At 66.4% G+C, this 56,027-nt stretch carries 49 protein-coding genes (1 of these 49 running past the window's edge); 26 read left to right on the top strand and 23 right to left on the bottom strand.

Annotated features, from left to right (window positions below):
• Positions 1–1,329: the 5' portion of a sigma-54-dependent transcriptional regulator gene (locus tag PSEWESI4_RS18245; protein ID WP_187672648.1), read on the bottom strand. The gene continues 225 nt to the left of window position 1, outside the view; the window shows 1,329 of its 1,554 coding nt (coding positions 1–1,329); its start codon is at positions 1,327–1,329; the stop codon falls past the left edge of the window.
• A gap of 240 nt (positions 1,330–1,569) precedes the next feature.
• Between PSEWESI4_RS18245 and phhA the strand changes: the two genes are divergently transcribed.
• The 3 genes from phhA to PSEWESI4_RS18230 all read left to right on the top strand — a co-directional run bounded on the left by phhA (position 1,570) and on the right by PSEWESI4_RS18230 (position 4,033).
• Complete coding sequence (phhA, locus tag PSEWESI4_RS18240) at positions 1,570–2,355, top strand: phenylalanine 4-monooxygenase (RefSeq protein ID WP_187672647.1); 786 nt, start codon at positions 1,570–1,572, stop codon at positions 2,353–2,355.
• 131 nt (positions 2,356–2,486) lie between these two features.
• Positions 2,487–2,840 carry a 4a-hydroxytetrahydrobiopterin dehydratase gene (locus tag PSEWESI4_RS18235; protein ID WP_187672646.1) on the top strand — a complete coding sequence of 118 codons (354 nt, stop codon included), beginning with the start codon at positions 2,487–2,489 and terminating at the stop codon, positions 2,838–2,840.
• Positions 2,837–4,033 (top strand): amino acid aminotransferase, encoded by a 1,197-nt coding sequence (locus tag PSEWESI4_RS18230; protein WP_187672645.1) that lies wholly within the window; start codon positions 2,837–2,839, stop codon positions 4,031–4,033. The genes PSEWESI4_RS18235 and PSEWESI4_RS18230 overlap by 4 nt, the downstream gene beginning before the upstream one ends.
• A gap of 34 nt (positions 4,034–4,067) precedes the next feature.
• On the opposite strand, the gene arfB is transcribed toward PSEWESI4_RS18230, so the two are convergent.
• On the bottom strand, positions 4,068–4,481 hold the full coding sequence (gene arfB, locus PSEWESI4_RS18225) for an alternative ribosome rescue aminoacyl-tRNA hydrolase ArfB (RefSeq protein WP_187672644.1): 414 nt from the start codon (positions 4,479–4,481) through the stop codon (positions 4,068–4,070).
• 127 nt (positions 4,482–4,608) lie between these two features.
• Between arfB and PSEWESI4_RS18220 the strand changes: the two genes are divergently transcribed.
• Positions 4,609–5,649, top strand: a complete 1,041-nt coding sequence (locus PSEWESI4_RS18220; protein ID WP_187672643.1) for a metal-dependent hydrolase — start codon at positions 4,609–4,611, stop codon at positions 5,647–5,649.
• Between the two features lie 303 nt (positions 5,650–5,952).
• Here the strand turns inward: PSEWESI4_RS18220 and PSEWESI4_RS18215 are convergent, their stop codons facing one another.
• The 4 genes from PSEWESI4_RS18215 to hppD form a co-directional block, all read right to left on the bottom strand.
• Positions 5,953–7,365: an amino acid permease gene (locus PSEWESI4_RS18215; protein ID WP_456243222.1), complete on the bottom strand. Its 1,413-nt coding sequence runs from the start codon at positions 7,363–7,365 to the stop codon at positions 5,953–5,955.
• A 290-nt stretch (positions 7,366–7,655) separates the two neighbouring features.
• Complete coding sequence (locus PSEWESI4_RS18210; RefSeq protein ID WP_235978962.1) at positions 7,656–9,077, bottom strand: amino acid permease; 1,422 nt, start codon at positions 9,075–9,077, stop codon at positions 7,656–7,658.
• 145 nt (positions 9,078–9,222) lie between these two features.
• Entirely contained in the window at positions 9,223–9,873 is a 651-nt protein-coding gene (gene maiA / locus PSEWESI4_RS18205) for a maleylacetoacetate isomerase (protein ID WP_187672642.1), read from the bottom strand.
• Positions 9,874–9,955: 82 nt separating this feature from the next.
• Positions 9,956–11,029 (bottom strand): 4-hydroxyphenylpyruvate dioxygenase, encoded by a 1,074-nt coding sequence (gene hppD, locus PSEWESI4_RS18200; RefSeq protein WP_187672641.1) that lies wholly within the window; start codon positions 11,027–11,029, stop codon positions 9,956–9,958.
• Between the two features lie 377 nt (positions 11,030–11,406).
• Here hppD and PSEWESI4_RS18195 point away from each other — a divergent pair, with 377 nt between their 5' ends.
• The 5 genes from PSEWESI4_RS18195 to PSEWESI4_RS18175 all read left to right on the top strand — a co-directional run bounded on the left by PSEWESI4_RS18195 (position 11,407) and on the right by PSEWESI4_RS18175 (position 18,501).
• Entirely contained in the window at positions 11,407–12,504 is a 1,098-nt protein-coding gene (locus tag PSEWESI4_RS18195) for a helix-turn-helix transcriptional regulator (protein WP_187672640.1), read from the top strand.
• 870 nt (positions 12,505–13,374) lie between these two features.
• Entirely contained in the window at positions 13,375–13,908 is a 534-nt protein-coding gene (locus PSEWESI4_RS18190; protein WP_187672639.1) for a fimbrial protein, read from the top strand.
• 283 nt (positions 13,909–14,191) lie between these two features.
• Positions 14,192–14,944, top strand: coding sequence for a fimbrial biogenesis chaperone (locus PSEWESI4_RS18185; RefSeq protein ID WP_187672638.1), 753 nt, complete (start codon positions 14,192–14,194; stop codon positions 14,942–14,944).
• 12 nt (positions 14,945–14,956) lie between these two features.
• Positions 14,957–17,485 carry a fimbria/pilus outer membrane usher protein gene (locus PSEWESI4_RS18180; RefSeq protein ID WP_187672637.1) on the top strand — a complete coding sequence of 843 codons (2,529 nt, stop codon included), beginning with the start codon at positions 14,957–14,959 and terminating at the stop codon, positions 17,483–17,485.
• Between the two features lie 17 nt (positions 17,486–17,502).
• A complete protein-coding gene (locus PSEWESI4_RS18175; protein WP_187672636.1) occupies positions 17,503–18,501 on the top strand; it encodes a hypothetical protein in 999 nt (332 codons plus the stop codon).
• 91 nt (positions 18,502–18,592) lie between these two features.
• Here PSEWESI4_RS18175 and PSEWESI4_RS18170 read toward each other — a convergent pair whose 3' ends face one another.
• The 5 genes from PSEWESI4_RS18170 to PSEWESI4_RS18150 all read right to left on the bottom strand — a co-directional run bounded on the left by PSEWESI4_RS18170 (position 18,593) and on the right by PSEWESI4_RS18150 (position 23,046).
• On the bottom strand, positions 18,593–20,371 hold the full coding sequence (locus PSEWESI4_RS18170) for an ABC transporter ATP-binding protein (protein ID WP_187672635.1): 1,779 nt from the start codon (positions 20,369–20,371) through the stop codon (positions 18,593–18,595).
• Complete coding sequence (locus PSEWESI4_RS18165) at positions 20,364–20,975, bottom strand: DsbA family protein (protein WP_187672669.1); 612 nt, start codon at positions 20,973–20,975, stop codon at positions 20,364–20,366. The genes PSEWESI4_RS18170 and PSEWESI4_RS18165 overlap by 8 nt, the downstream gene beginning before the upstream one ends.
• A 77-nt stretch (positions 20,976–21,052) precedes the next feature.
• Complete coding sequence (gene trhO / locus PSEWESI4_RS18160; protein ID WP_187672634.1) at positions 21,053–21,988, bottom strand: oxygen-dependent tRNA uridine(34) hydroxylase TrhO; 936 nt, start codon at positions 21,986–21,988, stop codon at positions 21,053–21,055.
• A 227-nt stretch (positions 21,989–22,215) separates the two neighbouring features.
• The gene (locus tag PSEWESI4_RS18155; protein WP_187672633.1) at positions 22,216–22,518 is read right to left on the bottom strand and encodes a BolA family protein; all 303 of its coding nucleotides are present in this window, start codon (positions 22,516–22,518) and stop codon (positions 22,216–22,218) included.
• A gap of 15 nt (positions 22,519–22,533) precedes the next feature.
• Positions 22,534–23,046 carry a DUF2059 domain-containing protein gene (locus PSEWESI4_RS18150; protein ID WP_187672632.1) on the bottom strand — a complete coding sequence of 171 codons (513 nt, stop codon included), beginning with the start codon at positions 23,044–23,046 and terminating at the stop codon, positions 22,534–22,536.
• 272 nt (positions 23,047–23,318) lie between these two features.
• Here PSEWESI4_RS18150 and PSEWESI4_RS18145 point away from each other — a divergent pair, with 272 nt between their 5' ends.
• The 3 genes from PSEWESI4_RS18145 (at position 23,319) to PSEWESI4_RS18135 (ending at position 26,421) form a co-directional block, all read left to right on the top strand.
• A complete protein-coding gene (locus tag PSEWESI4_RS18145) occupies positions 23,319–24,326 on the top strand; it encodes a DUF2804 domain-containing protein (RefSeq protein WP_187672631.1) in 1,008 nt (335 codons plus the stop codon).
• A gap of 81 nt (positions 24,327–24,407) precedes the next feature.
• Positions 24,408–25,802 carry a class II fumarate hydratase gene (locus PSEWESI4_RS18140; RefSeq protein WP_187672630.1) on the top strand — a complete coding sequence of 465 codons (1,395 nt, stop codon included), beginning with the start codon at positions 24,408–24,410 and terminating at the stop codon, positions 25,800–25,802.
• On the top strand, positions 25,795–26,421 hold the full coding sequence (locus PSEWESI4_RS18135; protein ID WP_187672629.1) for an NAD(P)H-dependent oxidoreductase: 627 nt from the start codon (positions 25,795–25,797) through the stop codon (positions 26,419–26,421). The genes PSEWESI4_RS18140 and PSEWESI4_RS18135 overlap by 8 nt, the downstream gene beginning before the upstream one ends.
• A gap of 44 nt (positions 26,422–26,465) precedes the next feature.
• Here the strand turns inward: PSEWESI4_RS18135 and PSEWESI4_RS18130 are convergent, their stop codons facing one another.
• Positions 26,466–27,431: a DMT family transporter gene (locus PSEWESI4_RS18130; RefSeq protein WP_187672628.1), complete on the bottom strand. Its 966-nt coding sequence runs from the start codon at positions 27,429–27,431 to the stop codon at positions 26,466–26,468.
• A gap of 278 nt (positions 27,432–27,709) precedes the next feature.
• Here PSEWESI4_RS18130 and PSEWESI4_RS18125 point away from each other — a divergent pair, with 278 nt between their 5' ends.
• Entirely contained in the window at positions 27,710–27,919 is a 210-nt protein-coding gene (locus PSEWESI4_RS18125) for a DUF6316 family protein (protein WP_187672627.1), read from the top strand.
• Positions 27,920–28,182: 263 nt separating this feature from the next.
• Here the strand turns inward: PSEWESI4_RS18125 and PSEWESI4_RS18120 are convergent, their stop codons facing one another.
• Together PSEWESI4_RS18120 and pap are read right to left on the bottom strand one after the other, a co-directional pair.
• Positions 28,183–29,367, bottom strand: a complete 1,185-nt coding sequence (locus PSEWESI4_RS18120) for a thiolase family protein (RefSeq protein WP_187672626.1) — start codon at positions 29,365–29,367, stop codon at positions 28,183–28,185.
• A 121-nt stretch (positions 29,368–29,488) separates the two neighbouring features.
• Entirely contained in the window at positions 29,489–30,976 is a 1,488-nt protein-coding gene (gene pap / locus PSEWESI4_RS18115; RefSeq protein WP_187672625.1) for a polyphosphate:AMP phosphotransferase, read from the bottom strand.
• Positions 30,977–31,391: 415 nt separating this feature from the next.
• On the opposite strand from pap, the gene mnmC reads away from it, so the two are divergent.
• The 10 genes from mnmC (at position 31,392) to PSEWESI4_RS18065 (ending at position 44,110) form a co-directional block, all read left to right on the top strand.
• The gene (mnmC, locus tag PSEWESI4_RS18110) at positions 31,392–33,368 is read left to right on the top strand and encodes a bifunctional tRNA (5-methylaminomethyl-2-thiouridine)(34)-methyltransferase MnmD/FAD-dependent 5-carboxymethylaminomethyl-2-thiouridine(34) oxidoreductase MnmC (protein WP_187672624.1); all 1,977 of its coding nucleotides are present in this window, start codon (positions 31,392–31,394) and stop codon (positions 33,366–33,368) included.
• A gap of 177 nt (positions 33,369–33,545) precedes the next feature.
• Positions 33,546–33,812: a metal-sensing transcriptional repressor gene (locus PSEWESI4_RS18105; protein WP_187672623.1), complete on the top strand. Its 267-nt coding sequence runs from the start codon at positions 33,546–33,548 to the stop codon at positions 33,810–33,812.
• Positions 33,813–33,834: 22 nt separating this feature from the next.
• Positions 33,835–34,377: a rhodanese-like domain-containing protein gene (locus PSEWESI4_RS18100; protein ID WP_187672622.1), complete on the top strand. Its 543-nt coding sequence runs from the start codon at positions 33,835–33,837 to the stop codon at positions 34,375–34,377.
• The gene (locus PSEWESI4_RS18095; RefSeq protein WP_187672621.1) at positions 34,377–35,123 is read left to right on the top strand and encodes a sulfite exporter TauE/SafE family protein; all 747 of its coding nucleotides are present in this window, start codon (positions 34,377–34,379) and stop codon (positions 35,121–35,123) included. The genes PSEWESI4_RS18100 and PSEWESI4_RS18095 overlap by 1 nt, the downstream gene beginning before the upstream one ends.
• A 28-nt stretch (positions 35,124–35,151) precedes the next feature.
• On the top strand, positions 35,152–35,844 hold the full coding sequence (locus PSEWESI4_RS18090) for an MBL fold metallo-hydrolase (RefSeq protein ID WP_187672620.1): 693 nt from the start codon (positions 35,152–35,154) through the stop codon (positions 35,842–35,844).
• 103 nt (positions 35,845–35,947) lie between these two features.
• Positions 35,948–37,720 carry an N-acetylglutaminylglutamine amidotransferase gene (locus tag PSEWESI4_RS18085; protein WP_187672619.1) on the top strand — a complete coding sequence of 591 codons (1,773 nt, stop codon included), beginning with the start codon at positions 35,948–35,950 and terminating at the stop codon, positions 37,718–37,720.
• Positions 37,720–39,462, top strand: coding sequence for an N-acetylglutaminylglutamine synthetase (gene ngg / locus PSEWESI4_RS18080; RefSeq protein ID WP_187672618.1), 1,743 nt, complete (start codon positions 37,720–37,722; stop codon positions 39,460–39,462). Before PSEWESI4_RS18085 ends, ngg begins: the two co-directional genes overlap by 1 nt.
• A 96-nt stretch (positions 39,463–39,558) precedes the next feature.
• A complete protein-coding gene (locus PSEWESI4_RS18075) occupies positions 39,559–40,749 on the top strand; it encodes an osmoprotectant NAGGN system M42 family peptidase (protein ID WP_187672617.1) in 1,191 nt (396 codons plus the stop codon).
• A 54-nt stretch (positions 40,750–40,803) separates the two neighbouring features.
• Entirely contained in the window at positions 40,804–43,548 is a 2,745-nt protein-coding gene (locus tag PSEWESI4_RS18070) for a hybrid sensor histidine kinase/response regulator (protein ID WP_187672616.1), read from the top strand.
• Positions 43,549–43,879: 331 nt separating this feature from the next.
• Entirely contained in the window at positions 43,880–44,110 is a 231-nt protein-coding gene (locus PSEWESI4_RS18065; protein ID WP_187672615.1) for a YheU family protein, read from the top strand.
• Between the two features lie 385 nt (positions 44,111–44,495).
• Here the strand turns inward: PSEWESI4_RS18065 and PSEWESI4_RS18060 are convergent, their stop codons facing one another.
• The 7 genes from PSEWESI4_RS18060 to PSEWESI4_RS18030 all read right to left on the bottom strand — a co-directional run bounded on the left by PSEWESI4_RS18060 (position 44,496) and on the right by PSEWESI4_RS18030 (position 51,092).
• Positions 44,496–44,921 (bottom strand): hypothetical protein, encoded by a 426-nt coding sequence (locus PSEWESI4_RS18060; RefSeq protein WP_187672614.1) that lies wholly within the window; start codon positions 44,919–44,921, stop codon positions 44,496–44,498.
• Positions 44,922–45,029: 108 nt separating this feature from the next.
• Positions 45,030–46,502 (bottom strand): inorganic phosphate transporter, encoded by a 1,473-nt coding sequence (locus PSEWESI4_RS18055; RefSeq protein ID WP_187672613.1) that lies wholly within the window; start codon positions 46,500–46,502, stop codon positions 45,030–45,032.
• A gap of 152 nt (positions 46,503–46,654) precedes the next feature.
• Positions 46,655–47,812 carry an MFS transporter gene (locus tag PSEWESI4_RS18050; RefSeq protein ID WP_187672612.1) on the bottom strand — a complete coding sequence of 386 codons (1,158 nt, stop codon included), beginning with the start codon at positions 47,810–47,812 and terminating at the stop codon, positions 46,655–46,657.
• A 168-nt stretch (positions 47,813–47,980) separates the two neighbouring features.
• A complete protein-coding gene (locus PSEWESI4_RS18045) occupies positions 47,981–48,784 on the bottom strand; it encodes an SDR family oxidoreductase (protein ID WP_187672611.1) in 804 nt (267 codons plus the stop codon).
• Between the two features lie 145 nt (positions 48,785–48,929).
• Positions 48,930–49,742, bottom strand: coding sequence for an N-acetylmuramidase domain-containing protein (locus PSEWESI4_RS18040; protein ID WP_187672610.1), 813 nt, complete (start codon positions 49,740–49,742; stop codon positions 48,930–48,932).
• 64 nt (positions 49,743–49,806) lie between these two features.
• The gene (locus PSEWESI4_RS18035; RefSeq protein WP_187672609.1) at positions 49,807–50,592 is read right to left on the bottom strand and encodes a hypothetical protein; all 786 of its coding nucleotides are present in this window, start codon (positions 50,590–50,592) and stop codon (positions 49,807–49,809) included.
• A gap of 134 nt (positions 50,593–50,726) precedes the next feature.
• Positions 50,727–51,092: a DUF2784 domain-containing protein gene (locus tag PSEWESI4_RS18030; RefSeq protein ID WP_187672608.1), complete on the bottom strand. Its 366-nt coding sequence runs from the start codon at positions 51,090–51,092 to the stop codon at positions 50,727–50,729.
• Between the two features lie 153 nt (positions 51,093–51,245).
• Here PSEWESI4_RS18030 and PSEWESI4_RS18025 point away from each other — a divergent pair, with 153 nt between their 5' ends.
• A complete protein-coding gene (locus PSEWESI4_RS18025) occupies positions 51,246–51,404 on the top strand; it encodes a DUF3309 family protein (RefSeq protein ID WP_187672607.1) in 159 nt (52 codons plus the stop codon).
• A gap of 299 nt (positions 51,405–51,703) precedes the next feature.
• Here PSEWESI4_RS18025 and PSEWESI4_RS18020 read toward each other — a convergent pair whose 3' ends face one another.
• Together PSEWESI4_RS18020 and PSEWESI4_RS18015 are read right to left on the bottom strand one after the other, a co-directional pair.
• On the bottom strand, positions 51,704–53,362 hold the full coding sequence (locus tag PSEWESI4_RS18020; RefSeq protein ID WP_187672606.1) for a cation acetate symporter: 1,659 nt from the start codon (positions 53,360–53,362) through the stop codon (positions 51,704–51,706).
• Positions 53,359–53,670, bottom strand: coding sequence for a DUF485 domain-containing protein (locus PSEWESI4_RS18015; RefSeq protein WP_187672605.1), 312 nt, complete (start codon positions 53,668–53,670; stop codon positions 53,359–53,361). Before PSEWESI4_RS18015 ends, PSEWESI4_RS18020 begins: the two co-directional genes overlap by 4 nt.
• Positions 53,671–54,007: 337 nt before the next feature.
• Here PSEWESI4_RS18015 and PSEWESI4_RS18010 point away from each other — a divergent pair, with 337 nt between their 5' ends.
• Together PSEWESI4_RS18010 and PSEWESI4_RS18005 are read left to right on the top strand one after the other, a co-directional pair.
• A complete protein-coding gene (locus PSEWESI4_RS18010; RefSeq protein ID WP_187672604.1) occupies positions 54,008–54,232 on the top strand; it encodes a DUF2061 domain-containing protein in 225 nt (74 codons plus the stop codon).
• A gap of 59 nt (positions 54,233–54,291) precedes the next feature.
• The gene (locus tag PSEWESI4_RS18005) at positions 54,292–55,887 is read left to right on the top strand and encodes a glycoside hydrolase family 17 protein (protein ID WP_187672603.1); all 1,596 of its coding nucleotides are present in this window, start codon (positions 54,292–54,294) and stop codon (positions 55,885–55,887) included.
• Positions 55,888–56,027 lie beyond the last annotated feature (140 nt).

The following is a 56,027-nucleotide window of genomic DNA, read 5'->3' as shown; positions in this document are numbered from 1 at the left end:
CGTGCCGCCCTCGCACAGCGACACCGCCTGGAACAGCACGTTCTCCAGTTGCCGCACGTTGCCCGGCCAGTGGTAGTGGCGCAGTTTGTCCATCGCCTGGGGCGACAGCTTCGGCAAGGGGCAGCCGATCAACCGGCTGGCGTGGTCGAGGAAGTGCTCGGCCAGCGGCTCCAGGCCGTCCAGGCATTCGCGCAGCGGCGGGATGTGCAGGCTGAGCACGTTGAGCCGGTGATAAAGGTCCTGGCGGAACTCGCCCTTGGCGCACAGCTCGGACAGGTCCACCTGGGTGGCGCAGATCACTCGCACGTCCAGGTACACCTCCTCGTCGCTACCCACCCGGCGGAAGCAGCCGTCCTGCAGGAAGCGCAGCAGCTTGGCCTGCAGGCGCGGGCTCATCTCGCCGACACCGTCTAGGAACAGGGTGCCGCCGGCGGTCAGCTCCAGCAGGCCGAGCTTGCCTTCCGGGCGGGCGCCCTCGAAGGCGCCGGGGCCGTAGCCGAACAGCTCGGTCTCGGCCATGGATTCCGGCAGCCCGGCGCAGTTCAGCGCCATGAATGGCGCCTGGCCGCGCGGGCTGGCCAGGTGGCAGGCGCGGGCCAGCAGCTCCTTGCCGGTGCCGGTCTCGCCCTCGATCAGCAACGGCGCGTCCAGCGGCGCCATGCGCCGAGCCTCGCGGACCACCGCGGCCATCACCCTGGAGCTCTGGAAGATGCTGTCGAAGCCGCGCAGTTCCTGCTTGCGCACGTGATAGATGCGCTCGCCGACACGGTCCGCGCGGTGCAAGGTGAGCACCGCACCGGCCAGCGCGTCGCTCTCGTCGTGCTCGGTCTGTAACGGGGCGATGTCGGCGAGGAAGATGTCGCCCTTCACCTTCACCCGCAGGCCGTTGATCCGCGACTTGTTGGCGCGCACCAGCTCGGGCAGGTCGAAATCCTCGGCGTAGCGCGACAGCGGAATCCCCGGCACCTCGTCGACACGCACGCCGAGCAACTGCGCCGCCGAGCGGTTGGCGGCGACGATGCTGCCGGCCATGTCGATGGACAACACCGGGAAGTCCAGGGCGCCGAGCAGCGCGTTGAGTTCCAGGTGGCGGCGCTCGCTGGGCATCAGCCCGACACGCTTGACGCCGAACACCCCGGGAATCGCCTCCAGCTTCGGGCGCAGGGCCTGGAATTGCAGGTTGATCAGGTTCGGACAGTGCAGGTAGATGGCGTTGCCCTGCTCGCCGCCAACCTCGCCACGGGCGACGTTGATGCCGTAGTCGACCAGCAGGTTGAGGATGTCGCGCAGGATGCCGACGCGGTTCTGGCAGTGGACTTTGATACGCATGGCAAGGACTCGGCTGGTGGCCGGATTTTTGTGCCCGGCTCGATTCTTTCGTAAAGAATATGTGACGAATCGACAGCCCAGCAAGGCGATCATTGGCGACTGCCACCAGGTTGTAACTCTTTCTTTACGGAAAACACCCGGAAATCCGGCTTCCGGCGCTTGTCGGCATCTGCCCCGGCTCACTACGTCGCGTTACAACAGCACCAAATACAACAACAAGGCTCCGCTTGAGGAGGCGCGATGAAAAATACGCAGTACGTAGCTCGCCAACCCGACGAGAACGGCTTCATTCACTATCCGGATGCCGAGCACGCGGTCTGGAATACGCTGATCACTCGCCAGTTGAAGGTGATCGAGGGGCGCGCCTGCCAGGAATACCTGGACGGCATCGAGCAACTCGCCCTGCCCCACGAGCGCATCCCGCAACTCGGCGAGATCAACCGCGTACTCGAAAGCACCACCGGTTGGCGCGTCGCGCGCGTACCGGCGCTGATCCCCTTCCAGACCTTCTTCGAACTGCTGGCCAGCAAGCAGTTTCCGGTGGCCACCTTCATCCGAACCCCGGAAGAACTGGACTACTTGCAGGAACCGGACATCTTCCACGAGATCTTCGGCCACTGCCCGCTGCTGACCAACCCCTGGTTCGCCGAATTCACCCATACCTACGGCAAGCTCGGCCTCGCGGCCAGCAAGGAAGAGCGCGTCTACCTGGCGCGGCTGTACTGGATGACCATCGAGTTCGGCCTGGTCGATACCCCGCAAGGCCGGCGCATCTACGGCGGCGGCATCCTCTCCTCGCCGAAGGAAACCGTCTACTGCCTGTCCGGGCAGCCCGAGCACCAGCCGTTCGACCCGCTCGAAGCGATGCGCACCCCCTACCGCATCGACATCCTGCAGCCGCTGTACTTCGTGCTGCCCGAACTCAAGCGCCTGTTCGACCTGGCCCATGAGGACATCATGGGTCTGGTCCACCAGGCCATGCGCCTCGGCCTGCACGCGCCGAAGTTCCCGCCGAAAGCGGCGTAATGCGCTTTTGTAGGATGGGTATCGCTACGCTCGACCCATCCTACGGCTCTGACCGTAGGAGCGGCCCATGGCCGCGATCGCGGCCATGGGCCGCTCCTACACGAACCAAGAACATCATCGAGGAAACCTTCATGTCCCTTGCCCAAGCCCAATGCGAAGCCTGCCGCGCCGACGCGCCCCATGTGAGCGACGAGGAGCTGGCCGAGCTGATCCGCGAGATTCCCGACTGGAACATCGAAGTGCGCGACGACCACATGGAGCTGGAGCGGGTGTTCCTGTTCAAGAACTTCCGCCACGCCCTGGCCTTCACCAACGCGGTCGGCGCGATCGCCGAGGAAGTCGGCCATCACCCGGCCCTGCTCACCGAATGGGGCAAGGTCACCGTCACCTGGTGGAGCCATGAGATGAAGGGCCTGCACCGCAACGACTTCATCATGGCCGCGCGCACCGACGCGGTCGCCGCCAGCGCCGAGGGCCGCAAGTGAAACATTTCGCTGACGTCGCCCGAGTGCCGGGCGACCCGATCCTCGGCCTGATGGACGCCTTCCGTGCCGATCCCAACCCGGCCAGGCTCGACCTCGGCGTCGGCGTGTACAAGGACGCCAGCGGCCTGACGCCCATCCCGCGCGCCGTGAAACTGGCAGAGCAGCGCCTGATCGAGACCGAGCAGACCAAGAGCTACATCGGCGGCCATGGCGACCCGGCCTTCGCCCGGCACCTGCTGGAACTGGTGCTCGGCGCAGGCTCGGCCCTGCTCCATGACGATCTCGCCGGCGCCACCCAGACACCCGGCGGCACCGGCGCGCTGCGCCTGGCCGGCGACTTCATCGCCCGCAACCTGCCGGGGCGCGGCATCTGGTTGAGCGACCCGACCTGGCCGATCCACGAAACGCTGTTCGCCACCTGCGGCCTGAAGGTCGGCCACTACCCCTACGTCGGCGCCGACAATCGCCTGGACGTGGACGCCATGCTCGCCGCCCTGGAGCAGGTGCCGGTCGGCGACGCGGTGCTGCTGCACGCCTGCTGCCACAACCCCACCGGCTTCAATCTCAGCCCGCGCAACTGGAAACGGGTGCTGGAAGTGGTCAAGGCCCGCGAACTGCTGCCGCTGCTCGACTTCGCCTACCAGGGCTTCGGCGACGGTCTCGACGAGGATGCCTGGGCGGTGCGCCTGTTCGCCGCCGAGCTGCCCGAACTGCTGGTCACCAGCTCCTGCTCGAAGAACTTCGGCCTCTACCGCGAACGCACCGGCGCGCTGATCGTGCGTGCCGAGACGGCCGACAAGCTCGCCGACGTGCGCAGCCAACTGGCCCTGCTGGCCCGCAACCTGTGGTCCACCCCGCCGTCCCACGGCGCCGCGGTGGTCGCCGGCATCCTCGGCGACGCCGAACTGAAGGCGCTCTGGGCGGACGAGGTGGAAGCCATGCGCCAGCGCGTCACCAGCCTGCGCAGCGGCCTGGTCGAAGCGCTACGCCCGCACGGCCTGGCCGAACGCTTCGCGCACATCGCCACGCAGCGCGGCATGTTCTCCTACACCGGCCTGAACCCCACCCAGGTGCAACGCCTGCGCGAGGAGTTCAGCATCTACATGGTGAGCAGCGGCCGGGCCAACGTGGCCGGCATGGCCGAAGAACGCCTGGCCTACCTGGCCGAGGCCATCGCCCGAGTGTGCGACTGACCGCAGCGGCCCACGATCCGGGCCGCTACGCCAACTAGAAATCCACCCTGCCCCGCCCGGCCTTGATCGCCCCACGCCTGGCCTTGCCCTCCAGGCGGCGCTTCTTCGAGCCGAGGGTCGGCTTGGTCGGGCGGCGTGCCTTGTCGGTCTTCACCGCATTGCGGATCAGCTCGGCCAGGCGCTCCAGGGCGTCGGCGCGGTTCTGCTCCTGGGTGCGGTACTGCTGGGCCTTGATGACGATCACCCCGTCGGCGGTGATGCGGTTGTCGCGCAGGGCCAGCAGGCGCTCCTTGTAGAACGGTGGCAGCGACGAGGCCTGGCTGTCGAAGCGCAGGTGCACGGCGCTGGATACCTTGTTGACGTTCTGTCCGCCGGCGCCCTGGGCGCGGATGAAGGTCAGCTCGATCTCGTCGTCGGGCAGGTGGACGCTGTTGGAAATCGCCAGCATGGTCGGACCTATGGATATCGAGCGCACAGGATAGCGCGGCCGGTTTGAAATCCTCGGTGAAAATTTGCCTGCCGCCCCCGCCACGCCTCTCGGTTAACTTAGCCGCCTCGACTCGCGAGGGAACGAAATGGACTCGATCACCCAGATGGCGCTCGGCGCCACCATCCAGGGCGCCCTGCTCGGCCGCTGGCAGGGTCGCAAGGCGCTGCTCTACGGCGCGCTGCTCGGCACCCTGCCGGACCTGGACGTGGTGATCGACTATGGCGACGCGGTGGCCTGGATGACCCACCATCGCGGCTTCAGCCACTCGCTGGCGGTGCTCACCGGCGTGGCGCTGCTGCTCGCCTGGCTGGTGCGCCGCCTGCATCCCGGCGCCGGCTACTCCGCCTCCCGCCTGACGCTGACCCTCTGGCTGGTGCTGATCACCCATCCGCTGCTGGACGCCTTCACCAGCTACGGCACCCAGTTGTTCTGGCCGCTGACGCCACCGCCGATCGCCTGGTCGACCCTGTTCATCATCGATCCGTTGTACACACTGCCGCTGCTGGTGGCGGTGGGCTCCGGACTGATCGGCGGCCTGAAGGACCGGACCACCCACCTGCCCGCCGTGGCCCTGGCGCTGGCCTGCCTGTACATGGCCTTCAGCGTGGCTGGCAAGTGGATGGCCGAACAACGGGTGGAGCAGGCGCTGGCCGTCGAGCGCATCCAGCCGCAGGCGGTGTTCGTCGCGCCGACGCCGTTCAACGTGCTGCTCTGGCGGGTGATCATCGTGGAAGGGAACGACTATCACGAAGCGCTGGTGGGTTGGTTCGACCGTGATCCGCCGCGTCTGGAACGCATTCCCCGTGGCGGCGAACTGGCCAGCGTGCTGCGGGACTCGCCCCAGCACCAGCGGCTGATGTGGTTCACCCACGGCATCCTGCGCTACGACCAGATCGGCGACCGGTTGATCGTCACCGACCTGCGCCTGGGCATGACCGGCTTCCATCCGTTCCGCTTCACGATGGCGGAACGGGAAGGCGATCAGTGGAAGTTGGTCGAATGGGTCGAGCGCCTGCCGGCACGCCGTGGCGACCTGGCGCATCTCCGGCAGTTGCTGGCACGTATCTGGGACGAACGGAAACCGCTACCCCTGGCGCAGTGGGCGCAGGAACTGGCCAAACCGTAGGGTGGAAAACCGCGAAGCGTTTTCCACCACCAGGGCGGCCATCCACCCAATGCCGGTGGATGTGAAAAGCGACATCCACCCTACGGAAGCGCACCTGCCGGCTGGGCGCAGGAGCTGGCTCAATCGTAGGGTGGAAAACCGCGAAGCGTTTTCCACCACGGGGCGGCCATCCACCCAACGCCGGTGGATGTGAAAAGCGACATCCACCCTACGGAAGCGCACCTGCCGGCTGGGCGCAGGAGCTGGCTCAACCGTAGGGTGGAAAACCGCGAAGCGTTTTCCACCACGGGGCGGCCATCCACCCTACTCGGCGAGCGAACGATCGCCGGCCAGTGCGCCGCCGCGCGCCAGGCGCAGGCGGTAGCAGGCCCAGATCACCAGCAACCACACCGGGATCGCGTACACCGACACCTGGATACCCGGGATCAGCAGCATCACGCCGAGGATGAACGCCACCCAGGCCAGGCACAGGTAGTTGGAGAACGGATGCCAGAAGGCCTTGAACGACGGCACCACGCCCTTGGCCTGCATGGCCTTGCGGAACTTCAGGTGCGAATAGCTGATCATCGCCCAGTTGATCACCAGGGCCGCCACCACCAGCGCCATCAGCAACTCCAGCGCCTCGGCCGGCGCCACGTAGTTGACCACCACGCACAACAGGGTGATCAGCGCCGACAGCCCGATGGCCAGCACCGGAACGCCGCGCTTGTTCAGCTTCATCAGCGCCTTCGGCGCATCGCCCTGCTCGGCCAGGCCGTAGAGCATGCGGCTGTTGCAGTAGACACCGCTGTTGTAGACCGACAGCGCGGCGGTGAGCACCACGAAGTTGAGGATGTGCGCGGCGGTGTCGCTACCGATCAGCGCGAAGATCTGTACGAACGGGCTGCCGCTGTACGGGTCGCCGGCGGCGCCCAGGGTCTCCAGCAACTGGTCCCAGGGATACAGCGAAAGCAGCACGGCCAGCGCACCGACATAGAAGATCAGGATGCGGTAGACCACCTGGTTGATCGCCTTGGGGATCACCGTCTTCGGCTCGCTGGCCTCGGCGGCGGTGATGCCGACCAGCTCCAGGCCGCCGAAGGAAAACATGATGAAGGCCATCGCCATCACCAGCCCGGTCAGACCGTTGGGGAAGAAACCGCCGTGCTCCCACAGGTTGCTCACCGACGCCTGCGGTCCGCCGCTGCCACTGGCCAGCAACCAGCAGCCGAGCACGATCATGCCGATGATCGCCAGCACCTTGATGATCGCGAACCAGAACTCGGCCTCGCCGAATACCTTCACGTTGGCCAGGTTGATGGCGTTGACCAGCACGAAGAAGGCGGCCGCGCTGGCCCAGGTGGGCACCTCCGGCCACCAGAACTGGATGTACTTGCCGACCGCGGTCAGCTCGGCCATGCCCACCAGCACATAGAGCACCCAGTAGTTCCAGCCGGACAGGAAGCCCGCGTAGCCACCCCAGTACTTGTGCGCGAAGTGGCTGAAGGAACCGGCCACCGGCTCCTCGACGATCATCTCGCCGAGCTGGCGCATGATCAGGAAGGCGATGAAGCCGGCGACGGCATAGCCGAGGATCATCGATGGCCCGGCCGACTTGAGCACCCCGGCCGAGCCGAGGAACAGCCCGGTGCCGATGGCGCCGCCGAGGGCGATCAACTGGATATGACGGTTTTTCAAGCCGCGGGTGAGCGGTCCGGTGTGCAGATGCGAGGACATCAGCGAACGCTCCGGGGCTGGCGACGGGACGGGCAATGGCAGGACATGGGTTCACCTGTGGTCCGTTCCGTGACGGGAACATACCCGCGGACTCGTGATCTGCGGAATTACTGGCGTTTGGCCGGAATGGAGACGTCGGGGAGACGTCGGGTCACGGAAACGCCGGGAGTATATAAGCCCGGCCAGGGCCCGGCCAGCCGGCGGATGCCGCTACCGGGCCAATGGGTGGTTTCTGGTGGTGTTTGTCTATTGGGTCCCCGCGTTCGCGGGGACCCAATAAACAGCGCGCCCTACCCCGCCTCGTAGCCCGTGGCGACACCCGCCCCGTCCTGGTGGCCGGCCAGCTTCAGGCGATAGCAGCCCCACATCACCAGCAGCCACACCGGGATCGCGTACACCGACACCTGGATGCCCGGGATCAGCAGCATCACCCCGAGGATGAACGCCACCCAGGCCAGGCACAGGTAGTTGCCCATCGGGAACCACAGCGCGCGGAAGCTGGCGCGTACGCCGTCGCGATCCATGCTGCGGCGGAACTTCAGGTGCGAGTAGCTGATCATCGCCCAGTTGATCACCAGGGCGGCGACCACCAGCGACATCAGCAACTCCAGGGCCTGGTGCGGGATCAGGTAGTTGATCACCACGGCGATGAAGGTCACCAGCGCCGACACCAGCAGCGAGCGCACCGGCACGCCGCGCTTGTCCACCTTGGCCAGGGCGCGGGGCGCGTCGCCCTGCTCGGCCAGGCCGAGCAGCATGCGGCCGTTGCAGTAGGTGCCGCTGTTGTAGACCGACAGCGCGGCGGTGAGCACCACGAAGTTGAGGATGTGCGCGGCGGTGTCGCTGCCGAGCAGCGCGAAGACCTTCACGAACGGGCTGCCGCTGTACGGGTCGCCGGCGCTGTTGATGCTCTGCAGCAGGGCGTCCCAGGGGCTCAGCGAAAGCAGTACGGCCAGCGCACCGATGTAGAAGATCAGGATGCGCCAAATCACCTGGTTGATCGCCTTGGGGATCACCGTCTTCGGCTTGTCCGCCTCGGCGGCGGTGAAGCCGAGCATCTCCAGGCCGCCGAAGGAGAACATGATGAAGGCCATCGCCATCACCAGCCCTGTAATGCCGTTGGGGAAGAAGCCGCCGTGCTCCCACAGGTTGCTGACCGCGGCCTGTTCGCCGCCGTTACCGCTGAACAGCAGCCAGCAGCCGAGCAGGATCATGCCGATGATGGCCACCACCTTGATCATCGCGAACCAGAACTCCGTCTCGCCGAACAGCTTGACGTTGGCCAGGTTGATGGCGTTGACCGCCACGAAGAACAGCGCGGCGCTGGCCCAGGTGGGCACTTCCGGCCACCAGTAGTTGATGTACTTGCCGACCGCGGTCAGTTCGGCCATGCCCACCAGGATGTACAGCACCCAGCAGTTCCAGCCGGACAGGAAGCCGGCGAAACCGCCCCAGTACTTGTGTGCGAAGTGGCTGAAGGAGCCGGCCACCGGCTCCTCGACGATCATCTCGCCGAGCTGGCGCATGATCAGGAAGGCGATGAAGCCGGCAATGGCGTAGCCGAGGATCATCGACGGCCCGGCCGACTTGAGCACCCCGGCCGAGCCGAGGAACAGCCCGGTGCCGATGGCGCCGCCGAGGGCGATCAGTTGGATGTGGCGGTTCTTCAGGCCGCGCTTGAGCGTGCCCGAGGACTGGTGGTCACTCATCATTGTTACGTCACCTGTTGTTGTTGTCTGTGACGGATCGGACCCGCCGCGCTTGTGGCGCAACGGAATGGCAAGGCGGTTGGTTCTTCTTCCGGGGCTGGTGATTGTTTCTGGGCCCCCGCGTTCGCGGGGACCCAATAAGCCCCCCTCACTGCGCGTCTGGCTGCACCTCCGGAGCGGCTTGCTGGAAGGCTTCGAGGTCCTGGCAGCGCGCCTCCATGTCGAGCAGGCGCGGATAGGCGGAGAGATCGCAGGCGAAGCGTCGGGCGTTGTACAACTGCGGAATCAGGCAGGCCTCCAGGTAGCCCGGCCGCTGGCCCAGGGACAGACGCCCGCCGAATACGGCCAGGCCCTGCTCCACGGCGGCCAGGCCATTCCGTACCCAGTGGAGATACCAGGCATTCTTCGCCTCGTCATCGACGCCCAGTTCGCCGGACAGGTATTGCAGCACGCGCAGGTTGTTCAGCGGGTGGACGTCGCAGGCAATGTGCAGGGCCAGGGCACGCACCAGGGCGCGCTGCGGCGGCTCGACGGGCAGCAGCGCCGGCACCGGGAACACCTCGTCGAGGTATTCGAGGATGGCCAGCGACTGGGAGATGTGCACCCCGCCGCCCTCCTCGTCCACCAACAGCGGAACGAGGCCCTGCGGATTGAGTGCCAGGTAGTCGGAGGCGTGCTGCTGGCCGCCATCCTTGACCAGGTGGACCGGCACCTGCCGGTAGGCCAGGCCCTTCAGGTTCAGCGCGATACGCACCCGATAGGCGGCGCTGGAGCGCCAGTAGGAATACAAGGTCAGCATGGGGGGCTCCCTGGGCGTGGGCGGCCGGCTACCTGTGGCGGCAGCCGGCCGGTGGCTCCGGCTTGCGGTTATTCCCGTCAGCCTAGATCACGCCACGGCGGAGCTGGTCTTCCTCGATGGACTCGAACAGAGCCTTGAAGTTGCCCTCGCCGAAACCCTGGTTGCCCTTGCGCTGGATGATCTCGAAGAAGATCGGGCCGATCACCGTGTTGGTGAAGATCTGCAGCAGGATGCCGTCGTCGCCCGGCGCGCCATCGATCAGGATGTTCAGTTCGCGCAGCACGTCGGTGGGCTCGCCGTGACCGGCGACGCGGGTATCGACCTTCTCGTAGTAGGTGTCCGGAGTGGTCATGAAGTCCACGCCGTTGGCGCGCAACTGGCGCACGGTGGCGTAGATGTCGTCGGTGGACAGGGCGATGTGCTGGATGCCTTCGCCGTGGTACTCACGGATGAATTCCTCGATCTGCGACTTGTCGTCGGCCGACTCGTTGATCGGGATACGAATCTTGCCGCAAGGCGCGGTCATGGCGCGGGACAGCAGGCCGGTGAGCTTGCCTTCGATGTCGAAATAACGGATCTCGCGGAAGTTGGCGATGCGCTCGTAGAAGCCGGACCAGACGTCCATCTGACCGCGACGCACGTTGTGGGTCAGGTGGTCGATGCACTGCAGGCCCACGGCGTTGTCGTTCGCCGAGCGGCCTTCGATGTATTCGAAGTCGACGTCGTAGATGGTCTTGTCGCCATAGCGGTCGACCAGATACAGCAGCGAACCGCCGATACCCTCGACGCAGGGGATGTTCAGCTCGCCGAAGTTGGCGTGGCTGCCCACCAGCTTGGCGCCCTGGGACTCGACATAGGCCGCGGCCTGGGCGGCGTTCTTCACCCGGAAGGCCATGGCGCAGGCACTCGGTCCGTGCTTGAGACCGAACTCGCGGACATGCCCGGTGGGGCTGCCGTTGAGCACGAAGTTGATGCCGTTCTGCTGGAACAGCCAGACTTCCTTGGAGCGGTGCTTGGCGGTCTCGGTGAACCCCATGGCGGTGAACAGTTGGCGCAACTGCTCGATGCCTTCCGGCGTAGGCGCGGTGTATTCGACGAACTCGAAACCGTCGGTACCGATGGGATTGTGCTGCTCGATCTTGGCCACGGCGTTCATTCAGCCTCCTCATTGTCTTTATTGGCTCGCCACCCGAGTCGGTGGCGCGTGGATGGCTTCATGACAACCGAGCCGCCGGACGCCCTCAAGACGCTCTCCCGCCCTCTTGCCGGAGACAATCGCCCGCCACTGGCAGCTTTTCCTTACAGCCGGACCAAGTGCATCTCCAGGCCATTTCCCGCCTGCAAATCCGTAACGTTTTCCTTACAGCATGGTGCGCCCCGTTGCCGGCGGGTATCCGGATGGCCGGCCTAAAGTCCGGTCCGATGCCGCCGAAAGCCGTTCCATGGTCGCCCGTCGCTTGCAGCTCCCGGCGGGCTCGACAATGCTAGCCATCAGATAGCCATGACAGCCCATGGATGAGCAGGACATTGCGCATGAGTCACCAGGAAAAGCTGTACGACGAACTGGTCGGATTGAGCTATGAATGTGTGCTGGCCCCGGATAGCTGGCAGTCGCTGCTCGAGCGCATCGGCCCCGCCACCGGCGGCACCACCAGCACACTGCTGTTCTGGGACCAACAGCACGGCGACCCGCGAGTCGCATCCCTGACTCTCTGCGAGCCGGCGATGGTCGAGGCCTACAACTCGCACTATTGCGAGTTCGACCCCACCCGCTCATTCATGACCGACCGCGCGCCCGGCGTCTGGTACCACGACTTCGCCGAGTACGGCCCGCAGAACATCCGCCGCGATCCTTATTACCAGGAGTTCCACCGTTCGTTCGGCATGGGAAGCATCTCCTGCCTCAAGCTGTACGAAAACCAGCGCGCCGGCGCCTACCTGTCGCTGCTCGCCGAATATGGCGCCGAGCCCCATGACGCCGAACGGCAGCAACTGCTGCAGCGCCTGTCCGGCCACCTGATCCTCGCGGGGCGGCTGTCGGAGAAGATTCGCAGCCTGGAACTCGAACTCGACAAGCGCGACCTGCTGCTGGAACAGAACCGCACGCCGCTCTGGCTGGTCGACGAGAATGGCCGGATGCTCCACCACAGCCCCGCCGCCGAGCGCTACCTGCTCGATGCCGACAGTCCCATGCAGGCCCGCCACGGCGTGCTGCGGATCAAGGGCCGGGAGAACGTCCTGGCACCCCTTCTGCGGCGCGCCTGCGAACGCAAGGGGGCTGCCCACGCCAGTTGGCTGCCGCTGTCCGGCCAGCCGCCGGCCGAACTGCTGATCACCCCGGTCCCCGAGCATGTCGCCTTCCGCCACGTGCGGCAGCGGCCCCTGGCGCTGCTCGCCCTGCTGCGCAACGAGCCGCGTGGCGAACTGCTGGCGGAAATCTTCCAACTCACCCCGGCCGAACGCCGGCTGGCCGAACTCCTGACCCAGGGCCTGAGCCCGGAGCAATGCGCAGCGGGACTGGGCGTGACCATCAACACCGTGCGCAGCCAGTTGCGCGCACTGTTCCGCAAGACCGAGACCGACAGGCAGACGGAGCTGGTGAGCCTGTTCATTCGTGTTGGGCAGGGTTGAGGCGCTTTTTTTCTCTGCCCGCGAATATCGGTGTCTCGAAATCGCCAACCGCCGCTGCTCGGCCTGCCTGCTACTGAGGGAGAGGGGACAATCTGTGCATGCCGCCGGACTCCGCCCCCTCCCGCCACGCCGATTCCGCCCCCTCTCCCAGGGGGAGAGGGGATTGGTACGTGCAGCATTCCAGTCTGTGCCCAATCCGTGCCTCGGCGAGGTTGAGGTTGTCGTCGCGGGATAGGCCGGCACGGTCCGCCCCCTCTCCCCCTGGGAGAGGGTTGGGGTGAGGGGCGGTGTCTCGTTCTGCCCCCAGGCCATCGCCTTGACTGTGCAGTGCGAGTGAAAAGCGGCTTCCAGCTTGCGGCCGAAGACGTTGTGCCGGCCCATGGTCCGCCCCTCACCCTATCCCTCTCCCAGAGGGAGAGGGGATTGGTACGTGCAGCATTCCACAGTCTGTGCTCAATCCGTGCCTCAGCGAGGTTGAGGTTGTCGTCGTGGGATAGGCCGGCACGGTCCGCCCCCTCTCCCAGAGGGAGAGGGGATTGGTGCGTGCAGCGCTCAAGTCTGCGCTCAATCCATGCCTCGGCGGGGTTGAGGTTGTTGTCGCGGGATGAGCCAGTACGGTCTGCCCCATCTCATCAGGAGCAGCCTCCGCCGCCAAAAGCTGAATCTTCAGTACAAAACAGCTTCACGCCTGAACCATCGCTGCCCATGGATCGATGACAGCCCCCGGCCTTTCTCTTTCCAAAAGCAAAAACCCGGCGACCAGAAGTTGGCCCCCGGTAACACTGAACCGCCATTCAGACTTTTCTTACAGAAAAAGTGCGCACTGGTCGTCAGAATTTTCCGCCTCTCAATCCACTAGGAGTATCCACAATGAAAAAAACCGTGATTGCCGGCAGTCTGTTCACTGCACTGACCGCGCTGTTCGCAACCAGCGCGCAGGCATCCAGCGGTTCCGTGACCCTCTCTGCGATGATCTCGGACTCGACCTGTGAGGCCAGTGTGGATCAAGGCGGCGCAGACGGCGTCCTGAACTTCAACCTCATTCCTTCCAGTGCCTTCAAGAACGCTGGCGATACCGCCGGGGACATGCCGTTCAGCATTGCCATCACGAACTGTGGCGATGGCATCTTCATGCGTCCGAAGTTCGAAATGACCAGCGTCAACCCGTCCACCGGGAACCTCGCCAACACCGCGAGCATGGACCCCACCAATGGACTCGAGGCCCGGATCCTCAACAACAGCCTCGAGCCGATCGACCTGCGGACCAACGAAAACAACCCGCTGCAAGAGATCAAGGATGGCGTTTCGGAGTTTCGTTACGTCGGCCAGCTCATCAGGACGGACGACGACTTCTCCACCGGCAACTTCAGCTCGGTCCTGACCTATACGCTCTCGTATAACTGATCCACCTGAGAAACCATCGTCACCGCGGAAGAGTCGCCTCATCCGCTCCCCGCTTTCGCGGTGGCGATGCCCTCACTACTTGCCAGGCAACCAGCACTCCGCAGAAGAAGCCCCCTCTTCTCCTGTCCGATAACAGATTCGTCGCAAACCTCGACCCGGGCCTTCCTCCTGTTCACTGGTGACTTCCCGCATCCAGGACATCGAGGCCAAGGGCTGCGCGCACTACTTCCCTCAGCAAGACCAGCCCAAAACCGAATGCACCTCTCCGTGGAGACCAGCGGTAATGCGTTTTCTTTCTCGAACCATCCTTGCCCTGATCATCTGTCTCGTCATGGCTCCGGCCCATGCCAGCATCGTCATCACCGGCACCCGGGCCATCTATCCCGCCACCGAGAAAAGCATCAGCATCACTCTCCGCAATACCGGCAAGACGCCCTCCCTGATCCAGGCCTGGGTGGACAAGGGCGGCGCGATCAACCAGGACCGCACCGCCGGGTCGCCGTTTCTGGTCACTCCGCCCGTCTCCCGCCTCGACCCCGAGAAAGGCCTGCTCCTCAAGGTGGCCTATCTCAACGAACCGTTGCCCCAGGATCGCGAATCGGTGTTCTGGCTGAATGTCCTGGAAATTCCCTCCCAACCGTCGAAGAAGGATGCCGACGAAGAGAGCGACACCAGCGGCAGCCTGCAAATCGCCTTCCGCTCGCAGATCAAGCTGTTCTACCGCCCCACTGCCCTGAAGGGCTCGCCCAGCGACGCGGCGCAGAACCTCGAATGGACCATCGCCTCCAGCGACGGGCGGCCCGTCCTGCGTGCCATCAACGACTCGCCCTACCACATCTCCCTCAGCAAGCTTCAGTTGGCTCTCGGCGGAAACAGTCATACCTACAACGAGCTGGACATGATTCCGCCGCTGGGGAACCACGACATCGCCCTGCCCGATAACGTGGCCGGCTGGGCGAAGAGCGGCGCGCAGGTTCGCTACACCTGGATCAACGACTTCGGCGGCGCGATCGAGACAGAAGTTTCCGTCCAGTAACGAGCCCCGTGCATGCGAACCCAATCCCGGTCCCGAACCGGCCATGGCGCCTGCCTGGCCGGCCTGCTGACGCTCGTTCAAACCGGATGGACCTTCGCGGACCAGTCGCCGTCGCCGGGTGACGTCCATTTCGACCGCGACACCCTGCGCAGCCTGGGCCTGGACGTCGACGTCTCGGCATTCGAGCGCACGCCGGACGCCCTTCCCGCCGGCACCTACCAGTTCATCCTGAACCTCAACGGCACCTCCTACGGGCGGCAGGACATCCGCATCACCCATACCCCCGAGGGTCGGCGGCAGATCTACTGCTTCACCCGGGAACAGCTCACCAACTGGGGCACGGCCTTCGAGGAGTTGCCCGACGACCGGCAGGAAGCGCTCGAACGGGACTGCGTGGACCTGATCGCGCTGATCCCCCAGGCCAAGCTCGAACTGGACATGGCCGTCGGTTCGCTCAACGTGACGGTCCCCCAGCTCTATGTGAAGAAAAGGCCGCGCCACTACGCGCCGCCGCAAAGCTGGGACTCCGGCCTGAATGCCGGCTTCCTCAGCTACAACACCAACTTCGACCACGCCCGCAGCGACGACCAGGACACCCGCAACAACTACTTCCTCGGCCTCAACGGCGGGCTGAACCTGTTCGGCTGGCGCTTTCGCCACAACGGTTCGTTCCTCAGCGGCGACAACACCGACAAGGGCAGCACCTACCAGACCCTCAACAACTACCTGCAGCGCGACCTGACTTCGCTGTCGTCCCAGTTGACCCTGGGCGAGCACTTCACCCGTGGCGACCTGTTCGACAGCATCCCGTTCACCGGCGTGCAGATGGAGAGCGACGAGCGCATGCTGCCCGACAACGAGCGCGGCTTCGCCCCGCAGGTGCGCGGCGTGGCCGAGAGCAACGCCACCGTCACGATCCGCCAGGGCAACCAGGTGATCCACGAGACGACGGTGCCGCCCGGCCCGTTCCTGATCGACGACCTGTACAACACCGGCTTCACGGAAAACCTGGAGGTCACCATCACCGAGGCCGACGGCCGGGAAAAGACCTTCGCCGTGCCCTATTCCTACGCCGCCGAGTTGCTCCGCCCGAACAGCTCGCGCTATTTCCTCACCGCCGGCCGCTACCGTGGCGAAGAAGTCAGGCGGGAACTGGAATTCCTCCAGGGCGGCTATCGCCGAGGGGTCACCAATACCCTGACCCTCTACGCCGGGGCCATCGCCGCCGACAGCTACATGGCCGCGCTGATCGGCAGCGGCTTCAACACGCCCCTTGGCGCCATCACCACGGACATCACCTTCGCGGACTTCGAGCCAAACCCGAACGCCCTCGGCATCGACATGCCGACCCGTGGCCAGAGCTACCGTCTCGCCTACAACAAGACCTTCGGCCACACCGGCACCACCGTGCAGACCGTCTACAGCCGCTCGGACGAGGGCTACCTCGGCCTTTCCGCCGCGGCCGGGGCGGTCGATACCGGCCTGGCGAATCTGCTCCGCGAGCGGGATCGCCTGACCCTCAACGTCAACCAGATGCTGGGTAGCCGGAGCAGTCTCTTCCTCTCCGGCGTGGCCCAGTCCTACTGGACCGGCGAGCCGGACAACGTCACTTTCGGCGGCGGTTTCACCAGCTCATTCTCCTGGGGAAGCCTGAGCCTGTCCGCGTCCCGCTTCAGGAGCGGCGATGACTATGACGTCCAGTACCTGGCGACCCTCAGCATTCCGCTCGGCCAGACAGCCGGCGCGCCGCTCCTGAACACCACCGCGACCTACCAGGACAACGACAACAACACCCTGCAGACCAGCGTCAGCGGGGTCGTCGGCGAACAGATGCAGACCAACTACAACCTGTACGCGAACAGCGGGCTCAGCACCGGTGAGCGGAGCAACGCCTATGGCGTCAACCTGCGGCACCGGACCCCAGTCTCGACCCTTGGCACCAGCGTCTCGCGGGGCGACGGCTTCGCCCGCGAGTCGCTCTCGGCGCGGGGCAGCATCGCGACCTACAGCGGCGGCGTGGTGTTTTCGCCCACCCAGGGGGAAACCATGGCGATCGTCGAGGCCGAAGGCGCCGCCGGCGCGCAACTGCGACGCAACCAGGTGCGCATCGGCGGCAGTGGCAAGGCCCTGGTGACCGGCCTGACGCCCTACCGGAACAACGACATCGTCCTCGATTCCAAGGACGCCTCGGACAGCGTCGAGATCAAGGAGAACATCCAGCGCATCGCACCCCGCTACGGCGCCATCGTCCGCGTGCTCTACGAGACCACGATCGGGCAGCCATCGCTGCTGGATATCGCTCATGCCGACGGGCAGCCCATTCCGTTCGGCGCGGCGGTCTCGGACGCCAACGGGGAAATCGTCACCCATGTCGCCCAGGGCCAACTGGTGTTCATCCGCACCAGCCAGGCGCCGACCACCTACAGGGTGTCGTGGGGCGAGCGGGAAAGCTGCAGCTTCACCTACGCACCGCCCGAAGAGGCTCATGAGACCTACCGCAAAACGCCTGTCACCTGCTCCGTCGAGCAGGACAGCCCCTGACCTACCTGGATAGACGTATGGAAACGCAAGCCGCTAGCAAGCTCCCCCTCGCACTCGCCGCCCTCCTGGCCTTCCCGGCCCTCGCCGACGAGTGCCCCGTGGAGCCCAACCAGTGCTACTTCACCAACCAGGCCCTCGCCTACGATGGCGAAACCAGCATCAGCAGCGCCCTGCCCGTCGGCAGCGTGCTGGGCACGCTCAACCTGTCGCTGGACTACGACTGCCGCTTGCAGGAAAACCTCGCCGGAGAGGCCGGGCGCCATATCGTGCTGGGCATCGCCGCCGAGAGCAGCCACCTGCAGGAGCGAACCTTCGCCACAACTGTCGATGGCCTGGTCTACCGGATCATCCCCAGCGGCGACATGAACGGAGTCGGGGTCAGGCAGGTCGGCGGGGTGGCGAACCGGATTCAGTTGGAAGTCGACGGCGACAGAACGCCCGGGCCCAGCCAATGCGTCAGCGGCTCGCTGTCGCCCACCTTCATGGAACTGGTGAAGAACGGCCCCATCCAGGCGCCCGGCACCTACCCCGTCAACTTCCGCAACCCCAGCCAGTTCGTCGGCGCCCGCTGGAACGACAATGGACCGTCGTACGACATCGCCCCCTTCCCGAACGTGTCCATCAGCTTCCTGCCCACCACCTGCGAGCTGTCCGAGGCGCCCAACCGCGTCGACTTCGGCACCTTCGCCAAGTCGGCCCTGCCCCAGGCAAGAACCTTCGACTTCCAGTGGACCTGCGATGGCGGCGCCACGATCGAAACCACCCTGACGCCCACCGCCGGCCAGCTCATCGACGGCAATACCGGCATCGTGCACGAATCCAACGACCTGCTGCTGAAGGTCAAGGACATCGCCGGCGGACAGTACGTGCAGTTCGGCCAGCCCGTGGCCCACGTCATCGACGCCAGGCAGGCCCTGGGCTTCAACATCTCGTTCCAGGCCGAGCTGTACGACCAGGGCAATGTGAAGCCCGGGCTGGCCGAATTCGTCCTGCTCTACAACACCGCCTACCAGTGATTCCGCCCTTTGGACGCTTCCTGTAGGAGCCAGCTTGCTGGCGATCCTGCTCCCCACGGCTAATCGCCAGCAAGCTGGCTCCTACACCCGTTCAGTGTTGCAGGTGCCCGTACAGCTTGGCATACAGGCCGCCCTCGGCGATCAGTTGCTGGTGGTCGCCGTCCTCGGCGATGTGCCCGCCGTCGAACACCAGCACGCGGTCGGCCTGTTTCACCGCGCTCAGGCGGTGGGCGATGATCAGCGTGGTGCGGCCGTTGAGGAAGCGGCCGAGCGCCTGGTGCAGGGCGTATTCGGTGGCGGCGTCGAGGGCCGAGGTGGCTTCGTCGAGGATCACCACCTTGGGCTCGGCGAGCACCATGCGGGCGATCGCCAGGCGCTGGCGCTGACCGCCGGAGAGACGCACGCCAGAACGGCCGACCACGCTGTCCAGGCCCTGCGGCAGGGCGCGGATGGTGTCCGCCAACTGGGCGATCTCCAGCGCGTGCCAGCAGGCCTCGTCGCTGCGTTCGCGGCCCAGGGTCAGGTTGGCGCGCACGCTGTCGTTGAACAGCGCCGGATGCTGGAGGACCACCGCGACGTTGTCGCGCACCCGCTCCAGGCCGATTTCTTCGAGGCTGCTGCCACCGAAGCGGATGCTGCCGGCCTGCGGCGTGTAGAGGCCGAGCAGCAGTTGTACCAGGGTGCTCTTGCCGCCGCCGCTGGCGCCGACGATGGCGACCTTCTCGCCCGGCGCGATGGACAGGTCGAGCCCCGACAACACCGGTTCGTCGCTGTAGCCGAAGGTCAGCCCGCGTACCTCGATGCCCACGGTCTCGCGGCCCTTGAACGGATCGACGCGGCCTTCGTGCTGCGGCTCGTCGGCGCGCGCCAGCAGCTCGTTGATCCGGGTCAGCGCACCGCCGGCGGCGTAGAAGGCGTATTGCAGACCGAGCAGTTGCTCGACCGGGCCGATCATGAACCACAGGTAGCTGAACACCGCGAGCATCTGGCCGATGGAAAGATCGGAGAACAGCACGGTGAGCATCGCCGCGGCGCGGAACACGTCGATACCGAACTGGAACAGCAGGCCGCTGGTCCGCCCCGCCGCGTCGCTCTTCCATTGCGAAGCCACGGCATAGTCGCGCACTTCCCGGGCACGCAGGCCGAGACGGCCGAGGAAGAAGCCCTGGCGGTTGCCGGCGCGTACTTCCTGGATCGCCTCCAGGGTTTCGGTGAGCGCCTGAGTGAAGCGCGAAGTGCTGTCGTTCTCCAGCTTCTTCAGGTGCTTGACGCGCTTGCCCAGTTGCACCGTGGCGAAGATCACCAGCGGGTTGAACAGCAGGATCAGCAGCGCCAGTTGCCAGTGCATCCACAGCAGGATGGCGGCGGTGCCGGCCAGGGTCAGCACGGCGACCAGGAATTTGCTCAGGGTTTCGCCGACGAACTTGTCGATGGTGTCCAGGTCGGTGACCAGGTGGGTGGTCACCGTGCCGCCACCCAGGCTCTCGTATTCGCCGAGGGAAATGCGCTTGAGGCGCTCGATCAGGCGGACGCGGATGCGATAGACGATGTCCTTGGACAACCCCGCGAACAGCCGCGCCTGCAGCACGTTGAAGACCAGGGCGGCGCTGCGCAGCAGCAGGGTCAGCGCCACCATCAGGCCGATGTAGCCGACCGCGTTCTGCCAGGTCGTGGGCAGGAAGAGGCCCATGACCTTGAGCGCCGCATCGCCATGGCCGAGCAGCACCTCGTCGACCAGCAACGGCAACAGCAGGGGAATCGGTACGCTGCACAGGGTCGCCAGGACGGCCACCGCGTTGGCGAGGATCAGGGCTTTTCGATGGCGCAGGGCCAGACGACGGATTTCCGCCCAGCTCAGCCGGTCATGCATGAGCGCCGCGCTCCAGCCAGCGGGCCAGCAGCGGCGCCAGTCGCTCCAGGGGTTGGTAGCCGTTGGTCAGCAGCGCCAACTGGCCATCGCGCTCGGCCAGCAGGGTGGGAAAGCCGGCAATGCCGAGGTCCTGCACCCAGGAGAAGTCGGCGACCGTGGCGGCGCGCTGCTCCGTGCTGTCGAACGCCTCGACGAACACCATGCGCGGCAGGCCAGCGGTTTCCGCCAGCTCGGCCAGCACGCAGGGTTGACCGACATCGCGGCCCTCGGCGTAGAACGCGTGCTGGATGCCCTTGACCAGCGACCAGGCGCTTTCCGCATCGAGGCTGCGCGCGGCCACCAGGGCCCGGCAGGCCGGCTCGGTGTCGTAGACGAAACCATCCGCCATGGCGCCTTCGAAGCGGAACGGCTGGCCGGTGGTGCGCTGCACTTCGCGCCAGTGTTCGAGGATGTAGTCCCGGGTGGCCAGATCGAGCGCCGCGCCACCGCCGGTGCGCAGGCCGCCGGCGATCAGTTGCGTCGGCACCCCGGCCTCCCGCGCCTGCTCGGCAAGGGCCTCGACCACCGGGGTGAAACCCCAGCACCAGGAACACATCGGATCCATCACGTACAGCAGGCGGGAATGAGCCAAAGACTGTTACTCCAAATCAAAGGTTCTGGCGCTGGGGCTCGCCCCGGCTGTCACACCACCTGCTGGCGCGGGTCCCGGCCAATGGGGTGCGGCAGGTTGCGCGCCTTGGCCAGCTCGATCTGCTTCTGCCGCTCGCGGGCGCTGGCGCGGGTCTTCTCGGACAGCGAGTCCCAGCAATGCGGGCAACTGATGCCCGGAGCATAGTGCTCGGACTGGCGATCCTCGACGGAAATCGGGTTGCGGCAGGCATGGCACTGGTCGTAGTCGCCCTCGGACAGATCGTGGCGCACGGTGACCCGGTTGTCGAACACGAAGCAGTCGCCGCGCCACTTGCTCTCGGTCTCGGGCACTTCTTCCAGGTACTTGAGGATGCCGCCCTTGAGGTGGAAGACCTCCTCGAATCCCGCGCCGAGCATGTAGCTGGAGGCCTTCTCGCAACGGATGCCGCCGGTGCAGAACATCGCCACCTTCTTGTGCTTCGATGGGTCGAAGTGCTCCTTGATGTACTCGGGGAATTCGCGGAACGACCTGGTCTTCGGGTCGATGGCGCCTTCGAAGGTGCCGATCGCCACTTCGTAGTCGTTGCGGGTGTCGATCAGCAGCACCTCGGGGTCGCTGATCAGCGCGTTCCAGTCCTGGGGCTCGACATAGGTGCCGACCTGCCGATTGGGATCGACGCCGGGCACGCCGAGGGTGACGATTTCCTTCTTCAGCTTGACCTTGGTGCGGTAGAAGGGCTGCTCGTCGCAGTACGACTCCTTGTGGTCGATGTCGACGAGACGGGGGTCGCTCCTGAGCCAGGCGAGCAGCGCGTCGATGGCTTCGCGACTGCCGGAGACAGTGCCGTTGATGCCCTCCTCGGCGAGCAGCAGGGTGCCCTTGATGCCGTTGTCGAGCAGGGTTTGCAATAGGGGTTCACGCAGGGCGACGTAGTCCGTCAGGGTGACGAACTTGTACAGCGCCGCCACGACGATCTTCTGGGTCATGGGGGTACTTCCTTCCAGTGGTCGCCCGCGTAAAGGGCGGACCGGTGACAGACAGCGACGCCGGCCGCCAGGCCGACGCGCCGCGCAGTCTACCAGAAAGCCGGGAAACCCGGCCTGCGGCCGAGCGGCGCAGGCCGGCCCCCGTAGCCCGGATGGCTTGAACGCAATGCTCCCTTCGCGGCCATGGGCCGCTCCTACGAGGGAAGCCTGGGTCTCCTACAGGAAGGCTAGCCGTGCTTGCTGCCACCGCGACAGGTCGGGGAGTCCGGGGCGGCGCCCTGCACCGCCCATTCCTCGGGGGTGTAGGTGTGCAGGGCCAGGGCGTGGAACTGGCCCATCAGCTCGCCGAGGGCGGCGTAGACCTTCTGGTGGCGCTTGACGAGGTTCAGGCCGGCGAACACCGGGCTGACCACCACCGCCTTGAAGTGGGTTTCCAGACCACGGCTGTGCATGTGGCTTTCGTCCAGCACATCGAGGTATTCAGGCTCCAGGGCGACCAGCGCCGCCTGGATGCGTTCACTCATGCTCATGCAGGGTCCTACCCGTTACTTCTTGGCCGGAGCGGTTTTCGGCTCCAGCTCGGCAGTCATGTCGGAGAGCAGCTTGTTGACCTCCGGCACGGCGGTCTCCAGCTTGGCCTGGGTCAGTTGCGCAGACTGGGCGGTGAGTTCCGGCATCTTGGCCAGCACCTTCTTGCCCAGCGGCGATTCGTAGAAGGCCAGCAGGTCCTTCAGTTCCTGCTCGGTGAAGGCGCCGGTGTACAGCTTGATCATGTCGGGCTTGACCTTGTCCCAGCCGACCGCCTTGTCCAGGGCCGCGTTGGCCTTGGCCTGGTAGCCCTCGAGCAGGGCCTTCTTGCTCTCGGGTGCCTGGGCCTGGGCGAAGCGCTGGGCGAACATCTGCTGGACCTGCGCGTAGACCGGTACGGTCAGCTTGTCGGCATGCGCCAGCTTGAGGAAACGTTCGGCATTGGCAGCGTGGCTGGCCGCATCCGCCAGAACCTGGCCACTCATCCCCACGAGGAGAACGGCAGTGCAAAGCGCGCGAATAGGAGTCATGGAAATTCCTTGCTGTTGGGGGAGAATGAACGGCGGACTTGTGTTGCGGAAGGCCATTCTGCGCCGACGCCGGACGCCGCTCAAGCGGGCGTCCGTGACAGGCTCTTGGCGCCGGAAATCGCTCGTTGTCAAATGGCCAGTACTTGCCCATCCTTTGATTGGGTCGGCATGCTTCATGACCTTTCAGTCGGCCCGCTCACCTGAATCGACCCTGTGACGAGCCTCAAGTTGCACCGCCCGTCAGTATTGCAACGCGCACATGGATGTGTCCGATGACCAGCTTCACTTCCGCCTCCCCGACCTTCCAGGCCCTGTGCGACGCACAGGGCAACCTGCTGCCGGCGGCCGTCGGCTGGTCGCCCCGCCCCCGCGTGCACTGCGCCCTGCCCGGCCACTTCGGCCGTCGCAAGCGCTGGAACCACTGGTGCATCACCACCCCGCGCTGGATGCTCTCGCTGACCCTCGCCGACCTCGACTACGTCGGCTACGGCGCAGCCTACTTCCTCGACATGGAAAGTGGCGAAGTCATCTCGCGCACCCAGTTCCGGCCGTTCGGCTACGGCTGCAAGCTGCCCGACACGCCCCTGGAAAGCCATGAATTCCGCCACCCGCACCTGCACCTGCGGGCCGATGCCCAGCCGGGGCGCCTGCGCCTGACCGCGCTGGCCCCGGACATCGGCGGGCGGCCGCTCAACGTGGCGCTGGACATCCAGCGTCCGGCGCACCTGGAGTCGGTCAACCTGGTGGTGCCGCTCGGCCGCAAGGGCTTCCACGCCACCTCCCGGCAGTTGGGCCTGCCCACCAACGGCGGCCTGCAACTGGGCGACCGGCAGTACGAATGCGAACCCGGCCAGAGCTTCGCCTCGCTGGACTTCGGCCGGGGCGTCTGGCCGCTCCGCAGCCACTGGATGCGCGCCGCCTTCGCCGCGCCGGGCGGCATCGCCGGCAACTTCGGCTCCGGCTGGACCGATGCCAGCGGCCTGTCGGAAAACGCCCTGTGGTTCGGCGGCGAGCTGCTGCACCTGGACTGCCCGGTCCACCTCGAACAGTCCCAGCACGACTCCCTGGCGCCCTGGCGCCTGAGCTCCGACGACCAGCGCGTCGACCTTGTCTTCACCCCCCGCCAGTACCACCTGGCACAGCCCAAGGTCGGCCCGTTCCATGCCTCGACCGGCCAGTGGTTCGGTCACTTCGACGGCGTGCTGCGCGACCCGTCCGGCGAGCGCGTGCCGGTGCGCAGTGCCCTCGGCTGGCTGGGCAGCACCCACGCGCGCTGGTAATCCGTCGTCCGCTCACCCTCGCGAGGAACCCCTGACCGGACAAGCGGCCTAAACTGCCGGAAGACACTCCGGAGAAATGCCATGAGCCGCATCGAAACCGACAGCATCGGCCCCATCGAGGTCGCCGAAGATGTCTACTGGGGCGCCCAGACCCAACGCTCCCTGATCAACTTCGCCATCGGCCTGGAGCGCATGCCCATTGCCGTGCTGCATGCCCTGGCGCTGATCAAGAAGGCCGCCGCGCGGGTCAACAGCCGCAATGGCGACCTGCCAGCGGACGTCGCCCGGCTGATCGAACAGGCCGCCGACGAAGTGCTCGCCGGCGAGCACGACGACCAGTTCCCGCTGATGGTCTGGCAGACCGGCAGTGGTACGCAGAGCAACATGAACGTCAACGAAGTGATCGCCGGACGCGCCAACGAACTGGCCGGCAACGGCCGTGGCGGCAAGAGCCCGGTGCATCCCAACGACCACGTCAACCGCTCGCAGAGTTCCAACGACTGCTTCCCCACCGCCATGCACATCGCTACCGTGCGGGCCATCCAGCACGACCTGCTGCCGGCCATCGCCGAGCTGTCCGGCGGCCTCGCCGAGCAGGCCGCGCGCCACTCGCGCCTGGTGAAGACCGGCCGCACCCACCTGATGGACGCCACCCCGGTGACCTTCGGCCAGGAGCTGTCGGCCTTCGTCGCCCAGATCAACTACGCCGAGCGGGCGATCCGCGCCGCGCTGCCGGCCATGTGCGAGCTGGCCCAGGGCGGCACCGCGGTGGGCACCGGGCTCAACGCGCCACACGGTTTCGCCGAGGCCATGGCCGCCGAACTCGCGGCGCTGTCCGGCCTGCCGCTGGTCAGCGCGCCCAACAAGTTCGCCGCCCTGGCCGGCCACGAGCCGCTGGTCGCCATGGCCGGCGCGCTGAAGACCCTCGCCGTGGCGCTGATGAAGATCGCCAACGACCTGCGCCTGCTCGGCTCCGGGCCGCGCGCCGGGTTCGCCGAGGTCAGGCTGCCGGCCAACGAACCGGGCAGCTCGATCATGCCCGGCAAGGTCAACCCGACCCAGTGCGAGGCGCTGTCGATGATCGCCTGCCAGGTGCTCGGCAACGACGCCTGCATCGGCTTCGCCGCCAGCCAGGGGCACCTGCAGCTCAACGTGTTCAAGCCGGTGATCGTCCATAACCTGCTACAGTCGATCCGACTGCTCGCCGACGGCTGCCGCAACTTCCAGCAGCACTGCATCGCCGGCCTGGAGCCGGACGCCCGGCAGATGGCCGAACACCTGGAACGAGGCCTGATGCTGGTGACCGCGCTGAACCCGCACATCGGCTACGACAAGGCCGCGGAAATCGCCAAGAAGGCCTACAGCGAGGGCACCACCCTGCGCGAGGCCGCCCTGGCCCTCGGCTATCTCGACGACGCGCAATTCGACGCCTGGGTACGCCCGGAAAACATGCTGGAGAGCGGTAAACATGGCTGAAGCGGCAAAGAGTGGCGCCACCCCGCTGGAAGGCGACGGCAAGCGCATCCTGATGATCCTCGGCACTCCCAAGACCGACAGCCTGTGCCATGCGCTCGGCGAAGCCTACGCCCAGGGCGCCCGCCGCGAAGGACACGTGGTGCGCCAGTTGAAGCTCGGCGAACTGCAGTTCGACCCGGTGCTGCGCGGCGGCTACGACCATAACCAGAACCTCGAGCCCGACCTGCTGGAAGCGCAGCGGCAGATCCACTGGGCGGAGCACCTGGTGTTCGTCTACCCGGTCTGGTGGGGCGGCCTGCCGGCGCTGCTCAAGGGCTTCTTCGACCGGGTGTTCCTGCCCGGCTTCGCCTTCCGCTATCGCGACCATGGCCGTTCGCAGCTCTGGGACAAGCTATTGACCGGCCGCACCGCCGACCTGCTGGTGACCCTCGACACGCCGCGCTGGTACTTCCGCTGGATCTACGGCGCCCCGGCGCACCGCCAGATGGTGCGCACCATCCTCGGCTTCTGCGGGATCAAGACCCAGCGCCTGACGGAGTTCTCGCCGGTGCGCCCGTCCTCCGAGGCGCAGCGGCAGAACTGGCTCAGGCATGCGGAGCAGCTCGGCGGCCGGGCCTGATCGGCACCTACGACCCATCGTCCAGCGATGGGTCGTCATCCATCCTACTGGCGCTGCGCCATCCAACGCGCCCTGCGTGCCCGGTAGCCGTTCAGCAGCGACGGGCCGATGGCGACGAACGCCGAACCGAACACCACCAGCACCGCGCCGCCATAGGCCAGGAGATTGACCTGCTCCGGCAGCACGTGATCGGGCCACAGGCTGGCGGCCAGCGCCACCGAGGCGAAGGTCACCAGCGGCGTGATCGCCAGGGTCGCGCTGACCCGCGAGGCTTCCCAGTGCGCCAATGCCTCGGCGAAGGCGCCGTAGGCGACCAGGGTGTTCAGGCAGCAGGCCAGCAGCAGCCAGCCTTGCAGGGGGCTCAGCTCGAACACCTGCAACGGGTGCGCCCAGGGCGTCAGCAGCGCGGCGCAGGCCAGGTAGATCACCATCATGACCTGCACCGAGTTCCACACCGTCAGCAACTGCTTCTGCGCCAGCCCGTAGAAGGTCCACACGAAGGCCGCCGCCAGCACCACCAGCACGCCGGCGGTGTAGGTCGTCAGCGACGTGAGCAGTTCGCCCAGGCGCTGGTTGAAGAACAGCGCGAAGCCACCCAGCATCACCGCCAGGCCGATGCCCTGGCCGATGCTGAAGCGCTCGCGGAACACGAACAGGCTGCTGATCAGGAACAGCACCGGCGCGACCTGGATCACCAGTTGCGTGGTGCCGGGGCTGAGCATGTTCAGGCCGAACAGGTAGAGCACGTAGTTGCCGGTCAGCCCGGCGACGGCCAGCAGCAGCAACCAGCGCCCGTTGCGGCCGAGCGCGGAGAGACTGGGCAAACGCCGGCTCGCCGCCAGGTAGCCGAGCAGGATCGAGCCGGCCACCAGCAGGCGGTACCAGGTCACGGTCACCGGGTCCATGACCTGCAGGACTTCCTTGAGCTTGATCGGCAGGATGCCCCAGAGCACGGCGGTGACCAGGGCAAGGAACAGGCCGTAGAGCCAACGGCCGGAAGAGATGTGCATGGTGGGTCTCGACAAGGCAGGTCCGGCAAAAGCCGGGAAAAGGGCATTCTAGGCGGGGCCCGGAGACCGGCACAGGGACAGTTCCCGCCCCGCGCCCCAGGCAACTGTACCGGTCCACGGCCGACTCGCCACGAAACCGGCGCCAAATTTACGTAAAAACCGCCGAAAAACCGGAATAAAACGGGAAAAATCAACCACTTGTCGCCCAGCCCGGCGACCCGATACAGCCCCGTTAGACTGCAACACATGAATGAAGATTTTCAGTACGGGGTAAAGCCATGTACGGACAGCGTGAGGCCGACTTCGGCCCGGACACGTACTACCGTAGCGACCGGGTGAGCTCGGTCAACGGGCAGTACTTCTTCTCCACCCGCGAGGGCACCCTGGAAGGCCCCTACTTCACCCGAGTGGACGCGGAGCGGGAAATCCAGCGCTACATCCTGCGCCAGCGCCAGGCGAACGGCTTGCTGGAGAGTCGGAGTTTCTAGGTTGGTGTCTGTGTTTGTATTGGTGGGCTGAAGCCCACCCTACGGAGTGGGCGTGTGGCTGGGTGCAAGTAGATCAACTCCGCCCCTCACCCTAGCCCTCTCCCTGAGGGAGAGGGCTAGGGTGAGGGAGCGATCTATCAGACCTGCTCCATGACCCGACTCAGCCACTCTGTAGGAGCCAGCTTGCTGGCGATCCAAAAACCTGCTCCCCTCCAAAAAAAGAAACCGCGCCTAAGCGCGGTTTCTTGTTGGAGCCGAAAAAATCAGCGCACGGCTTCGAACAACCCGGTAGCGCCCATGCCGCCGCCCACGCACATGGTCACGACGCCATAACGCAGGTTGCGCCGCTGCAGTTCGCGGACCAGGTGGCCGACCTGGCGCGAGCCGGTCATGCCGAACGGGTGGCCGATGGAGATCGAGCCGCCGTTGACGTTGTACTTCTCGTTGTCGATCTCCAGGCGATCGCGGCAGTACAGGCACTGCGAAGCGAAAGCCTCGTTGAGTTCCCACAGGTCGATGTCGTCGACCTTCAGGCCCCGGGCCTTGAGCAGCTTGGGCACCGAGAACACCGGGCCGATGCCCATCTCGTCCGGCTCGCAGCCGGCGACGGTGAAGCCACGGAAGAACGCCTTGGGCTTGAGGCCCAGCTCCAGCGCTTTCTCCAAGGTCATCACCAGGGTCATGGAGGCGCCGTCGGAGAGCTGCGAGGCGTTGCCGGCGGTCACCGAGCCATCCTCGGCGAACACCGGCTTCAGGCCGTTGAGGCTTTCGATGGTGGTGTCCGGACGGTTGCAGTCGTCGCGGTCGACCACGCCTTCGAGAATCTTCTGCTCGCCGGTGGCCTTGTCCTCGACCTGGTACTTCACGTTCATCGGCGCGATTTCGTCGTCGAACAGGCCCTCGGCCTGGGCGCGCGCGGTGCGCTGCTGGCTTTGCAGGGCGTACAGGTCCTGCTGCTCGCGGGTGACGTTGTAGCGACGGGCAACGATCTCGGCGGTCTGCCCCATCGGGTAGTAGATGCCGGGGTGTTCCAGTTGCAGGCGCGGGTTGACGAGATTGTCCTTGTTGATGCTCTTCATGGTCAGGGTGATGGACTCCACCCCGCCAGCGACGATCACGTCGCTGCAGCCGGAAGCCACCTGGTTGGCGGCGATGGCGATGGCCTGCAGGCCGGACGAGCAGTAGCGGTTGAGGGTCATGCCCGACACGCCGATGCCCAGCCCCGACAGCACCGCGACGTTGCGGCCGATGTTGTGGCCCTGGGCGCCCTCGTTGGAACCGGCGCCGACGATGCAGTCGTCGACCAGCGCCGGGTCCAGGTTGTTGCGGGCCAGCAGGGCGTTGACGCAGTGCGCCGCCATGTCGTCGGGACGGGTCAGGTTGAACTTGCCGCGAAAGGACTTGGCCAGGCCGGTCCGTACGCTGTCGACTATAACCACTTCACGCATGGCACACCTCGTTGTTGTCATTTGGAGCCGATGGTTGGAAATCGGCGACGAGAATAAGCCCAGCGACTTATCGGCTTCGACGATCATTCACCACGCGTATGCGGCTCCATCCGCTCCCCGCTCAGTCGCGCGCGAAGGCCGCCTCCAGCGCATCGTTGATGGTGCGCAGCACCTTGACCCGGGCGTAGCGCTTGTCGTTGGCCTCGACCAGCGTCCAGGGCGCGACCACCGTGCTGGTGCGGTCCACCATGTCGCCCACCGCGTCCACGTACTGGTCCCACTTGTCGCGGTTACGCCAGTCCTCCTCGGTGATCTTGTAGCGTTTGAAGGGCACCTGCTCGCGCTCCTTGAAGCGCTGGTACTGGGTTTCCTTGTCGATCGACAGCCAGAACTTCACCACCACCACGCCGTGGTTGTGCAACTGCTCCTCGAAGTCGTTGATCTCGCTGTAGGCGCGCATCCAGTCGGCCTCGGAGCAGAAGCCCTCGACCCGCTCCACCAGCACCCGGCCATACCAGGAACGATCGAAGATGGTGAACTGGCGCCTGCCCGGCGCGTACCGCCAGAAGCGCCACAGGTAGGGCTGCGCGCGCTCTTCCTCGGTCGGCGCGGCGATCGGCACGATATGGTACTGGCGCGGATCGAGCGCTCCGGTCACCCGGCGGATGGCGCCACCCTTGCCCGCCGCGTCGTTGCCCTCGAACACCGCCATCAGCGCATGGCGGCGGAAGCGCTTGTCGCGGACCAGCCGGTTCAGGCGCATCTGCTCGTCGGCCAGTTGCTTCTTGTAGGCGTCCTTGCTCAGGCTGAGGCTCAGGTCGAGGCTGTCGAGCAGGCCCCGGTTGTCCAGGCTGGAAGTCAGCGGCGCGGCATGCGGATTGACCTCGCGCCCGTTGTCCACCTTGAGCGCGGCCTGCAGGCTTTCGAGCAGGATGCGCCCGACGCTCAGGCTGCGATAGCGCGGGTCAACGCCCTCGATCACGTACCAGGGCGCATAGTCGCGGTTGGTCCGCCGCAGGACCAGTTCGGCGCTGCTGACGATCTTGTCGTAGACCTTGGCCTGCTGCCAGTCCAGCACGTTGATCTGCCAACTGCGCTGCGGATCGTCCCGCAGTTCCTTGAGGCGCTTCTTGAGCTGCTTCTTCGAGAGGTGGAACCAGAACTTGAGGATCAGCGCGCCCTCGTCGCTGAGCATCTTCTCGGTACGCGCCACCTCGTCGACGGCCTGCTCCAGCTCGCTCAGCTTCATACTGCCGAGCGCCCGGTTGACGAGCACCTGGCTGTACCAGTTGCCGAAGAAGATGCCGGTCTTGCCCTTCGGCGGCAGCCGGCGCCAGTAGCGCCACTGCGGCGGCCGCGACAGCTCCTCGTCGGTGGGCAGCAGGAAACTCTCCACCTGGATCAGGCGCGGGTCCATCCACTCGTTGAGCAGCTTGACCGTCTCCCCCTTCCCCGCCCCCTCGATGCCATTGATGAGGATGAGCACGGGAAAACGCGCCTGCTGCTTCAGCTCGAACTGCGCATCCAGCAACGCCTCACGCAACTCACTGACCGCCGCCTCGTAGGTTTCCTTATCGATGGAGTGGCCGATTTCCGCTGATTCGAACATAACAACGCTCCCTGACTGAATCCGTTCAGCCTAGCGGAGATGGCTGAGGACTGCGCGGGGTAGAGCCTCATGGAGCTGCCTGTTCACTGGGTTAGTCGCTCCGCTCGCCCTTCGGGCCGCCCGGAGGGCGTTCAGCGCAGGCACCATCCCGCGCTCACGGGAATGACGGGGGATATCGCAAGAGAGCGTAACGGGATGTAGCGGGCCATGCCCGCGATTCGCGGCCATGGGCCGCTCCTACAGGGAGTGGTTCGGAGAAATTCATTGCCGGTTGCCCCGGATTTCATCCGGGCTACGGGCTATCACCCGTCATCCCCGCGCACGCGGGGAACCAATGAACAAACCACTGCTCCCCCCGTGGATCAGACCGCTGCACGGATCGGCTAGAATGCGCCTCCTGCCCACGAGACCAGCCATGCCCGATACACCATCCGACACCTTCAGCCACGCCCGCATCGATTGGGACGAACAGGGCCTGCCGCGCTCGCGCCTGTTCGACGACGTGTATTTCTCCAGCCTCGACGGCCTGGAGGAAACCCGTCATGTGTTCCTCGCGGGCAACGACCTGGCCGAGCGCTTCGCCGCGCTGCCGGACGGTGGACGGCTGGTGATCGGCGAGACCGGTTTCGGTACCGGGATGAACTTCCTGTGCGCCTGGGAGCTGTTCGAGCGGACCGCGCCGGCCGGGGCGCGGCTGCATTTCGTCAGCGTCGAGAAATACCCGCTGACCCATGCCGACCTCGAACGCGCCCTGGCCCTCTGGCCGCACCTGGCGCCCTACTCGGAGCGGCTGCTGGCCCAGTACCGGGCCATCCACCCCGGCTTCCAGCGCCTGGTGCTGGACGCTGGCCGGGTAGTGCTGACGCTGCTGGTCGGCGATGCCCTGGAGCGCCTGCCGCAGCTCGACGCACGCATCGACGCCTGGTTCCTCGACGGTTTCGCCCCGTCCAAGAACCCGCAGATGTGGAACGACGCGCTGTTCGCCGAACTGGCCCGGCTGTCGGCGCCCGGCGCCACCTTGGGCACGTTCACCAGCGCCGGCTTCGTGCGCCGGGGCCTGATCGCCGTCGGCTTCGACATGCAGCGGGTCAAGGGCACCGGCAAGAAGTGGGAAGTGATGCGCGGGCGCTTCACCGGAGCTCCCGCAGCGGCCGGCAAGCCCTGGTTCGCCCGTCCGACCTATATGCCGGCCCGCCGCGAAGCGCTGGTGATCGGCGCCGGGCTGGCCGGTTGCGCCACGGCCGCCAGCCTGGCCGCGCGCGGCTGGCAGGTGAGCCTGCTGGAACGCCACGCCGGGCTGGCCGAAGAGGCCTCCGGCAACCCGCAGGGCGTGCTCTACCTCAAGCTGTCGGCCCATGGCACCGCGCTGTCGCGGCTGATCGTCAGCGGATTCGGCCATACCCGCCGGCTGCTCGAACGCCTGGAGCGCGGCCGCGACTGGGATGCCTGCGGCGTGCTGCAACTGGCCTTCGACGCCAAGGAAGCCGGGCGTCAGGCCAAGCTGGCTGCCGCTTTCCCCGCCGACCTGCTGCGCCCGGTCGAACGCGACGAAGCCGAAACCCTGGCCGGCATCGGTCTGGCCAGCGGCGGACTGTTCTTCCCCGAGGCCGGCTGGGTACATCCGCCGGCGCTGTGCCGGTTGCTGGCGAGGCATCCGAACATCCGCCTGCTGCCCCACCAGGAAGCGCTGGAGCTGCGCCGAGACGGCGACCGCTGGCAGGCCCTGGACGGCGAACGGCTGCTCGCCGAAGCGCCGGTGGCGATACTCGCCGGCGCCGCCGAGGTACGCCGCTTCGCCCAGACCACCGAGCTGCCGCTGAAGCGCATCCGTGGGCAGATCACCCGCCTGCCGCAGACCGGAACCTCCGTGGCGCTGCGCAGCGTGGTCTGCGCCGAAGGCTACGTGGCCCCGGTGCGCAACGGCGAACATACCCTCGGCGCCAGCTTCGACTTCACCAGCGACGACCTCGCGCCGACCGCCGCCGAGCACCGTGGCAACCTCGCCCTGCTGGAGGAAATCTCCACCGACCTGGCCGAGCGCCTGCAGGTCGGCCAACTCGATGCCGAACGACTGGAGGGCCGCGCCGCGTTCCGCTGCACCAGCCCGGACTACCTACCTATCGTCGGCCCGCTCGCCGACACGGCCGCCTTCGCCGAGGCCTACGCGGTGCTCGGCAAGGACGCCCGCCAGGTGCCGGACACGCCCTGCCCCTGGCTCGACGGCCTGTACATCAACAGTGGCCACGGCTCGCGCGGGCTGATCACCGCGCCGCTGTCCGGCGAACTGCTGGCCGCCTGGCTCGACGACGAACCGCTGCCCCTGCCGCGCGACGTGGCCGAAGCCTGCCACCCCAATCGCTTCATCCTGCGCCAGCTCATTCGCGGCCAGTAGCGGAGCGACCGACACATCGATACGCGAGCCATGCCGCGACAACCAGTCGCGGGTGACAAGCGCTCGATCCCGAAACTATACTCCCCAGGGTATATACTCCAAGGAGTACCCAGCCATGCACATCCCGTTATCCACAGAAACCGTGGTACCTCCCACCACTCCCGCGAAGGCAGTGCGATGAGCGGCCCCACACCCGAACGCCAGGACGCCATGCTCAAGCGCCTGGCCCGCGTCGAGGGGCAGATTCGCGGCATCCAGTCGATGATCCGCCGTGGCGAGGACTGCGAAGCCATCGCCCAGCAGTTCTCCGCCGCTCGCAAGGCGCTGGACCGAGCCTACCAGGAACTGCTGGCATGCCTGCTGGAAGAGACCGTGATGGACCCCGAGCGCGACGACGCCGAAACCCTCGCCCGGGTCCGGGCGATCTTCACCAAATACACCTGATACTCCCAGGGAGTACCCGAAGATGAACGACGACATCCGCCTGATCGACGCCCCGCGCTTCGCCACCGCCCGCCAGGAGGGCCACGTGCGCTTCCTGATCGACGTGCGCAGCCCGGCGGAATTCCGTGCCGGGCACGTTGCCGGCGCCCGCAACGAACCCCTGGATCGCCTCGATCCGGCGCGGCTGGTCGCCCAGCTCCGCGCCGAGGGCCTGCAAGCCGGCGACGAGCTGTACCTGGTCTGCCAGAAGGGCCAGCGCGCCCGCCAGGCCGCCGAACGCCTGCACAGCCTGTTACCGGGCGTACAGGTGATCGAGGGTGGCACCGAGGCTTGCCTGGCCTGCGGGTTGCCGGGCGAAGGCAGCGGTGGCGGCGTGATCGAGTTGCAGCGCCAGGTACAGATCGCCGCCGGCAGCCTGGTGTTGCTCGGCGTGATCCTCGGCACCTGGCTGCACCCCGGCTGGTACGGCCTCGCCGCCTTCGTCGGCGCCGGCTTGACCTTCGCCGGCCTCAGCGGCACCTGCGGCCTGGCCCTGCTGCTGGCGCGCATGCCCTGGAACCGCTGATGTCGCTGCTGCTCCTCGAAGCCCTCGGCATTGGTTCACTGCTCGGCCTGCTGCTCGGCCTCACCGGCGCCGGCGGTTCGCTGGTTGCCCTGCCGCTGCTGCTCAGCCTGCACCTGCCGCTGCGCGATGCCATCGGCGTCAGTCTCGGCGCGGTGGCCCTCACCGCCCTGGTCGGCGCCATTCCACGCGCCCGCCAGGGCCAGGTGGCCTGGCTACCGGTGCTGCTGCTCAGCCTCGCCGGCCTGCCCGGCAACGCCTTCGGCCAGTGGCTGGGACGCTTCGTCCCCGAGGCCGCGCTGCTGGTGGCGTTCTGCATCCTGGTGCTGTGGTCGGCATGGCGCCTGTGGCGCAGCGCCGAGCTGCCGCGTGCAGGCGGCGGGCCGCTGCGCAGCCTGCCACTGCTCGCCATCGGCCTGGGCGTCGGCGTAATGTCGGGACTGATGGGTGTCGGCGGCGGTTTCCTGGTCGTACCGGCGCTACTGTGGTTCACCCCGCTGTCGATGCTCGCGGCGGTGGCCACCTCGATGGCGGTGATCGCCCTGGTTTCCGGCGGCGGCTTCCTGCTCTACCTGAGCCATGCGCACCCTTCGCCATCACTGCTCGGCGGCCTGGCAGCCGGTGGCGCGCTCGGTGTGCTGCTCGGCAACCAGTTGGCGCTACGCCTCGGCGGCCCGCTGCTGCAACGTATCTTCGCCCTGCTGCTGGCGGCCACCAGCCTGACGCTGGCCGGGCAGAAACTACTCTAGGCTCCGCAGAGCCTGGGAGGGATTCGACATGTTGTTCCGCCAACTCTTCGACAGCACCAGTTCGACCTACACCTACCTGCTCGCCGACCGGGGCGAGGCGTTGTTGATCGATCCGGTCAAGGACAAGCTGGACGACTACCTGCGGCTGCTCCGCGAACTGGACCTGAGCCTGCTGCTGGCGCTGGACACCCACACCCACGCCGACCACATCACCGCCCTTGGCGACCTGCGCGATGCCACCGGCTGCCGCGCCGGCATCGGCGCGCAGAGCGGCAGCGCCTGCGCCAGCTTCACCTTCGCCGAAGACCAGCGCCTGGCCTTCGGCGGACGCGAACTGGTCGCCTGGTACACGCCGGGGCACACCGACGATTCCTACTGCTTCCTGCTGCCAGGCAGCGACCGGGAACCGGCGAAGCTGTTCTCCGGCGACACCCTGCTGATCCGCGGCACCGGCCGCACCGACTTCCAGAACGGCGACGCCCACGCCCAGTGGGCCAGCCTGCAACGCCTGCTGGCCCTGCCCGGCGACACGGAGGTATGGCCCGGCCACGACTACAAGGGCTGGACCCGCTCCAGCATCGCCGAAGAGGCAACGCACAATCCACGCCTGCAAGTACCGGGCGCCGAGGCCTACGCCGAGTTGATGGCCAATCTGAAGATGCCCAATCCCAGGCTGATGGACATCGCCGTGCCGGCCAACCGGGCCTGTGGCAATCCGTAGACTTATAACGGATTGATCTAAACGTTCCCGACTTATGGGGGTCCCAAACAACCTGAGACTGTTATGGTGTCAGCCTCCCCAACGGCAAAACCGGTAAGGAACTATGTGCGGAATCGCTGGAGAAATACGCTTCGACCATCAACCGGCCGACCTGGCCACTCTTGAAAAAATCACCCACCACATGGCCCCACGCGGACCCGACGCCTGGGGCTTCCACAGCCAGGGCCCGGTTGCCCTGGGCCATCGCCGGCTGAAGATCATGGAGTTGTCCGATGCCTCGGCGCAGCCGATGATCGACAGCGATCACGGCCTCGCCCTGGCCTTCAACGGCGCCATCTACAACTACCCCGAGCTGCGCGCCGAACTGCAGGAACTCGGCTACCGCTTCCACTCCGACGGCGACACCGAGGTGTTGCTCAAGGGCTACCACGCCTGGGGCGCCGAGCTGCTGCCGAAACTCAACGGCATGTTCGCCTTCGCCATCTGGGAGCGCGACACCCAGACCCTGTTCATCGCCCGCGACCGTCTCGGCGTGAAGCCGCTGTACCTGTCGCAGACCGGCGAGCGCCTGCGCTTCGCCTCCAGCCTGCCGGCGCTGCTGGCCGGCGGCGGCATCGACACCCGGCTCGACCCGGTGGCGCTCAACTTCTACCTGAACTTCCACTCCGTGGTGCCGGCGCCGCGCACCATTCTCGCCGGCGTCGAGAAGCTGCCGCCGGCCACCTGGATACGCATCGACGCCCAGGGCCGCCGCGAGCAGCACACCTGGTGGGAACTGACCTACGGCCCGCGCGAAAACGAACGCCAGTTCGGCCTGGAAGACTGGCGCGACATGACCCTCGACAGCCTGCGCGAAGCCGTGGCGATCCGCCAGCGCGCGGCGGTGGAGGTCGGCGTGCTGCTGTCCGGCGGGGTGGATTCCAGCCTGCTGGTCGGCCTGCTGCGCGAGGTCGGCGTCGAGCACCTGTCGACCTTCTCCATCGGCTTCCAGGATGCCGGCGGCGAGCGCGGCGACGAGTTCCGCTATTCGGACCTGATCGCCAACCACTACGCCACCCGCCACCACCAGCTACGCATCGCCGAGAGCGAGATCATCGAGCAGTTGCCGGCGGCCTTCCGGGCCATGAGCGAGCCGATGGTCAGCCACGACTGCATCGCCTTCTACCTGCTGTCGCGGGAAGTCTCGAAGCACTGCAAGGTGGTGCAGAGCGGCCAGGGCGCCGACGAACTGTTCGCCGGCTATCACTGGTATCCGCAGGTCGATGGCGCCGAGGATGCCTTCGCCGCCTATCGCGCGGCCTTCTTCGACCGCGGCCACGACGACTACGCCGCCTGCGTGCAGCCGGCCTGGCTCACCGACGACCACGCCGGCGAGTTCGTCCGCGAGCACTTCGCCCGCCCCGGCGCCTCAGCGGCGGTGGACAAGGCGCTGCGCCTGGACAGCACGGTGATGCTGGTCGACGACCCGGTAAAACGGGTCGACAACATGACCATGGCCTGGGGCCTGGAAGCACGCACGCCGTTCCTCGACTACCGCCTGGCGGAGCTTTCGGCGCGCATCCCGGCACGCTTCAAGCTGCCTGACGGCGGCAAGCAGGTGCTCAAGGAAGCGGCCCGGCAGGTCATTCCCCACGAAGTGATCGACCGTCCGAAAGGCTACTTCCCGGTGCCCGGCCTCAAGCACCTGGAAGGCGCCACCCTCGACTGGGTGCGCGACCTGCTGCTCGACCCCAGCCAGGATCGCGGGTTGTTCGACCCGGCCATGCTCGACCGCCTGCTCAGCGACCCGCATGGCCAGCTCACTCCGCTGCGCGGCTCCAAGCTGTGGCAGCTCGCCGCCCTCAACCTGTGGCTCAGCGAACAAGGAGTCCACTGATGCGTGCCCATCATCAGATCAGCCAACGCCTGCTGCGCGGCCAGACGCCCTCCTACGCCCGCCTGCAGGCCCGCTTCGCGGAAGGGGGCTCCGCGCAACCCGACGAACCGGTGGCCCTGCATTGCGGCTGGGGCCGCCTGCTGGTCGGCCACACCTTCCCCGATTCGCGCAGCCTGGCCGCCGAACTGCTCAACGAGCAGCACGGCGAGCGTGATATCGCCCTGTACGTCGCTTCGCCGCAGAAGGTGCTGTCCTACGCGCCGCAACAACTGTTCCTCGACCCATCGGACACCCTGCGCCTGTGGTTCAGCGACTACCGCACGGCGGCCCGCACTTTCCGCGGCTTCCGCATCCGCCGCGCACACCAGGACAGCGACTGGCAGGCGATCAACTGCCTGTACCAGGCCCGCGGCATGCTGCCGGTCAACCCGGAGCTGCTGACCCCGCGCCCCGAAGGCGGGCCGGTGTACTGGCTGGCCGAGGACGAGGACAGCGGCGCGGTGATCGGCAGCGTGATGGGCCTCGACCACCGCAAGGCGTTCAACGATCCCGAGGCCGGCAGCAGCCTGTGGTGCCTGGCGGTCGATCCGCAATGCACGCGGCCGGGCGTCGGAGAGGTGCTGGTGCGCCATCTGGTCGAGCACTTCATGGGGCGCGGCCTCGCCTACCTCGACCTCTCGGTGATGCACGACAACCGCCAGGCCAAGGCGCTGTACGCCAAGCTCGGCTTCCGCGAACTGCCGACCTTCGCGGTCAAGCGCAAGAACGTCATCAACGAGGTGCTGTTCCTCGGTCCCGGCCCGGAAGCCGAGCTCAACCCCTACGCGCGGATCATCATCGACGAGGCGCGCCGGCGCGGCATCGAGGTGCAGATCGACGACGCCGAGGGCGGCATCTTCACCCTCAGCCACGGCGGCCGCCGCCTGCGTTGCCGGGAATCGCTGTCGGACCTGACCAGCGCGGTGAGCATGACCCTCTGCCAGGACAAGCGCCTCACCCACCGCACCCTGGCGCGCGCCGGGCTCAAGCTGCCGGCCCAGCGGCTGGCCGGCACGGCGGAGGAAAACGCGGCGTTCCTCGCCGAGCACCGCCGCGTGGTGGTCAAGCCGGTGGATGGCGAACAGGGCCAGGGAGTGGCCGTCGACCTGCGCACCGAGGAGGAAATGCAGGCCGCCATCGAGCGGGCCAGCCGCTTCGACAGCCGGGTGCTGCTGGAAAGCTGCCACGACGGCGCTGACCTGCGCATCGTGGTGATCGGCTTCGAAGTGGTCGCCGCGGCGCTGCGTCGGCCGCCGGAGATCGTCGGCGACGGCCACCACAGCGTCGGCGCGCTGATCGAGGCGCTGAGCCGCCGCCGGCAGGCCGCCACCGGGGGTGAAAGCCGCATCCCGCTGGACGCCGAGACCCAGCGCACCCTGCGGGTCGCCGGCCATGACTACGACAGCGTGCTGCCCGCCGGCGAACGCCTGGCCGTGCGGCGCACCGCCAACCTGCACACCGGCGGCAGCCTGGAGGACGTCACCGCGATCCTCCACCCGGCGCTGGCCGAGGCGGCGATCACCGCCGCACGGGCGCTGGACATCCCGGTGGTCGGCGTCGACCTGCTGGTCCCGGCGCCCGACCAGCCGGACTACGTGTTCATCGAGGCCAACGAACGCGCCGGCCTGGCCAACCACGAGCCGCAGCCGACCGCCGAACGGTTCATCGACCTGCTGTTTCCGTTGAGCCAGGGGGTGGGCTGACGAGTCCGCCCCTCACCCTGGCCCGGATGCAATCCGGGAATGGAACAACACCGGTCCTCCCGGATCGCATCCGGGCTACGCAAGACAGGAGCCTCCATGCCCCGACACCCCGAACCCGACCTCGACTACCTCAAGCGCGTCCTGCTGGAAATGCTCGCCATCCCCAGCCCGACCGGCTTCACCGACACCATCGTGCGCTACGTCGCCGAGCGCCTCGACGAACTCGGCGTGCCCTTCGAGCTGACCCGCCGGGGCAACATCCGCGCCACCCTCAAGGGTCGCCAGTCCAGCCCCGACCGCGCGGTGTCCGCGCACCTCGACACCATCGGCGCCATCGTCCGCGAGCTGAAGGACAACGGCCGCCTCGGCCTGGCGCCGGTGGGCTGCTGGTCGAGCCGCTTCGCCGAGGGCAGCCGGGTCAGCCTGTTCACCGATGACGGCGTATTGCGCGGCAGCGTGCTCCCCCTGCTGGCCTCCGGGCACGCCTTCAATACCCAGGTGGACGCCCTGCCGGTGAGCTGGGACCACGTCGAGCTGCGCGTCGACGCCTATTGCAGCACCCGCGCCGACTGCGAGGCACTGGGCATCTCGGTGGGCGATTTCGTGGCCTTCGACCCGCTGCCGGAATTCACCGAGAGCGGCCACATCAGCGCCCGTCACCTGGACGACAAGGCCGGCGTCGCCGCCCTGCTCGCCGCCCTGAAGATGCTCGTGGACTCCGGCCAGGAACCGCTGATCGACTGTCATCCGATCTTCACCATCACCGAGGAGGTCGGCTCCGGCGCGGCGGCGACGCTGCCCTGGGACGTCAGCGAGTTCGTCGGTGTCGACATCGCCCCGGTCGCCGCCGGCCAGCAATCCAGCGAGCACACCGTCACGGTCGCCTTGCAGGACTCCGGCGGCCCCTACGACTACCACCTGTCGCGACACCTGCTGAAGCTCGCCGCCCAGCACGAGATCCCGGTGCGCCGCGACCTGTTCCGCTACTACCACAGCGACGCCCAGTCGGCGGTCACCGCCGGCCACGACATCCGCACCGCGCTGCTGGCCTTCGGCTGCGACGCCACCCACGGCTACGAACGCACCCACATCGACAGCCTGGCCGCCCTCGCCCGCCTGCTCGCGCGCTACCTGCTCAGCCCGCCGGTATTCGCCAGCGATGCGCAGGCGACCCAGGACTCTCTGGAAAGCTTCAGCCACCAGCTCGAACACGACGCGCAGATGGAAAGCGAGACCCGCGTCCCACCAGTCGAAAGTGTGGTCGGGCAACGCGACCAGGAGACTTGAAGCCCGGCGAGCAGAAGAGCAAAGTGCCACTAAACATGCCGCTGAGGTGCAGGGATGCCTCGTCTTTGCCTGGCTTTGCTGCTGTTCTGCTGCGCCTTGCCGAACTGGGCATCGCCCCTGGTGCGGTTGGACGGCGGCGACCTGCGCCTTTCGCTGGGGCCCAACCTCGCCTACCTCGAAGACATCGATGGCAGCCGCAGCCGCGATGCGGTCCTCGCCCTGCCGGACGATGCCTTCACCCCGGTCACCGGCCTGCACGCCAACCTCGGCAAGAACGACTCGACCTGGTGGTTCAGGACACGCCTGCACAACGCCAACGCACACGCCATCGCCGGCTACCTTGAGATCGACTACCCGCTGCTGGATGACCTGCGCATCGAGCTGATCGGCCCGGACGGCCGGTCACGGCTCTTCACCGGCGGCGACCGGTACCCCTTCTCCCAGCGCCCGGTGCAGGTGCGCAACTTCTGGTTTCCGCTCGAGGTGCCGCCCGGGGTGAGCACCCTGCTGATCCGCGTGCACAGCACCAGCACGGTGTTCCTGCCACTGTACTTCAGCACCTACGACGCCAACGCGGCGGCCCAGGAAAACCTGATGGGCTTCAACGGCGCCTTCTACGGCGTGTTGTTCGCCATGTTCTTCTACAACCTGTTCCTGTACCTCTCGCTGCGCGAACCGAGCTACTTCTGGTACCTGGTGTACATCCTCAATGTCGGCCTGCTGGCCGTCAGCTTCGACGGCCTGCTGTTCAAGCTGCTGCCCGGGATGGTGGGCCTGCAGGCGACCGGCATCTACCTGTTCATGTACCTGCACTGCCTGGCCGCCCTGCAGTTCAGCCGGCACTTCCTGCACACCCGGCGCGTCGCCCCGCGCTTCGACCACGGCCTGCGCGCGCTGATGCTGCTGATCCCGGCCTGCCTGCTGATCGGGCCGCTGATCGACCTGCGCGCCTGGGGCGTGCTGTCCAGCCTGGTCACCCTGCTGGTGTCCCTGTACCTGCTGCTGTGCGGCGCCTACGTATGGCGCAAGGGGTTGCGCTACGGCGTCTACTACATGCTGGCCTGGGGCATCCTGCTGTTCGCCTTCGTGCAGATCACCACCAACTCCCTGGGCCTCGGGCTGTTCGGCATCTACGGCGCGGCGGTAGTGAAGATCGGCGTGACCATCGAGCTGATCACCCTGTCCATCGGCCTCGCCGACCGCATCAACCTGCTCAAGGAAGAAGGCTTCCGCTCGCGCCAGGCGGCCGCCCAGGCGGACAGCGAGAACAAGGCCAAGAGCCGCTTCCTGGCCAAGATGAGCCACGAGATCCGCACCCCGCTGAACGGCGTGCTGGGCATGCTGCACCTGCTCAAGGAAACCCCTCTGGACCGCACCCAGCGCTTCTACGTGGAGACCATCTCCAGCTCCGGCAGCTCGCTGATGGCGGTGATCAACGACATCCTCGACTATGCACGCATCGAATCGGGCAAGCTCAGCCTCGAACACATCGACTACGACCTCGAGGAACTGCTCTCCGACACCATCAGCCTGTTCACCGCCCAGGCCCTGGCCAAGAACCTGCGCCTCTACCTGAGCCTGGAAGGCGGCGTGCCCAGGCACCTGCGAGGAGATCCGACCCGCCTCAAGCAGGTGCTGATGAACCTGCTCAGCAATGCCGTGAAATTCACCGCCGAGGGGCACGTGGCGATCAACGTCTGCCGCCGGCCGGGCCAGAATGGCGCCGAGCGCCTGGTGTTCGCGGTCAGCGACAGCGGCATCGGCATCCCCCGCGAAGCGCAACTGCACCTGTTCGAGTCCTTCGCCCAGGGCGATTCCAGCACCACCCGCCGCTATGGCGGCAGCGGCCTCGGCCTGGCGATCAGCAAGGAACTGGTGGAAATGATGGGCGGCTGCATCGAAGTGCACAGCGTCCCGGGCCAGGGCACCCGCTTCAACTTCGACATCCCGCTGGACGCCCACGAGGCCGACGACGAACTCGGTCAGTTGCTGCGCGGCCACACCGCCCTGCTCTGCTCGCTCGACGGACTCGGCCTCGACGCCCTCGAACGCCTGCTGGCGCGCTGGGGCATGCGCACCGAACGCTGCCAGAACCCGGAACGCCTGCTCGACTGCTTCGACGACTTCGCCATGTCGCCTCTGCTGGTGCTGATGTCGCCCTGGCCCGGCAGCGCCGACCACTGGCTGGACACCCTTGCCCCGCGCCTGGAGACCGGCCAGCGCGTGTTGCTGCTGTGCCCGCCGGACTACGGGCAACCCCTGCCCTCGCACCGGAACCTGCGCCTGCTCGGCCTGACCCTGCCCCTGACCCTGCAGCCGCTGCGGGAAACCCTCCTCGAGCTCTACCAGGAACGCCGCCGCACGCCCCGCCCGATACAGCGGGAAACCCGCGCCGACGGCAATGGCGTGCCCTGCATCCTGGTCGCCGAGGACAACCCGGTGAACCAGTTGGTGGTCCAGGGCTTCCTCAAGAAACGCGGCTACCAGATGCGCCTGGTCGGCAACGGCCACGCCGCGTTGGAGGAGTACCAGCGCGCGCCGGAAGCCATCCAGTTGATCCTGATGGATTGCGAGATGCCGGAAATGGACGGATTCGAGGCCACCCGGCAGATCCGCCGCCTGGAGCAACGCCTGCGGCTGAGCCCGGTGCCGATCGTCGCGCTGACCGCGCACATCCTCGACGAACACCGCCAGCAGGGAATCGAAGCCGGCATGGACGACTTCCTCGGCAAACCGCTGGATGGAGCCCTGCTCTATGCCACCCTGGATCGTTTCCTGGTCGGGCAGCCGCTGGGGTAGCGATATTTGGTGGGCTGAAGCCCACCTGGGCAAACCGTGCGTCCGGGTCGCCAGCAAGCTGGCTCCTACAGGGGCAACTCGGAGGTGAATCGATGGCGCGCTCCCTCACCCCAACCCTCTCCCGGCGGGAGCGGGAGGACGAGGTTTGGATCTGACATCGTGGCCTGGCTGCGGCACGGGTCAGTCCCCTCTCCCCTCGGGAGAGGGCTAGGGTGAGGGGCGGAGTCGATCTACTTGCACCCGGCTACACGCTCACACCGTAGGCTGGGCCTCAGCCCCCCAACCCTCTGCTACCTGCTAGTATCCGCGCCCTGTTCCGGAGACCACCGCCATGCTGATCCCCTACCATCTGCTGGAAGCCGAAACCCTGACCCGCCTGATCGAAGACTTCGTCACCCGCGACGGCACCGACAACGGCGACGAGACGCCGCTGGCCACCCGCGTCGAACGGGTACGCCGGGCGCTGGACAAGGGCGAAGCGGTGATCATCTACGATCCGGACAGCAGCCAGTGCCAACTGGCGCTGAAACGCGACGTGCCGAAGGAATGGCTGGAGGATTGAGGGCCACACCCTCCCGGTGCGCACGCCCCCCCCAACGACCCTGCCTGGAGATATGACGACGCCTCCCGTAGGAGCGCGCCATGCGCGCGATTCGCGGCCATGGGCCGCTCCTACAACAACTCCCCCGATGCCGACCTGTAGGAGCGCGCCACGCGCGCGATTCGCGGCCATGGGCCGCTCCTACAACAACTCCCCCGATGCCGACCTGTAGGAGCGCGCCATGCGCGCAATTCGCGGCCATGGGCCGCTCCTACAAACGTAGCCGACGAGGAAACACTGTGCGCTCCGCCGGGTGAACGGTGCGCGCGGCGCACCCTACAAGAGCGTCATCCCCACCTGCCGTAGCCCGGATGCAATCCGGGCTACGTCCCTACAAAAGGCGGGATCAGCCGTGCAGGTTGCCTTCGCGCTCCCAGGCGCAACGCACGCGGAGGCTGTCTTGCGGGCTGTGGAAGCCTTTTTCCGACTCCCAGCGGAAGGTGTGGGTGCCGTTCAGCTCGGTCTCCAGGTGCACCACCGCGCTGGCCCAATACAGGCGCCGCAGCAGCGCCTCGAACTGTTCGACCCACAGCTTCCATTCGTACTCCACCGCCAGGTAGCTGGCGCCGAAGTGGATGAGCTGGGTCTGGTACAGCCCCTGGCCAGGCGTCTCGCAGAAGGAAAACATCTCACGGCCGAGGAACGGCCAGGCATCGCCCTGCGGCAGGGCGTCCAGCTCACGCCGGTTGCTGGCACGCCGTAGACGCCGCTGCTCCGGATCGGCCGAGGGCCAATCGCGGATACAGCCATAGACGAGGGATTCGGACTCCACGCGGTCACTCCATCCGAGGGCAGGAAGCTGGAAGCCGTAAGCTGGAAGTAAATCAGCGGAAAAACCACCTACTCCATCAAGCTTTTTGCTTCCCGCTTCCAGCCATCATCAGCCGACGAACCGGGTGGCGATCCAGAACATGCCTGCCGCCAGGCCCATCGAGATCGGCAGGGTCAGCACCCAGGCCATCAGGATGGTGCGCACGGTGCCGGCCTGCAGGCCGCTCTTGTTGGCGACCATGGTACCGGCGACACCCGAGGACAGTACGTGGGTGGTCGACACCGGCAGGCTGAACACGTTGGCCATGCCGATCGCGCAGGCCGCGGTGATCTGCGCGGACATGCCCTGGGCGTAGGTCATGCCTTGCTTGCCGATCTTCTCGCCGACGGTCAGCACCACGCGTTTCCAACCGATCATGGTGCCGATGCCGAGGGCCAGGGCGACGGCGAGGATCACCCAGAACGGCGCGTATTCGGTGGTGCCGGTCAGGTCCTTTCGCAGCTTGTCGAGGTCGGCGCGTTCGCGGAACGGCAGGCCGTCCAGCTTGCCGACCTTCTTCGCGGTGTCGTCCAGGCACAGCAGGTAGCGACGCACCTCGATGCGCTTCTCGGAGTCCAGCATGTTGTAGTCGGTGACGCCTTGCAGGTCTTCCAGCAGGGCGGCGATGGTGATCTCGGTCTGCTTCGGGTCGCAGCGGAACAGCGCCGGCATCTCGCTGCCATTGCTCTTGCCGAGGGCCAGGTATTCGCTGAGGGTGTCGCTGTTGCGCTGGTAGAACTGGCTGAGGTGCAGGGTGGCGTCGCGGGTACGTTCGATCTGGTAGGTGGTGCTGTTGAGATCGAGCACGAACAGGCCGGGAACGATACCGATCAGCACCAGCATGATCATGCCGATGCCCTTCTGGCCGTCGTTGGAACCGTGCACGAAGCTCACCGCCATGGCCGAGAGCACCAGCACCAGGCGGTTCCAGAACGGCGGGTGCTTCTTGCCCTTGACCTCCTTGCGGGTCTCGGGGGTGTTGTGCATCTTCGAGGCCGGCAGCCACCACTTCAGGCCCAGCAGCAGCAGCGCGGCGACGGCGAAGCCGGCCATCGGCGAGACGATCAGGGAAATGCCGATGTCGATCGCCTTCTGCCAGTTGACCCCGTCGGCCATGGACACGTCGGTGATCAATGCGTTGCCCAGGCCGACGCCGAGGATCGAGCCGATCAGGGTGTGCGAGCTGGACGCCGGAATGCCGAAGTACCAAGTCCCGAGGTTCCAGGTGATCGCCGCCGCCAGCAGCGAGAACACCATGGCCAGGCCGTGGCCGGTGTTGACGTTGATCAGCAGTTCCACCGGCAGCAGGTGGACGATGGCGTAGGCCACGCCGACGCCGCCGAGCAATACACCGAGGAAGTTGAAGATGCCGGAGAGGATGACCGCCGTGTAGGCGGACATGGCCTTGGTATAGATAACTGTGGCCACCGCGTTGGCGGTGTCATGGAAGCCGTTGATGAATTCGAAGAAGAGCACGAAAGCCAGAGCGAGCACGAGGCTCACCAGCACCCAGGCATCGAGCCCGATGAGAAGATCGAACATGAGGTTTTCACAGCATGTCAAAAGGGGGCGCGATTATGCCAGATTAAGATTGCAAACATCCTCTCGAATTGCCGATCGGTCATATGCCCGCCTCGTGGCGCGAGCGCCCGAAGGCCGTGATTCGCGGCTTTCCGGGCAACAAAGTGCAACACTCAATGCCCCGTGCGCGGTCTCAACCGCCAGGCCAGGACGCTCATCAGCAGGGCCAGCGTGGTGAGCACCATGAACGGCAGCGCGTAGCTCCCGGCCAGGTCGCGCCCCAGCCCGGCGAGCACCGGAGCGCAACTGCCCAGGCAGTAGCCGGCGAACAGCATCATCGCCGTCCAGCGGCTCACCTCCAGCGGCGTGTCCGCCTCATATAGAGGCAGCACCAGGGACAGCGCGAACGAGCCGCTCAGGCCGAAGCCCAGCAGCACCGCCCACAGCTCGGGCAGGAAAGCCGGCGCAAAGGTGATCATCCCCAGGCACAGGGTCGAGGACAGGCCGCAGATCATCAGCAACTGGTAGCGGTTGTCGAAGCGCTGCGCCAGCCAGGGTAGCGCGTAGGCGCTGGGCAGGCCGACCATCATGAAGGTGCTGAACAGCGCATTGCTGCGCAGCATGCTCAGCCCACCCTCGTGATAGCGCGCCACCAGCCAGGTGGCCAGGGCGTAGAACAGGCCGGCCTGGATGGCGAAGAAACCGGTGACCAGCCAGGCCCGCGGTTCGCGCCAGGGCAGGCCACCGCCCATGACTTCGTCGGCGCTTTCGCGGACGTTGGGCACGCGCAGCCAGAGGATCATGGCGAGCAGCGCGGGCAATGCCCAGAAGGCCAGGCCGAAGGCCCAGTCATCGCCCAGGGCCTGGGTCGCCGGCAGGGTCAGCACCGCGCCGCCGGCGCCGCCGATGGTCATGCCCAGGGAATACCAGCCGACGATGCGGCCGACATGACCGACGAAGTGCCGCTTGATGAAGCCGGACAGCAACGGCCCGGCCACCGCGATGCCCATGCCGACCAGCGCCGCGCTGCCGATCAGGATCGCGCTGGAGTGGCCGGCCAGGCGCATCGCCAGGGCGCCGGCGATCAGACCCAGGCAGACGAGGATGGTGCGCTCCAGGCCGAAACGCAGCGCCAGGCGCGGGGCCAGCGGGGCCAGGAGGCCCATGCACAGCACCGGCAAGGCGGTGGTCAGGCTGATAAGGCCACGGCTCAGGGACAGTTCTTCGGCGATCCGCTCGATCAGCGGCGCCAGCGAAGTGATGCCGGGACGCAGGTTGATCGCCGCCAGCAGCAGGGCAGCCAGCAGCGCGATACGGGACAGGGGTTTCACGGCAGCTCCTATAGGGGCTGTCGGCGCTCCGTCGCGGCCGTGACGAAATGCCGAAAGCCCCACGACTCGGTCATCCGGACCGGGCCTGCCACCCTACCCCGCCCCCGCGCCGGCGGGCAACCCCGCGCAGGGAAAAACCTGACCGCCCGGACAGCGGCCAGGCACGCCTCAGCGGCTCTTCGCGCGCATCTTCTCGGCCATGGTCGCCATCTCGTCGTAGAGCGCCTGCGGATTCTGCCGCTTGAGCTGCCAAGCGGCCCGGCCCAGCTCGTGCGGGAGGATCATGAACGCGCCCTTGGCGACTTCCTGGTAGATGTACTCGGCGATATCCGCAGCGCTGATCGGCGAGCTCTCCAGCAGCTTGCTGGTCTGCTCCTTCATCTCCGGGTTCGGGCCACGGTAGGAGTCCAGCAGGTTGGTCTGGAAGAACGACGGACAGACCACGTGGACGCCGACCTCGCGCTGCCTCAGTTCCGCCAGCAGACTTTCCGACAGGGCCACCACGCCGGCCTTGGCGACGTTGTAGTTGGCCATCGCCGGGCCCTGCATCAGCGCCGCCATCGAGGCGATGTTGATGATCTTGCCCTTGCTGCGCTCGAGCAGTGGCAGGAACGCCTTGCAGCCCTTGACCACGCCCATCAGGTTGATCGAGATCTGCCAGTCCCAGTCCTCCAGGGACAGGTCCTCGAAGAAACCGCCCGAAGCCACGCCGGCGTTGTTGACGATGACGTCGATGCCGCCGAGCTTCTCTTCGCAGGCCTGGGCCAGGGCGGTGAGCTGGCTGTAGTCGCGCACGTCGCAGCGCTGGGTGAAACCGTCGCCACCGGCCTCGCGGACCAGTTTCAGGGTTTCCGCCAGGCCGGCCTCGTTGACGTCGGCCAGTGCCAGGCGGCTGCCTTCACGCGCCCAGCGCAGGGCGATTTCGCGACCGAGGCCGGAGCCGGCACCGGTAATCATGATTCGATTTTGCATGGATGGAGCTGCCTTTTTCATGTGCGGGTAGATGAGCCGCAGTGTAGCGAAGGCAATGAACCGCCCACCTCAATATCAAAACGCTGAATGACCAGTGCAAAAGTGCGGCGGCCTCCCGGGCGGCGCGGAGGCACGCCCTGTCCGCTCAGCCGAAGGCGACGTTGAACAGCTTCTCGTAGGTCGCCGCGTCCAGTTCGCCGTTGGCGCCCAGGCCATGGCCTATCTGGAAGTTGCTCAGCGCACCCCGGGTGCGCTGGCCGACCACCCCATCGATCTTGCCCGGGGCGAAACCGAGCACCAGCAGGGCCGCCTGGGCGGTGCGCACCTCGATGTTCGGCATCGAGCCGCTGGCGAAGCGTGCGTACTGCTCCTCCAGCTTGATGTGATAGTGGTTCTGAGCGTAGTTCCTGCCGTTGTAGCCACGGGCGAAGGCTTCCCAGTTCTGGTTCTTGAGGTGCCGGGTCAGGCCCGCGCTGCCGAGGAAGCCGACCATGCCCATGAGCTGGGCGTCCTCGCTGCGCACCATGGCCTCGACCATCGCCTTCGCCGTGGGGAAGCCGGCGCTCTTGTGGTTGAAGCCCATCACCTGCCCCAATCCCCAAGACGCCGAGCACAGGGCCGGCTCGACGCCCAGCCCGGCGCCCTCGCACAGTGCCAGGGCGCGCTCGAGCTTGGAGTACTGGCTGGCGAGGCTGCCGTAACCGCCCTGCGGACCGGAGATGTCCGGATCGCTACCGTTGAAGCGGCCACCGGTGGCATCGCGGAACTTGTGCCGCTCGAAAAGGATCTGCGGCCGCCGGTCGGGCCGGAAGCCGAAACCCTGGGTGATCCCCGAGGTCTCCACCTCGAACACCGCCCAGAGGACGGCGGTCTGTCCGCTGGCCAGCTCCAGGCGCTCCAGTGCCTCGGCGAGTCCCTGGCGGGTAAGCGGTATGGCTTTCTCGGCGAACTTCATCATGTCTCCTCCTTTTCCGTTTGCAGGCAGGACGACATGGCTCTGCGTGGGGCGTCGCCCCTGGGATTCAACGGCTCTCCAGCTTCTCGGTGACGGCAAGAATCAGGCTGGCGGTCAGCTTGGAACGCTCCACCGTGCCCATGAAGAAACCGTCCTGGTTGATCACCGGCAAGCTGTCGGTACCCAGCGCTTCCATGCGCGCCAAGGCTTCGCGCTTGCTGGTCGTCGAGCCCACCGAAGCCTCCGCGCCGACGAAACCGGGCAGCTTGGTCAGTTCCGTCCAGTGGCTCTCGTCCGTGCTGTTGAGCAGTTGCTGGAACTGCCCGTAGCCGGAATCGCCGGCAACCCGCAGGTAGGCGATCAGGTTGGCCGCGTCGAATATGCCGAACAGCTTGCCGTCCGGCCTGTTGAGCACCACCACGCGCAGGTAGGAACTGCCGGACAGCGCCTCGAAATAGGTCCTGATCGCCGGGCCGTAGTAGTTGCCCTGGCCGAGGCGAAACTCCAGCGCCTCGATGCGCCGCTCGATCAGCACGCGCAACTCGCCCAGCCCGCCCTTGCCGGCCATCTGCACCACCTGCACGGCATCCTCCACGGTGAGCTGCGGGGAGGACTGCACCTGGTCCTTGATCTTGGTTTCCGCGGCGGCGGCCCACAGTTCGGAGAGGTCGGCCTTGACGCCGAAGATGTCGATGCCCTTGAGCTTGCCGGTGGCCAGGGCGACCACCACCAGGGGAATCACCAGGAACACCAGGTCGATGGTCTTGATCTCGTACTTGCCGGCGGAGAACACCCGCAACAGCACCGAGGCGGCCACCAGCACGATGCCCAGCGCCAGGAGCAACAGAATCATCGAAGCCTGCATGGCAATGTCCCTCGCCTGCGCACGCCCGGTGGATCGGCCTCCGGATACTGTAAAAGCTAGGCGTGCAGAAACCCCGTGTTAGAGCGCTTCGCGATTGCCCCGAAAGCATCGGGAAATAAGCCTCAGCGGCGTCGCCAGCGCAGCAGTACCGCCAGATAGACCAGGGCGTTGATCAGCAGCACCGCGATGCCCAGCCAGACCTGCACCTGCGGCGTCAGCCCAGCCGGGTAGATCAGCGGGATCAGGTACTGCTCGACGAAACCGCCAGCATAGCCCGCCTCACCGGCAGCCCGGCGCAGATGGTTTTCCAGCGGCGTCAGCGGGCAGATCCAGTGACGCAACTCTACCAGCGCGCCCCAGGCCGCCGCCGGCAGGTGCAGCCAGGCCAGGCGCGGCCAGCGCAGCGCCAGCAGGCCACCGGCGATCACGAAGAGGATGAAGAGCCCGTGGACCAGCACCACCGCATCGGCCAGCAGGCGATAAAGCAACCCAGCGTCCATCGTCACGGCCCGCGATACGGCCGATAAGCTGAATCTTTGCCGGCACGGGCAGTCGGAATCCATAGGCCGGCCATCCACTGGCAAGACGGAACGGCACTGCCGCAACACGCCATCCCCGGATCGTGAAAAAGGAGTTCCACCATGAGCCTGACCACCCTTCTCATCATCGTCCTGATCCTGCTGCTGATCGGCGGCCTGCCGCTGTTCCCCCACTCGCGGAGCTGGGGTTACGGGCCATCGGGCATCCTCGGCATGGTCGTGATCGTGCTGTTGATCCTCGTCCTGCTCGGCAAGCTCTAGGATCTGCCTCCTCTCGTCATTCCCGCGCACGCGGGGATCCAAAAAAGCGCTGTGGTCATTGGGCCCCCGCGTGCGCGGGAATGACGGTTGGCCCAGACGTGCCTGTAACTGTAGGAGCGAGCTCTGCTCGCGAATGTCGGCTCCTCAAAAACTTCACGAGCAAAGGACCATGGCGTCCCCCTCGCTCCTGCCCGGAAACGGCGTCTTGCCTGCGAGATGGAACCGAAGCCGGTTCAGCCTAGTGTAGAAAACAAAAAAGGGCGGCCCGAAGGCCGCCCAATTGCTCAGCGGGTCGATCGTCAGTGGGCTACCGCGCCACTGGCTCCCAGACCGGTCTGCGAACGGACGAACTGGGAGTAGAACCTGCTCTGCTCTTCGCTGGCCGCGGTGGACTTGTCGGTGATGGAGAAGAACCAGATACCGACGAAGGCAACGATCATCGAGAACAGTGCCGGGTACTCGTACGGGTAGATGGCTTTCTCGTGGCCGAGGATCTGCACCCAGATGGTCGGGCCGAGCACCATCAGCCCCACAGCAGTGATCAGGCCGAGCCAGCCGCCGATCATCGCGCCACGGGTGGTCAGGCGCTTCCAGTACATGGAGAGGATCAGCACCGGGAAGTTGCAGCTCGCCGCGATGGAGAAGGCCAGGCCGACCATGAAGGCGATGTTCTGCTTCTCGAACAGGATGCCCAGGCCGATGGCCAGCACACCGAGGACCAGGGTGGTGACCTTCGATACGCGCAACTCATCCTTCTCGTTGGCCTTGCCCTTCTTGATCACGCTGGCGTAAAGGTCGTGGGACACCGCCGAAGCGCCGGACAGGGTCAGGCCGGCAACCACCGCGAGGATGGTGGCGAAGGCCACGGCCGAGATGAAGCCGAGGAACAGGCTGCCACCCACGGCGTCGGCCAGGTGCACGGCGGCCATGTTGTTGCCGCCCAGCAGGGCGCCTGCCGCATCCTTGAAGTCCGGGTTGGTGCTGACCAGCAGGATCGCGCCAAAACCGATGATGAAGGTCAGGATGTAGAAGTAGCCGATGAAGCCGGTGGCGTAGAACACCGATTTGCGGGCTTCCTTGGCGTCGCCGACGGTGAAGAAGCGCATCAGGATGTGCGGCAGGCCAGCGGTACCGAACATCAGCGCCAGGCCCAGGGAGATCGCCGAGATCGGATCCTTGACCAGGCCGCCGGGGCTCATGATCGCCTCGCCTTTCGGGTGCACCTTGATCGCTTCGCTGAACAGCGCGGCGAAGTCGAAGTTGACGTGCTTGAGCACCATCAGCGCCATGAAGGAAGCGCCGGAGAGCAGCAGAACAGCCTTGATGATCTGTACCCAGGTGGTCGCCAGCATGCCGCCGAACAGCACGTAGAGCACCATCAGCACGCCCACCAGGACCACCGCGACGTGATAGTTGAGGCCGAACAGCAACTCGATGAGCTTGCCGGCGCCGACCATCTGCGCAATCAGGTAGAAGGCCACCACCACCAGGGTGCCGCTGGCCGACAGGGTACGGATCTGCTTCTGGCCGAGGCGGTAGGACGCCACGTCGGCGAAGGTGTACTTGCCGAGGTTGCGCAGGCGCTCCGCGATCAGGAACAGAATGATCGGCCAGCCGACCAGGAAGCCGATCGAGTAGATCAGGCCGTCGTAGCCAGAGGTGAACACCAGGGCGGAAATACCCAGGAAGGAGGCCGCCGACATGTAGTCGCCAGCGATTGCCAGGCCGTTCTGGAAGCCGGTGATACGGCCGCCGGCCGAATAGAAGTCGGAAGTCGACTTGCTGCGCTTGGCGGCCCAGTAGGTGATGCCCAGGGTCGCCGCGACGAACAGGACGAACATCACGATGGCGGAGGCGTTCAGCGGCTGGCGCTGTACTTCGCCTTCGATCGCGCCAGCCGCCCAGAGGGTCGGGGCCAGGGCCAGCAGGCCGAGGCCGGTGAGAACACGCCCGATCATTGTTGCGCCTCCTTGAGGATTTGCTTGTTCATCTCGTCGAACTCGCCGTTGGCGCGCTTGACGTAGATACCGGTCAGGATGAAGGCGGAGATGATCAGGCCGACACCGATCGGGATACCCCAGGTGATGGGCGAGGTGTCGCTGATGCGCGTGCCGAGCACCTGCGGCTCGAAAGCGATCAGCAGGATGAAGGCGACGTACAGGCCGAGCATGAGAAAGGACAGTGTCCAGGCGAATCGATCTCGCTTGGCCACCAGTTCTTGGAAGCGCGGATTCTGTTCGATCCGCTTGTAGGTGCTGTCGTTCATTTTGTTGTTGTCCTCCACAGCAGCATGGGTTGCTGGTGAGCCAACTCTAGAGCGACGGTCAACGCACGACAGACGACCTTAGTCGTATTCAGCGGCCGTTCGCGACTAAGGTCGTAGGCCCGCGATAGAGCCTCCCGGAAGGATCCAGACCCCGTAGGGTGGGCTTCAGCCCAGCGATCGGAGGCAGGTCTTGTTTGGTGGGCTGAAGCCCACCCTACGGATAGAGACTCGATTGAGCACGGCTATCGAAGCCATGCACTTCGATTGCTTTCGCCCTGACGACGGCCTGACTAACCTGAGCACATCCAAGAAGCATTCTCATTCTGGAGAAGCGATCATGCTCAAGACCGTAACCTTCACCGTGATGCACTTCTGCATTGCCTTCGCCGTTACCTATGCGTTGACCGGAAGCGTTGCCGTGGGCGGCCTGGTTGCGGCGGTGGAGCCGCTGTGCAACTCGGTGGGCTTCTACTTCCACGAGAAGATCTGGAAGCGCTTCGAGAAAAACCAGCCGCAGCGGAAGGAAATCCCCAAGCACGCCTGGCTGCATCATCACGCCTGACGCGCCGCGGGCCATTCCGCTAACATGCGCGGCTCCGCTACATCGGCCGCGCAGCCCCCATGACAGACTCCACACGCTTCCCGATTCCAGCCTACTTCCTCGCCTGCCTGCTCGCCGTCCTGGCCCTCGCCGGGCTCTGGTACGGACTCGGCAGGCCGGTGATCCTGCCCGATGCGGCAACCCCGACGCACAAACTGCAATGCGCGTCCTACACGCCGTTCGACAAGGACCAGTCGCCGCTCGAGCAGCCCTTCGAGCTGCGCCCCGAGCGCATGGATTCCGATCTCGCCCTGCTCGCCACGCGCTTCCATTGCATTCGCACCTACTCGATGCTCGGCCTCGAAGGCATTCCCGAACTGGCCCGCAAGCACGGCCTGAAGATGCTGCTCGGCGCCTGGGTCAATGCCGATCCCGTGGAAACCCGCCGGGAAATCGACGCGCTGGTCAAGGCCGCCAATGACTACCCGGACGTGGTGCAGGCGGTGATCGTCGGCAACGAGACCCTGCTTCGCAAGGAAGTCACCGGCAAGCAACTGGCCAGGCTGATCGGCGAGGTGAAGGCCAGGGTCGACCAGCCCGTCACCTACGCCGATGTCTGGGAGTTCTGGCTGAAGCACCCGGAAATCGCCCCGGTGGCGGACTTCCTGACCATCCACCTGTTGCCTTACTGGGAGGACGACCCGGCCGGCATCGACGCGGCGCTGGCGCATGTCGCCGAAGTCCGCCGGGTGTTCGGCAACCGCTTCGCGCCCAAGGACATCCTGATCGGCGAGACCGGCTGGCCGAGCGAAGGCCGCCAGCGCGAAACCGCCCTGCCCAGCCGGGTCAACGAGGCCAGGTTCATCCGTGGCTTCGTCGCCATGGCCGAGCAGAACGGCTGGCGCTACAACCTGATCGAAGCCTTCGACCAGCCCTGGAAGCGCGAGAGCGAAGGCGCGGTGGGCGGCTACTGGGGTCTGTTCGACGCCGACCGCCAGGACAAGGGCGTGCTCGCCGGGCCGGTCAGCAACCTGCCGCACTGGCCCTGGTGGCTGGCGGCCAGCGGCCTGGTCGCCCTCTCCGCCCTGCTGCTCGCCGGCCGTCCGGCCTCTTCGCGCGCCGCACTGGCGCTGCCGCTGCTGGCCGCGCTGGGTGCCGCCTGCCTCGGTCTGTGGGGCGAACTGGCGCTGGTCTCCAGCCGCTATGCCGGCGAATGGCTGTGGGCGGCGGCGCTGGCCGGGCTCAACCTGATCGTCCTGGCCCACGGCGCGTTGGCCCTGGCCCAGCGGAACGGCTGGCGCGAACGGCTGTTCGCCTGGCTCGACGCCCGCGGCGGCTGGTGGCTCTGCGCGGCGGGCTTCGCCACGGCGGTGTCGATGCTCGCCCTGGTGTTCGACCCACGCTACCGCAGTTTCCCCAGCGCGGCCTTGCTGCTGCCGGCACTGGTCTACCTGTGCCGCCCGGTCGCCGCGCCGCGTCGCGAAGTCGTCCTGCTGACCGCCTTCATCGCCGCCGGCATCGTCCCGCAACTGGTGCAGGAAACCCTGGGCAACCTGCAGGCCATCGGCTGGGCGCTGGTGAGTGCGCTGATGACGGCTGCGCTGTGGCGTAGTCTGCGTGTTTCCGTGCGGAAGGCTGCTGCCGACCTTGACCCTCTCCCCAGCCCTCTCCCATGAATGGGAGAGGGAGCCGTTCGTGCGCGCCTGAAACGCCGAGGCTTCGTCCCCCAGTCACCCCTCTCCCATTCATGGGAGAGGGGCCGGGGGAGAGGGGTCTGTGGGTGGACGCATCTCCCCGGATTGCATCCGGGCGCCCA

The sequence above is a fragment of the Zestomonas carbonaria genome, from assembly GCF_904061905.1.
Lineage (GTDB): Bacteria > Pseudomonadota > Gammaproteobacteria > Pseudomonadales > Pseudomonadaceae > Aquipseudomonas > Aquipseudomonas carbonaria.
Note: the sequence above shows the minus strand (reverse complement) of the source record. Positions and strands in the feature narration are given on the sequence as shown.

Excerpts from the sequence above, each read along its gene's own strand:
- PSEWESI4_RS18065 (WP_187672615.1), top strand. The coding sequence starts at position 43,880 with ATGCTGATCCCCTACCATCTGCTGGAAGCCGAAACCCTGACCCGCCTG.
- PSEWESI4_RS18150 (WP_187672632.1), bottom strand. The coding sequence starts at position 23,046 with ATGACTCCTATTCGCGCGCTTTGCACTGCCGTTCTCCTCGTGGGGATG.
- PSEWESI4_RS18170 (WP_187672635.1), bottom strand. The coding sequence starts at position 20,371 with ATGCATGACCGGCTGAGCTGGGCGGAAATCCGTCGTCTGGCCCTGCGC.
- PSEWESI4_RS18210 (WP_235978962.1), bottom strand. The coding sequence starts at position 9,077 with ATGATGAGTGACCACCAGTCCTCGGGCACGCTCAAGCGCGGCCTGAAG.
- PSEWESI4_RS18155 (WP_187672633.1), bottom strand. The coding sequence starts at position 22,518 with ATGAGCATGAGTGAACGCATCCAGGCGGCGCTGGTCGCCCTGGAGCCT.
- PSEWESI4_RS18140 (WP_187672630.1), top strand. The coding sequence starts at position 24,408 with ATGAGCCGCATCGAAACCGACAGCATCGGCCCCATCGAGGTCGCCGAA.
- PSEWESI4_RS18135 (WP_187672629.1), top strand. The coding sequence starts at position 25,795 with ATGGCTGAAGCGGCAAAGAGTGGCGCCACCCCGCTGGAAGGCGACGGC.
- PSEWESI4_RS18165 (WP_187672669.1), bottom strand. The coding sequence starts at position 20,975 with ATGGATCCGATGTGTTCCTGGTGCTGGGGTTTCACCCCGGTGGTCGAG.
- PSEWESI4_RS18105 (WP_187672623.1), top strand. The coding sequence starts at position 33,546 with ATGAGCGGCCCCACACCCGAACGCCAGGACGCCATGCTCAAGCGCCTG.
- PSEWESI4_RS18180 (WP_187672637.1), top strand. The coding sequence starts at position 14,957 with ATGCGAACCCAATCCCGGTCCCGAACCGGCCATGGCGCCTGCCTGGCC.
- PSEWESI4_RS18130 (WP_187672628.1), bottom strand. The coding sequence starts at position 27,431 with ATGCACATCTCTTCCGGCCGTTGGCTCTACGGCCTGTTCCTTGCCCTG.
- pap (WP_187672625.1), bottom strand. The coding sequence starts at position 30,976 with ATGTTCGAATCAGCGGAAATCGGCCACTCCATCGATAAGGAAACCTAC.
- PSEWESI4_RS18020 (WP_187672606.1), bottom strand. The coding sequence starts at position 53,362 with ATGATCGGGCGTGTTCTCACCGGCCTCGGCCTGCTGGCCCTGGCCCCG.
- PSEWESI4_RS18075 (WP_187672617.1), top strand. The coding sequence starts at position 39,559 with ATGCCCCGACACCCCGAACCCGACCTCGACTACCTCAAGCGCGTCCTG.
- phhA (WP_187672647.1), top strand. The coding sequence starts at position 1,570 with ATGAAAAATACGCAGTACGTAGCTCGCCAACCCGACGAGAACGGCTTC.
- PSEWESI4_RS18145 (WP_187672631.1), top strand. The coding sequence starts at position 23,319 with ATGACCAGCTTCACTTCCGCCTCCCCGACCTTCCAGGCCCTGTGCGAC.
- PSEWESI4_RS18085 (WP_187672619.1), top strand. The coding sequence starts at position 35,948 with ATGTGCGGAATCGCTGGAGAAATACGCTTCGACCATCAACCGGCCGAC.
- mnmC (WP_187672624.1), top strand. The coding sequence starts at position 31,392 with ATGCCCGATACACCATCCGACACCTTCAGCCACGCCCGCATCGATTGG.
- PSEWESI4_RS18035 (WP_187672609.1), bottom strand. The coding sequence starts at position 50,592 with ATGATTCTGTTGCTCCTGGCGCTGGGCATCGTGCTGGTGGCCGCCTCG.
- PSEWESI4_RS18045 (WP_187672611.1), bottom strand. The coding sequence starts at position 48,784 with ATGCAAAATCGAATCATGATTACCGGTGCCGGCTCCGGCCTCGGTCGC.
- PSEWESI4_RS18070 (WP_187672616.1), top strand. The coding sequence starts at position 40,804 with ATGCCTCGTCTTTGCCTGGCTTTGCTGCTGTTCTGCTGCGCCTTGCCG.
- PSEWESI4_RS18220 (WP_187672643.1), top strand. The coding sequence starts at position 4,609 with ATGGACTCGATCACCCAGATGGCGCTCGGCGCCACCATCCAGGGCGCC.
- PSEWESI4_RS18125 (WP_187672627.1), top strand. The coding sequence starts at position 27,710 with ATGTACGGACAGCGTGAGGCCGACTTCGGCCCGGACACGTACTACCGT.
- PSEWESI4_RS18055 (WP_187672613.1), bottom strand. The coding sequence starts at position 46,502 with ATGTTCGATCTTCTCATCGGGCTCGATGCCTGGGTGCTGGTGAGCCTC.
- PSEWESI4_RS18090 (WP_187672620.1), top strand. The coding sequence starts at position 35,152 with ATGTTGTTCCGCCAACTCTTCGACAGCACCAGTTCGACCTACACCTAC.
- PSEWESI4_RS18015 (WP_187672605.1), bottom strand. The coding sequence starts at position 53,670 with ATGAACGACAGCACCTACAAGCGGATCGAACAGAATCCGCGCTTCCAA.
- PSEWESI4_RS18215 (WP_456243222.1), bottom strand. The coding sequence starts at position 7,365 with ATGTCCTCGCATCTGCACACCGGACCGCTCACCCGCGGCTTGAAAAAC.
- PSEWESI4_RS18040 (WP_187672610.1), bottom strand. The coding sequence starts at position 49,742 with ATGATGAAGTTCGCCGAGAAAGCCATACCGCTTACCCGCCAGGGACTC.
- hppD (WP_187672641.1), bottom strand. The coding sequence starts at position 11,029 with ATGAACGCCGTGGCCAAGATCGAGCAGCACAATCCCATCGGTACCGAC.
- PSEWESI4_RS18190 (WP_187672639.1), top strand. The coding sequence starts at position 13,375 with ATGAAAAAAACCGTGATTGCCGGCAGTCTGTTCACTGCACTGACCGCG.
- PSEWESI4_RS18235 (WP_187672646.1), top strand. The coding sequence starts at position 2,487 with ATGTCCCTTGCCCAAGCCCAATGCGAAGCCTGCCGCGCCGACGCGCCC.
- PSEWESI4_RS18095 (WP_187672621.1), top strand. The coding sequence starts at position 34,377 with ATGTCGCTGCTGCTCCTCGAAGCCCTCGGCATTGGTTCACTGCTCGGC.
- PSEWESI4_RS18175 (WP_187672636.1), top strand. The coding sequence starts at position 17,503 with ATGGAAACGCAAGCCGCTAGCAAGCTCCCCCTCGCACTCGCCGCCCTC.
- PSEWESI4_RS18195 (WP_187672640.1), top strand. The coding sequence starts at position 11,407 with ATGAGTCACCAGGAAAAGCTGTACGACGAACTGGTCGGATTGAGCTAT.
- PSEWESI4_RS18120 (WP_187672626.1), bottom strand. The coding sequence starts at position 29,367 with ATGCGTGAAGTGGTTATAGTCGACAGCGTACGGACCGGCCTGGCCAAG.
- trhO (WP_187672634.1), bottom strand. The coding sequence starts at position 21,988 with ATGACCCAGAAGATCGTCGTGGCGGCGCTGTACAAGTTCGTCACCCTG.
- arfB (WP_187672644.1), bottom strand. The coding sequence starts at position 4,481 with ATGCTGGCGATTTCCAACAGCGTCCACCTGCCCGACGACGAGATCGAG.
- PSEWESI4_RS18010 (WP_187672604.1), top strand. The coding sequence starts at position 54,008 with ATGCTCAAGACCGTAACCTTCACCGTGATGCACTTCTGCATTGCCTTC.
- maiA (WP_187672642.1), bottom strand. The coding sequence starts at position 9,873 with ATGCTGACCTTGTATTCCTACTGGCGCTCCAGCGCCGCCTATCGGGTG.
- PSEWESI4_RS18005 (WP_187672603.1), top strand. The coding sequence starts at position 54,292 with ATGACAGACTCCACACGCTTCCCGATTCCAGCCTACTTCCTCGCCTGC.
- PSEWESI4_RS18100 (WP_187672622.1), top strand. The coding sequence starts at position 33,835 with ATGAACGACGACATCCGCCTGATCGACGCCCCGCGCTTCGCCACCGCC.
- ngg (WP_187672618.1), top strand. The coding sequence starts at position 37,720 with ATGCGTGCCCATCATCAGATCAGCCAACGCCTGCTGCGCGGCCAGACG.
- PSEWESI4_RS18185 (WP_187672638.1), top strand. The coding sequence starts at position 14,192 with ATGCGTTTTCTTTCTCGAACCATCCTTGCCCTGATCATCTGTCTCGTC.
- PSEWESI4_RS18025 (WP_187672607.1), top strand. The coding sequence starts at position 51,246 with ATGAGCCTGACCACCCTTCTCATCATCGTCCTGATCCTGCTGCTGATC.